58 protein-coding genes (2 of these 58 only partly in view) are annotated in these 56372 nt (G+C 73.6%); 41 read left to right on the forward strand and 17 right to left on the reverse strand.

Features of this window, described 5'->3' with window-relative positions:
- The 3 genes in view from Q5530_RS08795 to Q5530_RS08805 are tightly spaced (each overlapping or abutting the next) and all read right to left on the reverse strand, a layout consistent with a single transcriptional unit that may run on beyond the window.
- Window positions 1–1858 carry the 5' portion of an FtsX-like permease family protein gene (locus Q5530_RS08795; RefSeq protein ID WP_415361738.1) on the reverse strand. The gene continues 446 nt to the left of window position 1, outside the view, so the window shows 1858 of its 2304 coding nt (coding positions 1–1858); its start codon is at window positions 1856–1858; its stop codon lies beyond the left edge, outside the window.
- Window positions 1858–2535 carry an ABC transporter ATP-binding protein gene (locus Q5530_RS08800; protein WP_380634556.1) on the reverse strand — a complete coding sequence of 226 codons (678 nt, stop codon included), beginning with the start codon at window positions 2533–2535 and terminating at the stop codon, window positions 1858–1860. Before Q5530_RS08800 ends, Q5530_RS08795 begins: the two co-directional genes overlap by 1 nt.
- Complete coding sequence (locus tag Q5530_RS08805) at window positions 2532–3056, reverse strand: PadR family transcriptional regulator (RefSeq protein WP_415361739.1); 525 nt, start codon at window positions 3054–3056, stop codon at window positions 2532–2534. Before Q5530_RS08805 ends, Q5530_RS08800 begins: the two co-directional genes overlap by 4 nt.
- A 152-nt stretch (window positions 3057–3208) precedes the next feature.
- Between Q5530_RS08805 and Q5530_RS08810 the strand changes: the two genes are divergently transcribed.
- Window positions 3209–3745 (forward strand): CGNR zinc finger domain-containing protein, encoded by a 537-nt coding sequence (locus Q5530_RS08810; RefSeq protein ID WP_380634553.1) that lies wholly within the window; start codon window positions 3209–3211, stop codon window positions 3743–3745.
- 138 nt (window positions 3746–3883) lie between these two features.
- Here Q5530_RS08810 and Q5530_RS08815 read toward each other — a convergent pair whose 3' ends face one another.
- Window positions 3884–5089, reverse strand: a complete 1206-nt coding sequence (locus Q5530_RS08815; protein WP_380634662.1) for a DUF445 domain-containing protein — start codon at window positions 5087–5089, stop codon at window positions 3884–3886.
- Between the two features lie 80 nt (window positions 5090–5169).
- Here Q5530_RS08815 and Q5530_RS08820 point away from each other — a divergent pair, with 80 nt between their 5' ends.
- Complete coding sequence (locus Q5530_RS08820) at window positions 5170–6342, forward strand: pyridoxal phosphate-dependent aminotransferase (RefSeq protein ID WP_415361740.1); 1173 nt, start codon at window positions 5170–5172, stop codon at window positions 6340–6342.
- Here Q5530_RS08820 and Q5530_RS08825 read toward each other — a convergent pair.
- Window positions 6331–8253, reverse strand: coding sequence for an NACHT domain-containing protein (locus Q5530_RS08825; protein ID WP_415361741.1), 1923 nt, complete (start codon window positions 8251–8253; stop codon window positions 6331–6333). The two genes, Q5530_RS08820 and Q5530_RS08825, sit on opposite strands and share 12 nt — an antisense overlap.
- 84 nt (window positions 8254–8337) lie before the next feature.
- Here Q5530_RS08825 and Q5530_RS08830 point away from each other — a divergent pair, with 84 nt between their 5' ends.
- Window positions 8338–8997 (forward strand): zf-TFIIB domain-containing protein, encoded by a 660-nt coding sequence (locus tag Q5530_RS08830; protein WP_415361742.1) that lies wholly within the window; start codon window positions 8338–8340, stop codon window positions 8995–8997.
- Between the two features lie 7 nt (window positions 8998–9004).
- Here Q5530_RS08830 and Q5530_RS08835 read toward each other — a convergent pair whose 3' ends face one another.
- Entirely contained in the window at window positions 9005–10126 is a 1122-nt protein-coding gene (locus tag Q5530_RS08835; RefSeq protein WP_415361743.1) for a methyltransferase domain-containing protein, read from the reverse strand.
- A gap of 110 nt (window positions 10127–10236) precedes the next feature.
- On the opposite strand from Q5530_RS08835, the gene Q5530_RS08840 reads away from it, so the two are divergent.
- From Q5530_RS08840 to Q5530_RS08860, 5 genes are all read left to right on the forward strand, one after another.
- Window positions 10237–10644, forward strand: a complete 408-nt coding sequence (locus tag Q5530_RS08840; RefSeq protein ID WP_415361744.1) for a helix-turn-helix domain-containing protein — start codon at window positions 10237–10239, stop codon at window positions 10642–10644.
- A gap of 7 nt (window positions 10645–10651) precedes the next feature.
- Window positions 10652–11311 (forward strand): hypothetical protein, encoded by a 660-nt coding sequence (locus Q5530_RS08845; protein ID WP_415361745.1) that lies wholly within the window; start codon window positions 10652–10654, stop codon window positions 11309–11311.
- A 119-nt stretch (window positions 11312–11430) separates the two neighbouring features.
- Complete coding sequence (locus Q5530_RS08850; RefSeq protein ID WP_380634660.1) at window positions 11431–11721, forward strand: DUF2516 family protein; 291 nt, start codon at window positions 11431–11433, stop codon at window positions 11719–11721.
- Window positions 11715–12377 carry an alpha/beta fold hydrolase gene (locus tag Q5530_RS08855; protein WP_415361746.1) on the forward strand — a complete coding sequence of 221 codons (663 nt, stop codon included), beginning with the start codon at window positions 11715–11717 and terminating at the stop codon, window positions 12375–12377. The genes Q5530_RS08850 and Q5530_RS08855 overlap by 7 nt, the downstream gene beginning before the upstream one ends.
- A gap of 9 nt (window positions 12378–12386) precedes the next feature.
- The gene (locus Q5530_RS08860) at window positions 12387–12941 is read left to right on the forward strand and encodes a type 1 glutamine amidotransferase domain-containing protein (protein WP_415361747.1); all 555 of its coding nucleotides are present in this window, start codon (window positions 12387–12389) and stop codon (window positions 12939–12941) included.
- Window positions 12942–13011: 70 nt separating this feature from the next.
- Here the strand turns inward: Q5530_RS08860 and Q5530_RS08865 are convergent, their stop codons facing one another.
- Window positions 13012–13770 carry a MerR family transcriptional regulator gene (locus Q5530_RS08865; protein WP_415361748.1) on the reverse strand — a complete coding sequence of 253 codons (759 nt, stop codon included), beginning with the start codon at window positions 13768–13770 and terminating at the stop codon, window positions 13012–13014.
- A 71-nt stretch (window positions 13771–13841) separates the two neighbouring features.
- Between Q5530_RS08865 and Q5530_RS08870 the strand changes: the two genes are divergently transcribed.
- Complete coding sequence (locus tag Q5530_RS08870; RefSeq protein ID WP_415361749.1) at window positions 13842–14390, forward strand: YbaK/EbsC family protein; 549 nt, start codon at window positions 13842–13844, stop codon at window positions 14388–14390.
- Here Q5530_RS08870 and Q5530_RS08875 read toward each other — a convergent pair.
- Window positions 14352–14879, reverse strand: a complete 528-nt coding sequence (locus tag Q5530_RS08875; RefSeq protein WP_415361751.1) for a TetR/AcrR family transcriptional regulator — start codon at window positions 14877–14879, stop codon at window positions 14352–14354. The genes Q5530_RS08870 and Q5530_RS08875 overlap by 39 nt on opposite strands.
- Before the next feature lie 46 nt (window positions 14880–14925).
- On the opposite strand from Q5530_RS08875, the gene Q5530_RS08880 reads away from it, so the two are divergent.
- Window positions 14926–16290 carry an amidase gene (locus Q5530_RS08880; RefSeq protein WP_415361752.1) on the forward strand — a complete coding sequence of 455 codons (1365 nt, stop codon included), beginning with the start codon at window positions 14926–14928 and terminating at the stop codon, window positions 16288–16290.
- On the opposite strand, the gene Q5530_RS08885 is transcribed toward Q5530_RS08880, so the two are convergent.
- The 5 genes from Q5530_RS08885 to Q5530_RS08905 all read right to left on the reverse strand — a co-directional run bounded on the left by Q5530_RS08885 (window position 16268) and on the right by Q5530_RS08905 (window position 20480).
- Window positions 16268–17335 (reverse strand): LOG family protein, encoded by a 1068-nt coding sequence (locus Q5530_RS08885; protein WP_415361753.1) that lies wholly within the window; start codon window positions 17333–17335, stop codon window positions 16268–16270. The genes Q5530_RS08880 and Q5530_RS08885 overlap by 23 nt on opposite strands.
- 206 nt (window positions 17336–17541) lie before the next feature.
- Window positions 17542–18420 (reverse strand): formyltetrahydrofolate deformylase, encoded by an 879-nt coding sequence (purU, locus tag Q5530_RS08890; RefSeq protein ID WP_415361754.1) that lies wholly within the window; start codon window positions 18418–18420, stop codon window positions 17542–17544.
- An 11-nt stretch (window positions 18421–18431) separates the two neighbouring features.
- Window positions 18432–19169 (reverse strand): maleylpyruvate isomerase family mycothiol-dependent enzyme, encoded by a 738-nt coding sequence (locus tag Q5530_RS08895; RefSeq protein WP_415361755.1) that lies wholly within the window; start codon window positions 19167–19169, stop codon window positions 18432–18434.
- Between the two features lie 10 nt (window positions 19170–19179).
- On the reverse strand, window positions 19180–19983 hold the full coding sequence (locus tag Q5530_RS08900) for a class I SAM-dependent methyltransferase (RefSeq protein ID WP_415361756.1): 804 nt from the start codon (window positions 19981–19983) through the stop codon (window positions 19180–19182).
- 2 nt (window positions 19984–19985) lie between these two features.
- Complete coding sequence (locus tag Q5530_RS08905) at window positions 19986–20480, reverse strand: DUF2505 domain-containing protein (RefSeq protein ID WP_380634531.1); 495 nt, start codon at window positions 20478–20480, stop codon at window positions 19986–19988.
- Here Q5530_RS08905 and Q5530_RS08910 point away from each other — a divergent pair.
- Window positions 20479–21588 (forward strand): UDP-N-acetylmuramate dehydrogenase, encoded by a 1110-nt coding sequence (locus Q5530_RS08910; protein WP_415361757.1) that lies wholly within the window; start codon window positions 20479–20481, stop codon window positions 21586–21588. The genes Q5530_RS08905 and Q5530_RS08910 overlap by 2 nt on opposite strands.
- Window positions 21589–21719: 131 nt before the next feature.
- On the forward strand, window positions 21720–22715 hold the full coding sequence (locus tag Q5530_RS08915) for a hypothetical protein (protein ID WP_415361758.1): 996 nt from the start codon (window positions 21720–21722) through the stop codon (window positions 22713–22715).
- On the opposite strand, the gene Q5530_RS08920 is transcribed toward Q5530_RS08915, so the two are convergent.
- Entirely contained in the window at window positions 22669–23400 is a 732-nt protein-coding gene (locus Q5530_RS08920; RefSeq protein ID WP_380634527.1) for an SDR family NAD(P)-dependent oxidoreductase, read from the reverse strand. The genes Q5530_RS08915 and Q5530_RS08920 overlap by 47 nt on opposite strands.
- Window positions 23401–23524: 124 nt before the next feature.
- Between Q5530_RS08920 and Q5530_RS08925 the strand changes: the two genes are divergently transcribed.
- The 20 genes from Q5530_RS08925 (at window position 23525) to Q5530_RS09020 (ending at window position 42980) form a co-directional block, all read left to right on the forward strand.
- A complete protein-coding gene (locus Q5530_RS08925) occupies window positions 23525–24670 on the forward strand; it encodes a L,D-transpeptidase (protein ID WP_415361759.1) in 1146 nt (381 codons plus the stop codon).
- An 82-nt stretch (window positions 24671–24752) separates the two neighbouring features.
- Window positions 24753–25547: an alpha/beta fold hydrolase gene (locus tag Q5530_RS08930; protein ID WP_415361760.1), complete on the forward strand. Its 795-nt coding sequence runs from the start codon at window positions 24753–24755 to the stop codon at window positions 25545–25547.
- Window positions 25544–26791, forward strand: a complete 1248-nt coding sequence (gene mshA, locus Q5530_RS08935; protein WP_415361761.1) for a D-inositol-3-phosphate glycosyltransferase — start codon at window positions 25544–25546, stop codon at window positions 26789–26791. Before Q5530_RS08930 ends, mshA begins: the two co-directional genes overlap by 4 nt.
- A 32-nt stretch (window positions 26792–26823) precedes the next feature.
- The gene (locus Q5530_RS08940) at window positions 26824–27306 is read left to right on the forward strand and encodes a YbjN domain-containing protein (RefSeq protein ID WP_415362079.1); all 483 of its coding nucleotides are present in this window, start codon (window positions 26824–26826) and stop codon (window positions 27304–27306) included.
- Between the two features lie 66 nt (window positions 27307–27372).
- The gene (locus Q5530_RS08945) at window positions 27373–28248 is read left to right on the forward strand and encodes a DUF4349 domain-containing protein (RefSeq protein WP_415361762.1); all 876 of its coding nucleotides are present in this window, start codon (window positions 27373–27375) and stop codon (window positions 28246–28248) included.
- 422 nt (window positions 28249–28670) lie between these two features.
- Complete coding sequence (locus Q5530_RS08950) at window positions 28671–30236, forward strand: 4-coumarate--CoA ligase family protein (RefSeq protein WP_415361763.1); 1566 nt, start codon at window positions 28671–28673, stop codon at window positions 30234–30236.
- 177 nt (window positions 30237–30413) lie between these two features.
- Entirely contained in the window at window positions 30414–30695 is a 282-nt protein-coding gene (locus Q5530_RS08955) for a hypothetical protein (RefSeq protein ID WP_380634516.1), read from the forward strand.
- A 114-nt stretch (window positions 30696–30809) separates the two neighbouring features.
- On the forward strand, window positions 30810–31556 hold the full coding sequence (locus tag Q5530_RS08960; RefSeq protein WP_380634514.1) for a phosphoglyceromutase: 747 nt from the start codon (window positions 30810–30812) through the stop codon (window positions 31554–31556).
- A 381-nt stretch (window positions 31557–31937) separates the two neighbouring features.
- A complete protein-coding gene (locus tag Q5530_RS08965; protein WP_415361764.1) occupies window positions 31938–33179 on the forward strand; it encodes a sensor histidine kinase in 1242 nt (413 codons plus the stop codon).
- The gene (locus tag Q5530_RS08970; protein WP_344036284.1) at window positions 33176–33856 is read left to right on the forward strand and encodes a response regulator transcription factor; all 681 of its coding nucleotides are present in this window, start codon (window positions 33176–33178) and stop codon (window positions 33854–33856) included. The genes Q5530_RS08965 and Q5530_RS08970 overlap by 4 nt, the downstream gene beginning before the upstream one ends.
- A gap of 27 nt (window positions 33857–33883) precedes the next feature.
- A complete protein-coding gene (locus tag Q5530_RS08975) occupies window positions 33884–34894 on the forward strand; it encodes a Ppx/GppA phosphatase family protein (protein ID WP_415361765.1) in 1011 nt (336 codons plus the stop codon).
- On the forward strand, window positions 34894–36249 hold the full coding sequence (locus Q5530_RS08980; protein ID WP_415361766.1) for a hypothetical protein: 1356 nt from the start codon (window positions 34894–34896) through the stop codon (window positions 36247–36249). Before Q5530_RS08975 ends, Q5530_RS08980 begins: the two co-directional genes overlap by 1 nt.
- Window positions 36246–37034 carry a sugar phosphate isomerase/epimerase family protein gene (locus Q5530_RS08985; protein ID WP_415361767.1) on the forward strand — a complete coding sequence of 263 codons (789 nt, stop codon included), beginning with the start codon at window positions 36246–36248 and terminating at the stop codon, window positions 37032–37034. Before Q5530_RS08980 ends, Q5530_RS08985 begins: the two co-directional genes overlap by 4 nt.
- Window positions 37035–37250: 216 nt before the next feature.
- Window positions 37251–38168, forward strand: coding sequence for a proline dehydrogenase family protein (locus Q5530_RS08990; protein ID WP_415361768.1), 918 nt, complete (start codon window positions 37251–37253; stop codon window positions 38166–38168).
- Between the two features lie 11 nt (window positions 38169–38179).
- Window positions 38180–38986 carry a thioesterase family protein gene (locus Q5530_RS08995; protein WP_415361769.1) on the forward strand — a complete coding sequence of 269 codons (807 nt, stop codon included), beginning with the start codon at window positions 38180–38182 and terminating at the stop codon, window positions 38984–38986.
- 100 nt (window positions 38987–39086) lie between these two features.
- The gene (proC, locus tag Q5530_RS09000) at window positions 39087–39899 is read left to right on the forward strand and encodes a pyrroline-5-carboxylate reductase (RefSeq protein WP_380634502.1); all 813 of its coding nucleotides are present in this window, start codon (window positions 39087–39089) and stop codon (window positions 39897–39899) included.
- A 120-nt stretch (window positions 39900–40019) separates the two neighbouring features.
- Window positions 40020–40223: a helix-turn-helix domain-containing protein gene (locus tag Q5530_RS09005; RefSeq protein ID WP_033428478.1), complete on the forward strand. Its 204-nt coding sequence runs from the start codon at window positions 40020–40022 to the stop codon at window positions 40221–40223.
- Window positions 40224–40459: 236 nt separating this feature from the next.
- Entirely contained in the window at window positions 40460–40561 is a 102-nt protein-coding gene (locus Q5530_RS09010; RefSeq protein WP_015105422.1) for a 30S ribosomal protein bS22, read from the forward strand.
- Window positions 40562–40840: 279 nt separating this feature from the next.
- Window positions 40841–41878 (forward strand): NAD-dependent epimerase/dehydratase family protein, encoded by a 1038-nt coding sequence (locus Q5530_RS09015; RefSeq protein WP_415361770.1) that lies wholly within the window; start codon window positions 40841–40843, stop codon window positions 41876–41878.
- 112 nt (window positions 41879–41990) lie between these two features.
- Window positions 41991–42980 carry a lysophospholipid acyltransferase family protein gene (locus Q5530_RS09020; RefSeq protein WP_415361771.1) on the forward strand — a complete coding sequence of 330 codons (990 nt, stop codon included), beginning with the start codon at window positions 41991–41993 and terminating at the stop codon, window positions 42978–42980.
- Between the two features lie 475 nt (window positions 42981–43455).
- Here Q5530_RS09020 and Q5530_RS09025 read toward each other — a convergent pair whose 3' ends face one another.
- The 3 genes from Q5530_RS09025 to Q5530_RS09035 all read right to left on the reverse strand — a co-directional run bounded on the left by Q5530_RS09025 (window position 43456) and on the right by Q5530_RS09035 (window position 46116).
- The gene (locus Q5530_RS09025; protein ID WP_380634499.1) at window positions 43456–44316 is read right to left on the reverse strand and encodes an HAD family hydrolase; all 861 of its coding nucleotides are present in this window, start codon (window positions 44314–44316) and stop codon (window positions 43456–43458) included.
- Window positions 44317–44370: 54 nt separating this feature from the next.
- The gene (locus Q5530_RS09030; protein WP_415361772.1) at window positions 44371–45423 is read right to left on the reverse strand and encodes a DUF5667 domain-containing protein; all 1053 of its coding nucleotides are present in this window, start codon (window positions 45421–45423) and stop codon (window positions 44371–44373) included.
- Window positions 45424–45516: 93 nt separating this feature from the next.
- A complete protein-coding gene (locus Q5530_RS09035; RefSeq protein WP_415361773.1) occupies window positions 45517–46116 on the reverse strand; it encodes a sigma-70 family RNA polymerase sigma factor in 600 nt (199 codons plus the stop codon).
- A 224-nt stretch (window positions 46117–46340) separates the two neighbouring features.
- Here Q5530_RS09035 and Q5530_RS09040 point away from each other — a divergent pair, with 224 nt between their 5' ends.
- The 9 genes from Q5530_RS09040 to hemB all read left to right on the forward strand — a co-directional run.
- On the forward strand, window positions 46341–47804 hold the full coding sequence (locus Q5530_RS09040; protein WP_415361774.1) for an AMP-binding protein: 1464 nt from the start codon (window positions 46341–46343) through the stop codon (window positions 47802–47804).
- Window positions 47805–47808: 4 nt separating this feature from the next.
- Window positions 47809–48045 (forward strand): glutaredoxin family protein, encoded by a 237-nt coding sequence (locus Q5530_RS09045; RefSeq protein WP_380634491.1) that lies wholly within the window; start codon window positions 47809–47811, stop codon window positions 48043–48045.
- Window positions 48046–48103: 58 nt separating this feature from the next.
- Window positions 48104–49591, forward strand: a complete 1488-nt coding sequence (locus Q5530_RS09050) for a molybdopterin-dependent oxidoreductase (RefSeq protein ID WP_415361775.1) — start codon at window positions 48104–48106, stop codon at window positions 49589–49591.
- An 81-nt stretch (window positions 49592–49672) separates the two neighbouring features.
- Window positions 49673–50332, forward strand: a complete 660-nt coding sequence (locus tag Q5530_RS09055) for a fasciclin domain-containing protein (RefSeq protein ID WP_415361776.1) — start codon at window positions 49673–49675, stop codon at window positions 50330–50332.
- Window positions 50333–50577: 245 nt separating this feature from the next.
- Window positions 50578–51312, forward strand: a complete 735-nt coding sequence (locus Q5530_RS09060; protein WP_380634486.1) for a redox-sensing transcriptional repressor Rex — start codon at window positions 50578–50580, stop codon at window positions 51310–51312.
- A gap of 34 nt (window positions 51313–51346) precedes the next feature.
- Window positions 51347–52669: a glutamyl-tRNA reductase gene (locus Q5530_RS09065; protein WP_415361777.1), complete on the forward strand. Its 1323-nt coding sequence runs from the start codon at window positions 51347–51349 to the stop codon at window positions 52667–52669.
- Window positions 52666–53607: a hydroxymethylbilane synthase gene (gene hemC / locus Q5530_RS09070; RefSeq protein WP_415361778.1), complete on the forward strand. Its 942-nt coding sequence runs from the start codon at window positions 52666–52668 to the stop codon at window positions 53605–53607. Before Q5530_RS09065 ends, hemC begins: the two co-directional genes overlap by 4 nt.
- A gap of 16 nt (window positions 53608–53623) precedes the next feature.
- The gene (locus Q5530_RS09075) at window positions 53624–55156 is read left to right on the forward strand and encodes a uroporphyrinogen-III synthase (protein WP_415361779.1); all 1533 of its coding nucleotides are present in this window, start codon (window positions 53624–53626) and stop codon (window positions 55154–55156) included.
- Window positions 55157–55552: 396 nt separating this feature from the next.
- Window positions 55553–56372, forward strand: the 5' portion of a protein-coding gene (hemB, locus tag Q5530_RS09080) for a porphobilinogen synthase (RefSeq protein WP_415361780.1). It continues 164 nt past the right edge of the window; the window shows 820 of its 984 coding nt (coding positions 1–820); the start codon lies at window positions 55553–55555; the stop codon falls past the right edge of the window.

A 56372-nucleotide genomic window follows, 5' to 3' on the forward strand; every position in this document is an offset into this window, starting at 1 on the left:
GCCAGGTCATCGGCGCCAGGGCGTTGCGGACGTGCTCGGCGATGTCCGGCTGCGCCGGGTCGACCCGCACCAGCACGCTGGCGTACGCGGACTCCAGCGGCAGCCCCTCCGCCAGCGACGGCGTCACCATCAGGCCGTAGTGGCGGCCCCCGCTCTCGGAGCCCTGCTCGACCTCGGTGAACTCCGGGATCGTCCACTGGGGACCAGACGGCACCTGCTCCTGGTCGAGCACCACGGTCACCCGCTGGCCCGGCTCCAGCGGCGTGTCGAAGCCCGAGTTCGGCGCCTCCTCGGGGACCACGAAGAACGCGTCCCCCTCCTGGCAGGACGGCAGCGCGACGTAGGCGCGCAGCACCTCGCACGTGCCGATGTTCATCGAGCCGTACTCGTCCTCGCCGCGGACGAACGCCAGGCCCTGGAGCGGGTGGACCCGCTCCACGCCCACCGACCGCCCCAGCAGCGCCACGGTCTCGGCGGTCACCTCCGGCGTGGCGTCGCGCAGGTCGACCTGGACCCGGCTCAGGTCGGCCTCCGGCTGCCGGCGGTCGACGACCAGGGTCTCCGCGCTCGCCAGCATCGACTGGAGGGCGATGCCGCCGGCCAGCACCACGGCCACGCCCCCGACCACGCGGGCGGCCGTGCCGCTCTCCAGTTGGAGCCTGCGGATGGCCAGCTGCCACGACGGCGCGCCGCCGCGCAAGCGACCGACCGCCCGTTCGACCACCCACGGCAGCAGCAGCGGGATGGACAGCAGCAGCATCATGATGCCGCCGATCAGGATCGGCTCGGACGCCCGGCCGTCCGCCCCGCCCATCGTGCCGGCCTGGGTGAGCAGGGCGCCGGAGCCGATGATGATCGGCAGCACCCGCCACCACAGCACCCGCTGCACCGGCTTCGTGCGGCGCACCACGCCCAGCGGCTCGATCACCGTGCGACGCATGGCCACGATCGAGGTCACCACGGCCAGCACCGGCACCAGCACGCCGATCAGCACCGCCAGTGGCGGCCACGGGGTCAGGTCCTCGACGAACACGCTGAGGCCCATCAACCGGACCCGCTCCACGAACTGGCGGGCCACCAGGAACAGCGCCACGCCCACGGCCAACCCGACGAACGCGCCGAGCAGCGACTCGCCGGCCGCGATCCGCCGCACGCGCTGCGCGCCCGCGCCGACCAGCCGCAGCGCCGCCAGCCTGCGGTCCCGCTCGGAACCCGCGAGCCGCGTGCTGATGCCCACGAACACCAGCACCGGGAACAGCAGCGCCACCACGCCGACCACGATCAGCAGCGACAGGATCGGGTCCAGCGAGCGTTCCCGCAGCTGGCCCCCGAACGAGACGACCGCGGTGCCGCCCTCCTCGGACACCGTCGCGTCACCCGCGTAGAACCGCAGGTCGTGCGGCGCGTTCAGGCCGGACCGGTCGATCGTGCCGACCACCTCCTGCGGGAACCGCTCGCGCAGCAGCTCGCCCTCCGGGGAGGCCAGCAGCTCCGCCAGGGCGGGCGACAGGAAGACCTCGCCGTCGCCCGGCACCCTGGACGTGCCCGGCGGCACCGGCGCGCCCGGACCCGAGGCCCGCACGAACCGGCCGTCGATCGAGTCGCCGCGGTACTCCGTGTTCCAGTACGCCTGGTACAGCACGTCCTGACCGCTCGGCGGCGACTCGGCGGTGACCGCCTGGGTCGCGGACGAGCGGGCGTCGCGCTCGGACAGCACGGTCGTGACCGACGACGCCGCCAGCAGCACGGCGACGCCGATGCCGATGCCCGCGCCGGTCAGCGCGAGCCGGACCCACGACGTGCGCCCGCCGCCGAGGGCGAGCCGGACGCCGAGGGCCAGGTCGGAGAGCCACCTCATCACCGGACCGGCTCCATCTCGCGGGACCGGCCGTCGCGCACCACGACCTCGCGGTCGGAGTACGCCGCCACGCGCGCCTCGTGCGTCACCAGCACCACGGCCGCGTTGGTCTCCTTGGCGGCGGTGACCAGCAGCTGCATCACCCGCTCGCCGTTGAGCGAGTCGAGCGCGCCCGTCGGCTCGTCGGCGAACACCACCCTCGGGCCCGTCACCAGCGCCCGCGCCACCGCGACGCGCTGGCCCTGGCCGCCGGAGGTCTCGCCGGGGCGCTTGTCCGCCACGTCGGCGACCTCCAGCCGCTCCAGCCACTCGCGGGCGCGCGCCTCGGCCTCGCGCCGCTTCACCGAGCCCAGGCGCAGCGGCAGCGCCACGTTCTCCAGGCAGCTCAGCTCCGGCACCAGCTGGCCGAACTGGAACACGAACCCGAAGTCGGTGCGCCGCAGCTCGCTGCGCGGTCCGTCACCCAGCGCGCTCAGCTCCACGTCGCGGTAGCGCACCGTGCCCGAGTCGGGCTGGAGGATGCCGGCCAGGCAGTGCAGCAGGGTCGACTTGCCCGAGCCCGACGGGCCCATGACGGCGACGACCTCGCCGGCGCGCACCCGCAGGCCCGCGCCGTCGAGCGCCGGGGTCGGCCCGAACGACTTGTGCAGGTCGACCGCTTCCAGCAGGGGGTTCACCGGGTCACCGCCGTCTTCAGCTGGCCGAGGCGCGCGGCGGTGAGCTCCAGCCAGCGCAGGTCGGCTTCGAGGTGGAACAGGGCGTGGTCGCAGATCAGCTGGTCGACCAGGTCGCCGTCGGCCTTCCGCCTGGTCAGCTCGCGCATCGTCCCCAGGTGCGCGGAGCGCTGGACGTCGAGCACGTCGTCCGCGCTGCGGCCGGACAGCAGGGCCAGCACGACCTTCGCGTACAGGGTGTTCTGGAGGTACGGCTCCGGCCTCTCCGGGGTCGTCAGCCACCGCTCCACGTCCGTCACGCCCGCGTCGGTGATGGCGTACCGCTTGCGCTCCGGGCCCTCGCCCGCCTCGACCCCGGCCTCCTCGACCAGGCCGTTGCGGAGCAGGCGCGACAGCGTCGTGTAGACCTGCCCGTAGTGCAGCGGCCGGTCGTGGCCGAAGCGCTCGTCGTAGGCCCTCTTCAGGTCGTACCCGTGCCGGGGGCCCTTTTCCAGCAGGCCCAGCAGGGCGTGTCCGATCGACATGAGAGCGACTATACACACGAGGTATACACCGTGTTCATAACCCGATCGGCGGAACGGGAGATGTCACCCGAAAGGGCAGAAGGGCTAACCGCTGAAAACCACTTGACGGTTACTTAGCCACATCGTGACCATCCGACGCCTACAGTGGAGGGGTGACTGGTCTGGCGGCCGGCTGGGACCACGCGGCTCTCGCGCAGGGTCGAGCCGGCGATGCGGAACACGATGTGGAGCTGCTGCTCGCTTTCCTGAACACCCGGGACCTCGAACTCGGCACGGACGTGCTGGACAGCGTCGCCGCCTGGCGCGCGTGGGTCACCGAGCGCGGCCTGGGCCGGCCGGGTGACCCGGCGGAGGTCCGCGCCGCCCGCGACTCGCTGCGGGCCTCGCTGGGTGAACGGCACGACGGACCCGATCCCACCCCCGCCGCGGGCCTGGTCCGGGTCGACCTCAGCCGCGGCGTGCCGACCATGTCCGGCACCGACGCCCTGGGCGCGGTGCTCGGCGCGGCGGCGCGGCTGGCGGTCCTGGGCTCGTGGGAGCGGTTCAAGATCTGCCAGGCGGACGACTGCCGGTGGGCGTTCTTCGACCGCTCGCGCAACCGCTCGCGCACCTGGTGCTCGATGCAGACGTGCGGGAACCGGGAGAAGGCGCGCAACTGGCGCGAGCGCCGCGCCCTGAGCGTGACCTGAACCGCGAACTCGACGGGTCTGGACGTACGACTCGCGGGGTCTGAACGTACGACACGCCGGGTCTGGACGTACGACACGCCGGGCCGGGGCGTACGACTCGCGCGGGTTGGGCGTACGACTCGCGGGGTGGTGCGCTGGTCAGGTGACCAGCTGGCCGACGGTGTAGATCACCAGGCCGGCCAGGGCGCCCACGACCGTGCCGTTGATGCGGATGAACTGGAGGTCCCGCCCGACCTGGAGTTCGATCTTGCGCGAGGTCTCCTCGGCGTCCCAGCGCTCGACCGTGTCGGTGATCAGCGTCGTGATCTCGTCACGGTAGTGGGTCACCACGTACGCCGCCGCGCCCTCCAGCCAACCGTCGACCTTCGCGCGCATCGACTCGTCCTCCACCAGCCGCCGGCCGAACGACAGCAGCCCCTCGCGCACCCGCCGCCGCAGCTCCGACGACGGGTCCTCGGCCGCGTCCAGCAGCATCTTCTTCGCCGTGCCCCAGGCCGACCCGATCAGCCGCTGCACGTCCGGGTGCTCCACCACCTGCTGCTTGACCTGCTCGGCCCGCTGCATGGTGGTCGGATCGGTGCACAGGTCGTCGGCGAACTCGATCAGGAACTGGTCCACCGCCAGCCGCATCGGGTGGTTGACGTCGGTCTTCACCGCCCAGGCGAAGTTCAGCAGCTCGTTGTAGACCTTGTCGCCGAGCAGCGAGTCCACGAACTTCGGCGACCACGTGGGCGCGCGGTCCGACACCACGCCCATGACCTTGTCGTAGTTGTCCCGCACCCAGTCGTAGGCCCGGTCGCACACCAGGTCCACCAGCTTGTGGTGCGCCCCGTCGGACAGCACCTGCCCGAGCAGCTTGCCCAGCGGCGGGCCCCACGGCCGGTCCACCAGCCGCCGCACCACCGCCTGCTCGACGATCGCCTGCACGTCCTCGTCCCGCAGCACGGTCACCGCGCCGCGCACCACGTTGGCCAGCTCGGACGTCACCCGCTCGGCGTTCTCCGGCCGCACCAGCCACTCGCCCAGCCGCCGCCCCACGCCGACGCGCCGCAGCTTGTCCCGCACCACCGCCTCGGACAGGAAGTTCTGCCCGACGAACGACCCCAGCGCGTCGCCGAAGGTGTCCTTGCGGCTCGGGATGATCGCGGTGTGCGGGATCGGCAGCCCCAGCGGCCGGCGGAACAGCGCCGTCACCGCGAACCAGTCGGCCAGCGCGCCGACCATGCCCGCCTCGGCGGCCGCGCGCACGTACCCCACCCAGGCCGGACCGCCCTCCTCGAACAGCAGCGCGATGACGAAGACGGCGGTGGCGGCCAGGAAGAAGCCCGTCGCCACGAGCTTCATCCGGCGCAGGCCACGGCGCTTGAGCTGGTCAGCTGCGGTCAGTTGCTCCACACCGCCATTGTCCGTGAAGATTCGGAGTCGTGCGGGTACCAGCGCTAGTCCCCCGGTTGCGGCCGTTCACCTCGACGATCTTCGCGGAGATGACCGCGTTGGCGAACCGCACCGGGGCGGTGAACCTCGGTCAGGGCTTCCCCGACACCGACGGACCGGCCGGGATGCTCCGGGTCGCCAAGGACGCCATCGACGGCGGCCTCAACCAGTACCCGCCGGGTCCGGGCACGCCGGAGCTCCGGCAGGCGATCTCCGAGCACCGGGCGCGCTACGGCACCCACCACGACGCCGACACCGGGGTCCTGGTCACGGTCGGCGCCACCGAGGCCGTCGCCGCCGCGCTGCTGGCGCTGGTCGAGCCCGGTGACGAGGTCGTGCTGATCGAGCCCTACTACGACTCGTACGCGGCGTCCGTGGCGCTGGCCGGGGCGACCCGGCGCACCGTCGGCCTGGTCGAGGAGCCCGGCACCGGACGCCTCGGCCTGGACGTGGCCGCGCTGGCGGCGGCGTTCGGGCCGCGGACCAGGGCGGTGCTGGTCAACTCGCCGCACAACCCCACCGGCACGGTCTTCACCCGCGACGAGCTGGCCGCCGTCGCGCGGCTGTGCGTCGAGCACGACGTGGTGGCCATCACCGACGAGGTGTACGAGCACCTGGTGTTCGACGGCCGGGAGCACGTGCCGCTGGCCACGCTGCCCGGCATGGCCGAGCGCACGCTGACCGTCTCCGGCGCCGGCAAGTCGTTCAACTGCACCGGCTGGAAGATCGGCTGGGCGTGCGGCGCGCCCGAGCTGGTCGGCGCGGTGCGCGCGGCCAAGCAGTTCCTGACCTTCGTGGGCGGCGCGCCGTTCCAGCCCGCCGTGGCGCACGCGCTGCGCCACGAGCTGGACTGGGTCGAGCGGCTGCGGGCGTCGTTGCAGGACAAGCGGTCGCGGCTGGCCGCCGGCCTCACCGACGCGGGGTTCGCGGTGCGGCCCAGCGAGGGCACCTACTTCATCACCGCGGACGTCCGCCCGCTCGGCTTCACCGACGGCGAGCAGCTGTGCCGCGAGCTGCCGGAGCGGATCGGCGTCGCGGGCGTGCCCGTGCAGGTGTTCACCGACCACCCCGACGAGTGGCGGCACCTGGTGCGCTTCGCGTTCTGCAAGCGCGACGAGGTGCTGGACGAGGCGATCACCAGGCTGCGCCGGCTAGGCGCCTGACCTCACCCGGTCGCGGGCGCCCGCCAGCCGGTCCTGCACCAGCGCGTGCCGGAACTGGTGGACGGCGCCCGCCTGGCGCAGCACGCCGAGCTTGCGGGCGTCCTCCAGGAACGCGGTCAGCTCCCACGGCAGCTTGCCGCGCAGCGCCAGCCACACCCGCGCCACGGTGAACCACCACCAGCGCAGGTGCAGCACGGACAGCGTGAAGCCGAGCATCAGCCCGCACGCCAGGCCGAGGCCCACCATGCCGCTCTGGTGCGGCCCGAACACCAGCCCGCCGGCCGCGCCGAACACCACGGCCAGCACCAGCGACCCGGTCCACACCGCCACGCGGTCCCGCGCCATGGTCCACTTCGGACTCGACGGGTGGGACAGCTCGGCGCTGCTGCCCAGCGCGAACCGCAGCGCCACCGCCACCGCGATGCCCAGGCCCACGACCAGGCCCGCCGACAGCCCGTACAGGGCGCCGAACACCAGGCCGGCCGCCGTGCCGAGCACGCCGCTGACCACCAGCAGGCTGCGCCACACGCCCAGCTTCTGCTTCGGCGCGCGCTGCCGGGACGCGTGCAGCGCGGCCGCCGCCACGGCCAGCCCGGCGACCAGCCCGGTCAGCGGCGCGAACTCCGGCGTGCTCGCGTAGGCCATCAGCCAGGCCACGCCGAACCCGCCGATCAGGCCCAGCACCAGCGCGCCCAGCAGCGCCAGCCACGTGCCCCGGACCGAGTGCCGCAGGTCCCACCAGGCCAGCTCGCGCACGCCCCGGTCGCACATCTGACCGGCCAGGAACGCCAGCCAGCGCCGCGCCCGGTCCCTCGGCCACACCTGGCTCAACCGGGCCTGGTGGGCTATCCCGCGGTCGCCGAACGAGCCCGTGACCAGCGCGTCCACCAGGTGGTCCTCGATCGCGCGGCGGTCGGGGAACCGGCCGCGGTCGAGCAGCTCGCTCGGCTCGCCGTAGGCGTAGACGACACTGGCCAGCCACACCGAGAGCGGCGTGGACAGCGCCTCCGCCAGGCGATCGTCCGGCTCGTCGCGCAGGTGCAGGAAGATCGGCTCCCAGCGGGCCGCCGTCACGGGGTCCGAGGTCGCCCGCAGGTAGCCCGCGATCTCCTCGTGGTCCAGCGGCTGGAGCTCGACCACGTGCGCGCCGGGCACCCGCGCCCCGGCGAACTCGTCGGTGCGGCAGGTGAGCACCAGCGGCTGGGTCCTCGGGAACGCCCGGTTGATGCGGTCCAGCGCGTCGGCCCGGCGCTCGGCGGGGATCTGGTCGAGGCCGTCGAGCACCGGGAACACGCGCCGCTGCTCCACCAGGAGCTCCGCCGCGTAGCTGCCGTACAGCTCGGTGTTGCGCAGCGCCGGGTGGTCCTCGTAGAGGCGGCGGGTCATCCAGGTGCGCACGTCCTCCGCGCCCGGGTCCCAGGTGGACAGGGGGAGCAGGAACGGCACCGCCTCGTCGGGGCGCCGGTCGAGCAGGCCGGTGGTGAGCAGCATCGCCGTGGTGCTCTTGCCCGCGCCCGCCTCGCCCAGGAACACCATGCGCCCGCCGCTGCGCCGGTACGCGCCCAGGACGCCGTCGCTGTGCCCGGGTTCACCCTCCAGTGCGCTCCAGTGCAGGTCGAGCAGGTGGTCGGTCAGGCCGCGGGCGCGGCACTCCTCGTTCCACTGGGTGTGGAGGGCCTGGGTGAGGGCGTTCGCGGCGGCGGCGAGGTTGTCATCGGTGGCGAGACCGGCGGCGCGCCTGCGCTGGAGCCACGGGTCGAGCGCGGCGAGCAGCGCCAGGAAGCCGAGGACCAGGCCGATCAGCCACACGTCGGGGTCGATGCCGTAGTCGGTGACGAACAGGCCGGCCACCGCGAGGACGGCGGCCAGCACGCACCCGGTCAGGACGGCCCGCTGGTGGAATCTGGACACCAAGGAATCATGGCTCACCGACGGCCCGGGGGTGACTCAAGGTGCTGGAGCGGTCACCTTTGTGTCGTGCGTACCCTCGAACATGTGATCTGTCCGAAATGCCAGGACCTCATGCGGACCATCACCCGCGGCTCCGTGCACGTCGAGCAGTGCGAGAACTGCCACGGCGTCTTCCTCGACGGCGGTGAGCTCGAACAGATCATCGCCGCCGAGCGGGCCCACTACGCGCCGCCGTACCTGCCGGTGGGCGGGCCGGTGCCGGCGTTGCCGGTGGGGGTGCCGGTCCCGGGGCCGGTGGGGGTGCCGGTTCCCGTCGTGGAGCGTGCTCCGGAGCCGGTCGCGGGGCCCGACCCCGGGCAGGACGGGGAGCAGGGGACGCGGGTCGTGCCGGCCGCGGCGGACGAGGCCGCCGACGAACGGCCGTCCACCGACCAGCCGTCCACCGACCGGCAGCCCGACGACACCCGGGCACCGGCCGACCCGCCGCCCGTCGACCCACCCGCCGCGCACCAGCCCCCTCCGCACCAGCCCCCTCCGCACCAGCCCGTCGTGCACCAGCCCGCCGGTCCGCCGCCCGCGTACCAGCCGCCGCCCGCCTACCAGCCCCCTCCCGGCACGCCGTCCGGCCCGGTGCCCGCCTACCAGCCACCACCGGGAACGCCACCGCCCGTCCACCCCGGCTACCACGACCCGTACCACGGCCGGCGCCGCCGGCGCAGCTTCCTGGAGGAGCTGTTCGACTGAAGCGGGGTCAGAGGCGCCAGGTGTGGGGGGTGCGGGGCAGGGAGAAGTACTGGTCCGCGGGCGTGGCGGTGAAGGTGAAGTGCCGGCGGCGGGGTCTGCCCAGCTCGCGCCACCGCGCGTAGGCGGCCTCGACGTCGTCCCAGAGGCGGCGCGGACCACCCTGGGCGATCGAGGAGCCCAGGTGCCGGACCCAGGAGCCGTCCCGGTGGGCCAGGCGCGGCGGGTCGCCGGCCACGACCACGCCGGGCAGCGCCAGCCCCGCGAAGAACTCGAACCCGTGCGCCGGGTCGAGCACCACCTCCGCGCCCAGGAGGGTGCCGCGCGCACTGGTCGGCTCCGCGTCCAGGGCGTTGCCCAGCGCTTCGTTGGCCCACGCGGCGTGGTGCGCGCGCAGCGGCATGAAGCGCCCGTCCTCGACCAGCACCGGCCCGGTGGCCACGCCGTCGCGCACGGTCAGGCGGACCAGGCCCGCGCCGATCGCCCGGTTGAACGTGGTCACGACCAGACCGCCGGGCGCGGTCTGGGCGAGCCACGCCGGGGGGATGCGGGACACCGCGCAGGTGCCCAGGACCCGGTCGTAGGGCGCCCCGGGCGGGTGGCCCAGCTCGCCGTCGCCCAGGACGCACTCGGGGTGGTGGCCGGTGGCGGACAGGTGGGCCGAGGCCCGCGCCAGCACGCCCGGGTCCACGTCGATCGAGGTGATGTTGCCCGCCCCCGCCACGTGGGAGAGCAGGGCGGCGTTGTAGCCGGTGCCGGTCCCGATCTCCAGCACCCGCGAGCCCCCGGCCACGTCCAGCGCCTGGAGCATGATCGCCATGATGGCCGGCATGCTCGACGAGCTGGTGGGGACGCCGACCGCGGGACGGCCGGCGAGTGCTTGCTCCCAGGCCCGGTCGTCGCCGTTCAACTGGGTCACGCACACCTGGTTGCGGTAGACCAGCGCCAGGTGGTCCGGGTGGTCGGCGGTCACCGCCGACCAGGCGCCGTCCGGCCGCTGCACGAAGAAGCCCGGCAGGAACACGTGCCTCGGGACCTCGCGAAACGCCGCCTCCCAGCGCGGGTCGCGCAGCACGCCGGAGGCCGTGAGGGAGTCGACCATCCGGTCGCGCAGCTCCGCCGCAAGGTCCACACCCCCACCGTAGCCCTGTGGGCGAGCCCACGTCCGGATTGCTAGCAGTCTGCTTGCAACAGCTAGCACCCGCGCGTAGCGTCGAAGCCGGATCGAGGAGGTGCCGCGCAGTGGACAAGCCCATCGACAAGGCGGTGGCCGACCTCGGCCGCGACATCGGCGAGTACATCCGCCAGCAGCGCAGTACCGCGAAGATCTCGTTGCGGCAGCTGGCCAAGCTCGCCGGGGTGTCCAACCCGTACCTGAGCCAGATCGAGCGGGGCCTGCGCAAGCCGAGCGCGGAGATCCTCCAGCAGATCGCGAAGGGTCTGCGGATCTCGGCCGAGGCGCTGTACGTCGAGGCCGGGATCCTGGAGCAGCGCGAGGGCGGTGCGCTGGCGGACGCCATCGTCACGGCCCCCGACCTGACCGAGCGGCAGAAGCAGGTGCTGCTCGACGTCTACGAGTCCTTCCGGCGGGAGAACGCGGCGGCCGACCACCGGCCCGCGCCCGCCGTCCCGACCGAGCCCGAGGAGTGAGATCGCCATGCCGAACCTGCCCACCACCGAGGAGCTGCGCAAGGCGGGCGAGCAGGCCGTCGCCGCGGCCCGAACCCCGCTGCTCGCCGCCCTGGGCGCCGGCGACCTGGCCGCCAAGGCCGTCGTCGAGGCGCTGAACAAGGCCCGCGAGCGCGCCGAGGCGGCCAAGCAGACCGCCGAGTCGACCGACTTCACCGGTCTGAAGGACAGGTTCGACCCGGCCGAGCTGCGCAAGGTCGTGGACGCCTACACGCAGTCGGCGCTGAACCTGTACCAGTTCCTCGCCGTCCACGGCGAGGAGGCGCTGGAGAAGCTGAAGACCCAGCCGCAGCTCCAGAAGGCCCTCCACCAGGTGGAGGAGGCCGTGGACACCGCGCAGAAACGCACCGGCACCGCCGCCGCGGACGCCCGCGACCTGGCCGACGACGTGCTCGGCAAGGTGACCCGCCGCAGCCGCGAGGTCGGCGAGAAGGCCGCCGGCGACGTCGAGGAGGCCACCGAGAAGCTGGCCGAGGCGGTCGTGGAGGTGGGCGGCGAGGTCGCCCACGAGGTGCGCGCCACCGCCCGCAAAGCGACGGACCGCACCGCCACCCGCAAGACCGGCACGACCCGCGGCAGCACCGCGGCCCGCAAGCCGGCCACCAGCACCGAGCAGGACCGCGGGTAGCGAGGGGTGAACCCGCCGTGACGGGGCGTTCCGCCGGGACGCCCCGTTTCGGCTGTACCGGGAGCGCGCGACGCACGTAGTCTGGTGCTGTGTTTTTCCCGATCCCGCAACTCAGCCCCTTGTACCTGGACCACTGGGTCATGTTCGTGGCTTACTACGCCGCGCTGGGCATGGGTGTGTTCGCGTTCGCGCACGCACTCTCGCAGCGGGCCGACGCCTACCAGGCCGCGGATCGCATGACCAAGCCCGCGTGGCTGGGCATCACCGGCGGTGGCGCGTTCGCGCTGCTGCTGTTCAGCCCGTTCTCGGCGGGCGCCATGTTCTGGCTCGCCGGGCTCGTCGCGGTGACCGTCTACGTCGTGGACGTGCGCCCGCGGCTGATCGAGGTGCAGCGCGGCCCCCGGTGGTGACCCACCGGAGCTTCGGCTCCGGCGAACCCGTGACCCTCGTCGGTCACGGCCTCGGCGCGACGCCCGGTGAGGCGCGCCTGCCCACGTCCGGGCTGCCGGGCACGAAGGTCGTCGTCACGCTGCCCTCGCACGGGGACGCCCCGGACGCGCCCGAGGGCTACTGGACCTACCCGCGAATAGCCGCCGACCTGCGGGAACTTGCCCGCGACACCGGTGCGACCCGCGCCGTCGGGGTGTCCCTGACGGCCGGCGCCCTGCTGGCGCTGCTGGCCCGCGAGCCCGACGCGTTCGAGCGCGTGGTCCTGCTGCTGCCCGCCGTGCTGGACGAGCCGCGGCCGGCGCCGACCCGCGAGGAGGCGATCACCGCCGTGGGCGGGCCGCCCGGCTACCAGGCCGAGCGGCGGGCCGCGTTCGCCCGGCTGGGCGACGCTCCCGACGCCCTGCGCGGCCAGGTCGCGGTGCCCGACCGGGCGGCGTTGGCGCTGGTCACGGCCCCGGTGCTGGTGGTCGGCGCGACGCGGGACCCGCTGCACCCGGAGGACGTGGCCAAGCAGGTCGCCGCCGCGTTCCCGAACGGCCGGCTGGAGCTGGTGCCCTCGTGGTTGACCCACCGGGATGACGTGCGCGGGTGGTTGGTCGACTTCCTGCACGGGTAGCCGAAGCGCATGGCCGAACAGAAGAAGATCGCGTTCCTGGTCGACACGGAGGGCATCGAGCAGGTCGAGCTGACCGATCCCTGGCAGCACGTGGAGAAGGCGGGCGCGGTGCCCAGGCTGCTCGCGCCGAAGCTGGGGACGGTGCGCGGGTTCCACCACCTGACGCCCGCCGACGAGTTCGACGTGGACGTGCCCTACGCGCACGCCGACCCCAACGACTACGACGGCATCGTGATCCCCGGCGGGGTCGCGAACGCGGACTTCCTGCGCATGGACCGCGACGCGGTGCGGTTCGTCGAGCAGCACGTGGCCGCGGGCAAGCCGGTCGCCTCGATCTGCCACGGACCGTGGCTGCTGGTGGAGGCGGGCGTGGTGCGCGGCAAGGCGCTGACCTCGTTCCCGAGCCTGGCCACCGACATCCGCAACGCGGGCGGCGACTGGGCGGACGAGGAGGTGCGGGTCTGCACCGCGAACGGGTGGACGCTGGTCACCAGCCGCAACCCCGACGACCTGCCCGCGTTCAACCGGGAGGCCCTGAAGGCGTTCGGGCTGCGCGGCCTCTGAACCCGGGCCCGACCACGGGGATCTGCAGCTCCCCGTGGTCACCCCCCGTGATCACCCTCCTGGGGGGTGCTTACAGCCTGGCCTGCGCGTAGGCCGCGATGGCGTCGCGGACGTACTCGGCGAAGCCCTCGGCGTGCTCGTCGAACTGCGCCTTGAACTCGGGCGAGTCGACGTAGAGCCGGCCGAGCCCGGTGTAGGACTCGCGGTTCGGCGTCCAGCTCCGGCACAGCCACGTGTGGTGCCGGTCGGTCACCTCCAGCACCTCGGGCGCGTCGGGCGCGACCCCGGCGTCGAACAGGGCGGCGAACGCCTCCCGGACCGCCCCCCACTCCGCCATGAACGCGTCGGCGTCGGCCTTCGTCCAGGTCCGCAGCCGGCGCTTGCCCTCGTCGATGTGCTCCTGGGCGCCCTCGCCGTAGCGCTCCACCAGTTCCGCCTCGTAGCGGGCCTGGCGGTCGGCGTCGAAGCCCTCGAACAGCTCTTCCATCCTCATGCGGTAACCCCCTTCCAGTTCCTCGATCGTCCTGGCGACGGTCTCGGCCAGCCTCGCCAGCCGCTCCTGCTCGGTCGACAGCCACCGCGCGTGGTTGCGCAGCACGTCGACCGCGGTGTGCCGCCCGTCCAGGACCTCGGCCACGGTGTCGAGACCGAGGCCCAGGTCGCGCAGCAGCAGGATCTGCTGGAGCCTGAGCAGCTGTTCGCGCTCGTAGTACCGGTAGCCGTTGCCGCCGATCCTCGCCGGCTCCAGCAGGCCGATCGCGTCGTAGTGCCGCAACGTCCGCGAGGTCACCCTCGACATCCGCGCCACCTGCGCGATCGACCAGGCCATGACCGTCCTCCCTCCTGCACCGTCGACGGTAGATGTTGACGCAGCGTCAAGGTCAAGCGGCGTTTGGCAGGATGTGGGGTGTGTGGACCATCGCAGGCAGCCTGACGCCCGTACCCGTGCTCGACCGGCTGGACCTGGTCGCCGAACCGGTGGCCGCGGCCCTGCGGTCGCTCCCCGACGGCTCGCGGCTCGCCGTCGCCGAGATCGACCCGGGGCTGGCCGACACCGCCGAGTTCTGCGCGCACTACGGCTCGCCCCTGGCGGCGTCGGCGAACTGCGTGGTCGTCGCGGGCAAGCGCGGCGACACCGTCCGGTACGCGGCGTGCGTGGTGCTGGCGACCACGCGGGCGGACGTGAACGGGGTGGTGCGGCGGCGGCTGGACGCGCGCAAGGCGTCGTTCGCGCCGATGGACGAGGCGGTGTCGCTGTCCGGCATGGAGTACGGCGGCATCACGCCCGTCGGGCTGCCCGCGGACTGGCCGGTGCTGCTGTCGCCCGAGGTGGTGGCCGCGCCGGAGCTGGTCATCGGCAGCGGGGTGCGGGGCAGCAAGCTGCTGGTGCCCGGCGAGGTGCTGGCGAAGCTACCCGGCGCCGAGGTGGTCGAGGGTCTGGCCCGCTAGGCAGCGGTCGAGCACCTCGTGCGCCTGCTCCGGCGTGAGGTGCCCGATGAGCACGTGCGCGGTGAGGCCGTCGGCCAGCGCGACCACCGCGCGTGCCCGCACGCGGTCCCCGAGCAGGCGCTCGAACATCCCCTCCAGGTCGGCGTAGCTCGCGCGCAGCCTGGGCGCGAGGTCCGGGCTCACCGCGGCCCGCGCGACGAACGCCAGCCACACCCTCGCCTCGGCGCGACCGGGCAGGGCCACGGCGCGCGCCGCCCCGTCGGCCGTGCCGCCCGCGCGGGCCAGCACGCGACGACCGACCTCGTCGAGCGCGAACGCCAGCATCTCGTCCTTGGTGCCGAAGCACCGCTGCACCGCGCCCAGCGACACGTCCGCGCGGGTGGCGACGTCGCGCAGCGTCACGCCCTCCAGGCCGCGTTCGTCGGCCAGCAGGAACACCGCGTCGGTGATCCTGCCGCGCCGGGAATCGCGGTCGACCTGCCTGGGCACCCGCGGATAGTATCCGATACAAGCGTATCGAAAACGGGGGTGCGGGATGTGGGAGCGAACAGCGGCGGCGCAGGCCGGCGCGGTGCGGGAGGGCCGGGTCACCGCGGTGGAGCTGGTGCGCGCCCACCTCGACCGGATCGCCGAGGTCAACCCGGTGGTCAACGCCATCACCCGGCTCACCGCCGACCGCGCGCTGGCCGACGCCGCCGAGGTGGACCGGAACCCGGTGAAGGGCCCGCTCGCGGGCGTGCCGTTCACGGTCAAGGAGAACATCGCCCTGGGCGGCGTGCCGACCACGCACGGCGCGGTGCGGTTCCGGGACTTCACCGCGCCCGCCGACGCGCCGCCCGTCGCGCGGCTGCGGGCCGTCGGCGCGATTCCCGTCGGGCACACCAACATGCCCACGCTCGCCCTCGCCGGCGTGCACACCCGCAGCGAGCTGTTCGGCGACACGGTCAACCCGTGGGACCCGGCCGTCACGCCCGGCGGCACCAGCGGCGGTGACGGGGTCGCGGTGGCCACCGGCATGGCCGCGCTGGGCCTGGGCAACGACTCGGGCGGCTCGGTGCGCATCCCCGCGACGTTCTGCGGCGTGGCCGGGCTCAAGCCGACCAGCGGGAGGTTCCCCGCCGACCACCGGCTCGGGCCCGACGACCCGCCGCTGGGCGCGCAGCTGTTCGTGGTGGACGGTCCGCTCGCCCGCACCGCCGGTGACCTGCGCCTGGCGTTCCACGCGCTCGCGGGCGCCGACCCGCGCGACCCGCGCGCCGTGCCGGTGCCGCCGACCGGCGAGCACGTGCCGCGGCGGGTCGCGGTGGTGGCCGACCCCGGCGGGCTGGGCGTGCACCCGGACGTGCGGCGGGCCGTCGAGGACGCGGCCGGCGCGCTGGCCGACGCCGGGTACGAGGTGGTCGACGCCGACGTGCCGCGGCTCGACGACGCCCTGCACGCCTACGGGCACCTGCTGATGACCGAGTTCGCGCCGAGCTGGCCCGTGGTGCGGACCCTCCTCGGCGCGGAGGGCCACCGGTACCTGGAGCTGTCCATGGCCAAGGCCGCGCCCGTGGACCTGCCCGAGTACCTGCGGCTGACCGGCGTGCACCTGGGCGTGCGGCGGGCGTGGGCGGAGTTCCTGGCGCGGTACCCGCTGGTGCTCGCGCCGGTGTTCACCGAGCCGGCGCCCGCGCCGGGGGTCGAGCTCACCCCCGAGGGGCACGACCTGGTCAGCCGGGCCATGCGGCTGTGCACCGCCACCAGCTTCGCGGGGCTGCCCGCGGTGGCCGTGCCGACCGGGCTGGCGGGCGGCGTGCCGGTCGGCGTGCAACTGATCGGCCGCGCCTACCGCGAGGACACGTGCCTGGACGCGGCGGAGGTGGTCGAGCGGGTGCTCACCCCGCGTACGCCCGCATGAACTCCACGGCCTCGGCCACGTCGTCGGTGACCAGGATCCAGCGCTCGGCCTCGCGGCCCCGGGCCAGCCGTTGGACCAGCGGCGCGGCGGGCACCTCGTCGACCCAGAAGTCCCGGCCCAGGAACACCATGGGCGCGGCCGGGCCGACCGAGCCGTAGTGGTTCTGGCAGTAGTCCTGGAAGACCTCCTGCACGGTGCCCGCGCTGCCCGGCGTGTAGATGATGCCGCCGGTGGCGATGGTGAGCAGGCCGTCCTCGCGGACCGAGTTGGCGAAGTACTTGGCGTGCAGCTCGCAGGCCGGGTTCGGCGGCTCGTGGCCGTAGAACCAGGTCGGGATGCCGATGGTGCGCGGCCGCTCCGAGGTCGGCAGGTCGGTGGGGCAGGCGGCGAGCCAGCGGCCGATGGACGCGGCGTCGTCGCCGAACCTCGGCGCCCTGGCCAGGTCCCTGAGCACGGACTCGTCCTCGCCGACGCGCACGCCCAGCGGCACGGCCTCCATCACGCCCGGCCCGCCGCCGGTGAGCACGGTGAACCCGGCTTCGCCGAGGGCCGCGCCCAGCCGGACCGCGCGCCGGTAGCCGGGGGTGTCGCGGCCCAGCGCGTGCCCGCCCATGACCGCGACCGGCGCGCCGGTCAGGGCGTCGCCCAGGGCGTCGGTGATGGCGTGGTCGTGCAGGCGCTCGGCGAGGGCGTGCAACGGGTCGGGGTTCTGGCCCTGGGCGCGGGCGTGCCGGTAGATGACGGCGTCGGGCGTGTCGGCGTAGGACCCCGGGTCGGCCGGGTCGAACCCGGCGAACAGCTCGGCGGGCGTGTAGAGGCGCGACCGGTAGACGTCGTAGGGCAGGTCCGGGATGGCGGGGAACACGAGCGCGCCGGCCGCCGCCGCCCGGCGCTGGGCGACGGGGGAGAGGGTGCAGCCGAGGAACAGCGCGCCGTCCACCGGCACGCGCAGTTCCTCGGCGCTCAGGTCCAGCCCGACGACGACGGCGTTGCCGAGGTCGTCGGCCGCGCGGACCTCGTCGAGGGTGGTGAACTCCGTGCGCACCGGCGCAGCCTACGTCCCGGGCTCGCGCCGGGGACGCGAACGTGGAACTCACCCGTCCTGAGCGTTCGACACGGTGGTCCTGAGTGTTCGACTCGCGGGCTGAACGTGTAGTTCGGGGGTCTGGACGTGTAACTCGGGGGGTCTGGGCGTACGACTCGCGGGGTCTGGGCGTACGACTCGCGGGGTCTGGGCGTACGACTCGCGGGTTAGAAGATCACTGTGCGGTTGCCGTGGAGGAGGACCCGGTCCTCCAGGTGCCAGCGGAGGCCGCGGGCCAGGACGACCTTCTCGATGTCGCGGCCCTTGCGGACCATGTCCGGGATCGAGTCGGTGTGGTCCACGCGGATCACGTCCTGCTCGACGATCGGGCCCTCGTCCAGCTCAGCGGTGACGTAGTGGCAGGTCGCGCCGACCAGCTTGACGCCCCGGTTGTGCGCCTGGTGGTAGGGGCGGGCGCCGATGAAGGACGGCAGGAAGCTGTGGTGGATGTTCAGCGCCCGCCCGGACCAGGCCGCGCACAGCTCGACGGGCAGGACCTGCATGAACCGCGCCAGCACCACCGCGTGCGGGTCGTGCGCGTCCACCAGCTGCCGCAGCTGGGCGAACGCCGCCTGCTTGCCCTCCGGGTCGTTCACCGGGAACGGCACGTGGTGGAACGGGATGCCGTGCGCCCGGGTGATGCCCGCCAGGTCGGCGTGGTTGCCGATCACCGCCGCCACGTCCACGTCCAGCTCCCGCGAGGCCACCCGGCCCAGCAGGTCGTACAGGCAGTGGCCCTCTCTGGACACCAGGATCACCACCCGCCGCCGCTCGGCGGTGTCGGTGACCCGCCACGACCCGGGGTGCGCGCCCAGCTCGCGCGCCACCCCGGTGAACCGAGCCCGCAGCTCCGCCACGTCGAACCGCAGCGAGTCCGCGCGCACCTCCTGCCGGGTGAAGAACCAGTTCGTGTCCTGGTCGGTGTGGTAGGCCGCCTCCACGATCCAGCCCCCGTGCTCGGCCAGGAACGAGGAGATCCCGGCCACGATGCCGGTCCGGTCGGGGCAGCCGAAGGTGATCACGTAACGTCGCTCGGGCAGTGGCACGACGGAAGTATCTACGGTCGCGGCAGCGAGGCGGGCAACGACCTGTCCCCGGAGGCGACGGCGCCGCTCGGCCTGCCCCACACCGCCCGGTACAGCGCGTCCGCGGTGCCCGCCAGGGTGGCGTCCGGTTCGGTCGCCGCGTCCTGGATCGGACCGACCTCGGGCACCCGTCCCGGCGCGAGCCGGACCTCCCAGGCGCGGCCGGCGTCGGCGGCGTGCAGCACCAGCCTGCCCTCGCGCTCGATCGGCCGCCGGCCGGCCTGGCGGGGGAGGACCCAGGTCAGGTACTCGTCGACCCCGTCGGCCGCGAACACCGCGTCGAACAGCAGCGACGGCACCTCGGTGCCCAGCCGCGCGTGCTCGGCGTCGAGCCGGTGGATCGCGATCTCGTGCGCCTGCCTGCGGGCCCAGAACCCGTGGGTGCGGTGGTCCGGCGACATCGTCCACGCGGGGGTGTCGGACGTGGTGCCGGCCAGCGCGCCCACCAGCTCGTCCGCCCGGGTGTCCCACCACGCCAGCAGCTCGTCCCACCCCTCCGGGCGCGCCTCGGCGTCCGGGGCGGGGCCGTCGGGCGGGGCGACGAGGGCCTTGAGCACCCACGAGTGCACCAGCGCCACGTGGTCCACCAGGTCCCTGACCGTCCACCCGGGACAGGTCGGCACGGGCGCGTCGGGACCGGCGGCCACCGCGGCGGCGCGCAGGGCGGCGATCTGGGTCTTCAGCTGGGTGACGAAGTCCGCGTGTTCCACCCGTCACACCCTAGGGACTCACCACGTCCCAGGGCACCGTCATCTCGCCCAGCCGCCACCGCCTGCGGTCGTCCAGCACCGGCCACCCCCGCGCGGCCAGCAGCCGCACCGACTCCACCCACCGGGCCCGCGGCCCGTACGGGGCGTAGGGCGCGGCGGTCGCCCAGCACGCGTCCAGCTCGGCCAGCAGCGCGTGCACCCGCTCGCCGGGCACGTTGTGGTGGATCAGCGCCTTGGGCAGGCGTTCGGCCAGCTCGCCGGGGGTCTCCAGGTCGGCGGGCAGGCAGGAGAGCGTGAGCGTGCGCGGCCCGTCGGCGGTCAGCGACACCCAGCAGCACCGGCGGCCGACCTCGTCGCACGTGCCCTCCACCAGCACGCCGCCGGGGGCCAGGCGGGACAGCATGGTGCCCCACGCCTCGGCGGCCTGGTCCTCGGTGTACTGCCGCAGGACGTTGAACGCGCGCAGCAGCACCGGCCGGGCGCCCGCCAGCTCGAACCCGCCGCGCCGGAAGTCCAGCCGGGGCGGGTCGGCCGCCTCCCTGCCCGCGGCCACGCGGTCGGCGTCCAGCTCCAGGCCGAGCACGCGCACGTCCGGGTTGAGCGCCCGCAGGCGGGTCGCCAGCTCGACCGTGGTGACCGGGGACGACCCGTAGCCGAGGTCGACCACCAGCGGGTCGCCGGCGGCCAGCAGGTCGCGGTGGGCGTGCGCCAGCCACCGGTCGACCCGGCGCAGCCGGTTCGGGTTGGTCGTGCCCCTGGTGGGCAGGCCGAGCGCGCGGGCCCGGCCCGCGGCGAGGCGTGGGGTGCGGGCCATCGTCAGGAGCGGCGCGCCAACCAGTCGGACGTGAACCCGGTCTCCTTGTCCAGCAGCCTGGCGACCTGCTCGACGACCATCTTCTCCACCTTGCCGCCCAGCAGCGGGATGCCGACCTCGACCTGGCCCACGAGGTGCAGCTCGCTGCCGCCCGCGGTGTCGGCCAGGGTGATGGCGCCCTCGATGCGGCCGGGCACGCCGCCCAGCAGGCCCTCGATCGTCCCGGCCGGGCCCGCCTCGGTCCACGTCTCGGTGCGCGTGATCACCAGGTCGCCGCCGAGCGCGCCGCGCGCGACCGGGGGCAGGTCCGCCGCGTCCACGCCCTGCCTGAGCTGGTAGGTCGTGGTCTGACCGGTCGTGGTGAACGCCACCAGCTCGGCGCCCTTGCCGCCCAGGACGGCCAGGCGGTCCCGCAGGTGACCCTCGTCGACCAGCGCGGCGTACACGTCCCGCGCGGGCCAGGGGGACGCGGTTCGGTGCTCGATGCGGCGTGCCATGTCGCGGAGGCTACCGTTGACGCCCGTGACCACCCCGCCGTCCAGTGCCCGGACGTGGCTCGCCGAGTGCACCACGTTGCGGCTCGGTGGCCCCGCCGCGCGGTTCACGCGCGCCACCACGGCCGCCGAGCTCGTCGAGACCGTCCGCGACCTGGACGCCTCCGGCGAGCCGGTGCTGCTGGTCGGCGGCGGGTCCAACCTGGTCGTCGCGGACGCCGGGTTCGACGGCACCGCGGTGCAGGTCGGCACGGTGGGCCGCCGGCTCGACCCGCTCGGCGACGGCCTGGTGCAGCTCACCGTCGAGGCGGGCGAGGACTGGGACTCGGTGGTGGCGGAGGCCGTGGCGCAGGGACTGGGCGGGCTGGAGTGCCTGTCCGGCATCCCCGGCCTGGTCGGCGCGACCCCGGTGCAGAACGTCGGCGCGTACGGCGTGGAGGTCTCGCAGGTGCTGACCTCGGTCGACCTGCTGGACCGGCGCACCGGCCGGGTGCACCAGGTGCCCGCCGAGGGGCTGGGCCTGGCCTACCGGACCAGCGTGCTGAAGGGCACCGACCACGCGGTGGTGCTGCGGGCGCGGTTCGCGCTGACCGCGGGCGGCCAGTCCGCGCCGATCCGGTACGCGGAGCTGGCGCGCGTGCTCGGCGTGGCGCAGGGCGAGCGGGTGCCCGCCGACGCGGCCCGCAAGGCCGTGCTGGACCTGCGGCGCGGCAAGGGCATGGTGCTCGACCCGGCCGACCACGACACGTGGAGTGCGGGCTCGTTCTTCACCAACCCGCTGCTCGACGAGTCCACCCTGGCCGGCGCGCTGATCCGCATCGCCGAGCGGCTGGGGCGGCACGTCGAGGTGCCCACCTACCCGGCCGGCGGGTCGCGGGCGAAGCTGTCGGCGGCGTGGCTGATCGAGCGGGCCGGGTTCACCCGCGGGTACCGCGGGGCCGGTGGCCGGGTGGCCCTGTCGGGCAAGCACACCCTGGCGCTGACCAACCGCGGCGGCGCGTCCACGGAGGACCTGCTCGACCTGGCGCGCGAGGTGCGCGACGGGGTGCGGGCGGCGTTCGGGGTGGAGCTGCGGCCCGAGCCGGTGCTGGTGGGCTGCGACCTCGGGTGACCTCGCGCTGACCTGCGCCGGGCTACCGGGGGACCACCACCGGGGAGCCGACCGGCCGAACGGGTGACTGCGTGTGACGAAGCCTCACTCCGCGCGTTTCATGGAGTCAGGGGCACCCGTGGGAGGTCGTCATGGCTCACCAAGACGACGAGCGCGCGGCCGTCAGGCCGATCAAGAGGCTGGTCGAGGACGATTTCCTGAGCCGGCCCGGTGTGGTGGGCGTGGACCTCGGCGAGAAGACCACGCGCGGGCGCCGGACCGGGCGGCCGGCGATCCTGGTGTTCGTGCGCCGCAAGGGTCCCGCCGCGCAGTTCACCATCCCGCCGGACGTGCTGGGCGTGCCCACCGACGTGGTGGAGGACTCCTTCTCGCCGCACCACACCATCGCCTCGCCGGAGGGCGTCGGCGGCGCGGAGCGGCACGAGCTGCTCATCGGCGGCATCGGGATCGGGCCCAGCCGGGCGATCCGGTTCGTGCCGCCGGACGTGCCCGAACCGGACGACTACGTGGTGGCCGGCACGCTCGGCGCGCTGGTCACCCCCCGCCACCGGTTCCTGGTGATGGGCCTGACCGCGTTCCACGTGGCGTGCGTGGACGACGCGTGGGCGGTCGGGGACCCGATGGTGCACCCGTCCCGGGTGGACGGCGGCCACCCCCTGCACGACCGGGTCGGCGCGCTGGCGCGGGCCGCGCTGTCGTCCCGGGTGGACGCCGCCGCGATCCTGCTCACCACCCCGCGCCACCGGGCCGAGGTGGCGGAGCTCGGCCCGGTGCGCGGGTTCGCCGCGGCGCGGGTCGGCCAGCGGGTGCGCAAGCGCGGGCGCACCACCGCCGTCACCGAGGGCGTGGTGGCCTCCACGGACGCCGCGATCACGCTCGACTTCGGCGCGGGCCTGGGCGTGCGCACGCTGCACGACCAGATCCGCGTCGAGTCGCCCCGGTTCGGCGACCACGGGGACTCGGGCGCCGTCCTGCTGGACGACGCCAACCGGGTGGTCGGGCTCTACCTGGGCGGCAGCGGCCGCCGCGGCTTCGCCAACCCCGTCGAGCCGGTGCTCGACCAGCTCGACGTGGACCTGCTCACGAGCGGTGCGCGCGGGTCGCCGACGCCTGCGCGCGGGGCTTGAGCACGATCTGGTCCAGGTTCACGTGCGACGGCCGGGTGACCGCGAACGCGATGACGTCCGCCACGTCGTCCGCGGTCAGCGGGGTGAGGCCCCGGTAGACGGCCGAGGCGCGCTCGGCGTCGCCGTCGAAGCGGTTGACGGAGAAGTCGGTCTCCACCATGCCGGGCAGGACCTCGGTCACCCGGACCGGCTGCCCCAGCAGCTCGCCCCGGAGGGTGCGGTGCAGCGCCGACTGGGCGTGCTTGGCGGAGGTGTAGCCGGAGCCGTTGTCGTACGCCTCGACCGCGGCGATGGAGGTGACGGTGACCACGTGCCCGTCACCGGAGGCGATCAGCCTCGGCAGCAGGCCCTTGGTGACGCGCAGCGTGCCGAGGACGTTGGTCTCCCACATCCACCGCCAGTGGTCCTCGTCCGCCTCGGCCACGGTGGTCAGGCCCCTGGCGCCGCCGGCGTTGTTCACCAGGACCCGCGCCGCCGGGACCGCCGCCAGGAAGTCCGCCACGGAGGAGGCGGACGTCACGTCCAGCTCGACGGCCGTGCCGCCGATCTCGTCCGCGATACCCTGGAGCAGGTCGAGCCGCCGGGCGCCCAGCACCACGTGGAAGCCCTCGGCGGCGAGCCGCCGGGCGGTGGCCTCACCGATGCCCGCGCTGGCTCCGGTCACGACTGCGGTAGGACGGTTCACGCGCCGATCCTAGGTGCGGCCCACGCGTCCACCGGGTACGTCCCACCCGTGGAACACCTGCCCGTGTGAGGCACGTCACCCGCACCTGGAGGCGCGTCGGACGTCTTCCGACCAGGAGGTCGTTGTGCACAGGAGATTTGTCGCCCTGCTGGCCGCGCTCGCGCTGCTGACCGGCTGCGGCGCGTCCGTGGAACAGGGCACGCCCAAGCCGCTCGGCGGGGACGCCCCGCCCGTGGCGAAGTTCACCACCGAACCCGCCGACGGCGCCACCGGGGCCCCGGTCGGCACGCCGGTGCGGGTCACCGTGGCCGAGGGCACGATCGACCAGGTCGCGCTGACCAACCCCGAGGGCGCGACGGTCGCGGGCGCGCTCGCCGAGGACAAGAGGTCGTGGTCGAGCACGGAACCCCTGGGCTTCGGCAAGAAGTACACCTACGCGGGCCGCGCCACCGGCACCGACGGCAAGCCCGTCGACCTCACCGGCTCCTTCACCACCCTCGACCCGGCCGCCCAGGTGCGCGCCACCCTGTTCCCCGGCGACGACCAGACCGTGGGCGTCGCGATCCCGATCATGGTGAAGTTCGAGGCCGACGTGACCGACCGGGCCACCGTGGAGAAGGCCCTGACCGTCACCAGCTCGGCGGACGTGCGGGGCAGCTGGGCCTGGCTCAGCGCCCGCGAGGTGCACTACCGCCCGGAGAAGTACTGGCCGGCCAACACGCGGGTGCACGTCGAGGCCAAGCTGTACGGGGTGCCCTACGGGGGCGGCGCGGTCGGCCGCGCGGACGTGACCAGCGACTTCACCATCGGCCGCAACCAGGTCGTGAAGATCGACAACCCGTCCCACCAGCTGGTGGTGCAGCGCGACGGCCAGACGGTGGCGAGCTACCCGGCGTCCTTCGGGCGGGACGCCGACCCCGAGCTGACCACCCCGAACGGCACGTTCGTCGTGATGGAGAAGTTCTCGGAGTTCAGCTTCGACAACCCCCGGTACGGCTACACCAACGTGCTGAAGAAGTGGGCCGTCCGCTTCTCCAACCACGGCGAGTTCATCCACGAGAACAACGACAACGCGGCCAACATCGGCAAGAACAACACCTCGCACGGCTGCGCCAACCTGCTGGAGGCCGACGCCAAGGCGTACTACGACAGCGCGCTGGTGGGTGACCCGGTCGAGGTGACCAACTCGATCACCACGCTGCCCGCCCAGTACGACTGGTACGACTGGCAGGTGCCCTGGGCGCAGTGGCAGGAGATGTCCGCGCTGTAACCCGCGCCACACACGCCGTCCGGCGCCCGCGAAAGCGGCCGCTTCGGGAAGCCACGGGATGATCCCGGTGTTGTCGTAGGTCGTGCAGACTTCTCTCCTCACCGCGGAGGGCGTGCGGCTCTCCCTCCGCGAGGCGGGCCCGGTGGACGCTCCGCCGGTAGTGCTGGTGCACGGCTGGGCCCAGTCCGGGGAGGTGTGGCCGGATTATCCCGGTGTGCGCGTCGTCGCACCGGACCTGCGCGGCCACGGCGACTCCGAGGTCACCGGCGCCGGCTACCGGGACTCGGCCGCCTGGGCCGCCGACCTGCGGGCGGTCCTGGACCACGTGGGCCGGCCGGCGACCCTGGTCGGCTGGTCCTACGGCGGCCTGGTGATCACCGACTACCTGCGCGAGCACGGCACGGCGCGGGTCGACGGCCTGGTGCTGGTCGGCGCCATCACCGAGATCGGGCGCGACCGGCCCGGCGGCGCCACGGGCCCGGTCATGCGCCGCGCGCTGCCCGCCGCGCTGTCCGAGGACCCGGCGGTCGCGGTGCCCGCCCTCGCCGGGTTCTTCCGGGGCCAGGCCGACCTGCCGGGCGGGCTGGTGCAGCGGCTGCTGGGCACGGCGCTGCGCGTGCCACCGGGGGTGCGCCGCGACCTGTTCCGGCGGGACGTGGACAGCTCCACCGTGCTCGAGGGCGTCGACAAGCCGACCCTGGTGGTGCACGGGACCGCCGACGGGGTGGTGGACCCGTCCGCCGGCGAGCACGCGGCGGGGACCGTCCCGGGGGCCGAGCTGCGCCGCTACGAGCGGACCGGGCACGTGCCGTTCCTGGAACGGCCGGAGCGGTTCGCCGACGACCTGCTGGGCTTCGTCGCGGAGGTCTGCCGGTGAGGCGCGTCGCGGTGCTCTCGGTGCACACCTCCCCGCTGGAGCAGCCCGGCACGGGCGACGCGGGCGGCATGAACGTCTACATCGTGCAGACGGCCACCTCGATGGCGCGGCGCGGCATCGAGGTGGAGATCTTCACCCGCGCCACCTCCTCCGAGCTGCCGCCGGTCGCGGAGCTGGCGCCCGGCGTGAAGGTGCGGCACGTCGTGGCCGGCCCGTTCGAGGGCCTGGGCAAGGAGGAGCTGCCCGCCCAGCTGTGCGCGTTCACGGCCGGTGTCCTGCGCGCCGAGGCGCGGCACGAGCCCGGCTACTACGACGTCGTGCACTCGCACTACTGGCTGTCCGGGCAGGTCGGCTGGCTGGCCCGGGAGCGCTGGGCGGTGCCCCTCGTGCACACCGCGCACACGCTGGCCAAGGTGAAGAACCTGGCGCTGGCCGCCGCCGACACCCCCGAGCCCCGGATGCGGGTCATCGGCGAGGAGCAGGTGGTCGCCGAGGCGGACCGGCTGGTGGCGAACACCGACGTCGAGGCCGGCGAGCTGGTCGACCTCTACGCCGCCGACCCGGCGAAGGTGCTGGTGGTCCCGCCGGGCGTGGACCTGGAGCGGTTCACGCCGGGTGACCCGCGGCTCGCGCGGGCCGCGCTGGGCCTGCCGGCCGACGCGGTGGTGCTGGCGTTCGTGGGGCGCATCCAGCCGCTCAAGGCCCCGGACGTGCTGCTGCGGGCCGCGGCGGAGATGCTCGTCCGGGACCCCGGCCTGCGCTCGCGGCTGGTGGTGCTGGTGGTCGGCGGCCCGTCCGGGACCGGCCTGAAGACGCCCGAGGAGCTGGTGCGGCTCGCGGCCGGGCTGGGGATCTCCGACGTGGTGCGGTTCCTGCCGCCGCAGGGCGGCGAGGCGCTGGCCCGGGTCTACCGCGCCGCCGACGTGGTGGCCGTGCCCAGCCACAACGAGTCGTTCGGGCTGGTGGCGCTGGAGGCGCAGGCGTGCGGCACGCCCGTCGTGGCGGCGGCGGTCGGCGGGCTGCCGGTGGCGGTGCGCGACGGGGTGTCCGGCGCGCTGGTCGACGGCCACGAGCCGGGCGCGTGGGCCCGGGTGCTCGCGGAGGTCGCGCTGCTCCGCCGCGAGGAGCTGGCGGCCAACGCGGTCGGCCACGCCCGCCGGTTCTCGTGGGACCGGACGACGGATTCGCTGCTGGCCGTGTACGCGCAGGCGGGCGAGGTATTCCGCGAGGAGGTCTTCGCTTGAGCACCCCGACCCACCCCGAGGAGGTCCCCCGCTTGAACACCGACGAGGTGATCCGCGCCGCCCTGGACGACCGCGAGCTGGGCTACGAGCGCAAGGAGCCGGGCAGGTACTTCGTCACCCTGCCCGGGACCAAGAAGCTCCAGACCAACTGCTGGCTGGTGGTGGGCCGGCACGCGCTGGTCGTGGAGGCGTTCGTGTGCCGCCGGCCGGACGAGGCGCACGAGGAGGTCTACCGGTTCCTGCTGCGGCGCAACGCGAAGCTCTACGGGGTGCACTACACGATCGACCCGGCCGGCGACATCTACCTGGTGGGCAGGCTCGCCCCGCACGCGGTGACGCCCGACGAGCTGGACCGGGTGCTCGGGCAGGTGGTCGAGGCCGCCGACGGCGATTTCAACACCCTGCTGGAGATCGGGTTCGCCGGCGCGATCCAGCGGGAGTGGGACTGGCGCGTCTCGCGCGGCGAGTCGCTGGCGAACCTCCAGGCGTTCCGGCACCTGGTGTCCGAATCGTGATGGCGCCGGCGCAACTGACCCCACCCCCGCTCCCGTCCCTTCCCCGACGAAGGGGAGGGGCAGCGGATGGGTGCACGGGTCGGGGTGGCGCTGGCCACCGCGTTGATCGTGTTGACCGGGTGCGGCGCGGGCGGGACGTCGTCCGGCGCGGCCGACGTCGCCGCGCCGGCGCAGGTGCCGGGTGGCGTCGCCGAGAACGGTGAGCCCGGTGGCGTGCCGGGCGGTGCGGCGAAGGAGGACCGGCCCGCCGCCGAGCAGACGGCCAGGCAGCTGGTGCGCAGCGCGACGGTGGAGCTGGTGGCCGCCGACGTCGGCGGCACGGTGACCAGGCTCAAGGACCTGGTCGCGCTGCGGGGCGGCTACTCGTCGCAGGAGAACGCGACGCCCACCCGGGCCTCGGTCACCCTGCGCGTGCCGGGTGAGCAGCTGGACGGCGTGCTGAGGTCGGTCGGTGAGCTGGACGGCGCGGAGGTCGTCCGGCGCGAGGTGCGCACCGAGGACGTGACCGAGCAGGTCGTGGACGTCGAGGCGCGCCTGGCCAACCAGCGGGCGAGCGTGGACCGCGTGCGCGCGCTGCTGGAGCGCGCCTCCTCCACCTCGGAGATCACCGACATCGAGGAGGAGCTGACCGGGCGGCTGGCCGAGCTGGAGTCGCTCCAGCGCCGGCACGACGTGCTCAAGGGGCAGGTCGCGATGGCGACGCTGACGGTGACCGTCGGCGAGCGGCCGGGCGAGCCGGCGCCCCCGGAACCGGACGACCAGGACTTCCTGGGCGCTTTCACCGGCGGCTGGCGGGCCCTGGTGGACGGCGTCGGGCTGCTGCTGGTCGTGGTGGGCGCGGTGCTGCCGTTCGCCCTGGTGCTCGGGCTGCCCGGGGCCGCGGCGTACCTGTGGTGGCGCCGGCGCAAGACCGCACTGACGGGGGTCAGCCTGCCGAAGTAGGGGCGCTACCCAGAGTTGCACGGAGGGTTGCACGGCGGGGAGCGCGGGGCGGCTTGGGAGAGAGGGGGAGTCACGAGTTCAAGCCGCCCCGCGTCGGTCCCCGCTGCGGTGGACCCGGGCGGGGGGAGCCCGGAATTCCCAGCGGGACCGCGGCTCGACGGGGGGAAAGGCGAGCCGCGGCGGTCGCCGGGCGAGTCGTCGGAGTGCGTGGGAGCCGACCCGCGCGGCTCTGCCAACTTGGCAGAAGTGCGGTGATCACCACAAGGGCCGACGTTGCTCCGTTCGAGTGTTCTTAGCCGAGTTAAGTAACGCCGGCGCGGATCGGTGAGACCACCGGTCACGTCCCCGGTGCGCCTTGACCGGGGGTGGTGCGTACCACACGATGGCGGGATCACCGCCCCCCGGAAGAATGAGGCAGCCGCATGGTCTTCCGCAGTCCGTACCCCGATGTCGTGGTCCCGGACGTCTCGCTCCACGAGTTGCTGTTCGCCGACCTCGGCGACCGGTCCGACCGGGTGGCCCTGGTCGACGGCGGCACGGGCGCGTCCCTGACCTACTCCCAGCTGGCCGGCGCGGTCGACCGGATGGCGGCGGCGCTGGCCGCGCGGGGCATCGGCAAGGGCGACGTGGTCGGCATCCTCAGCCCGAACACCCCGTACTACGCCGTGGTCTTCCACGGCGTCCTGCGCGCCGGCGCCACGGCGACCACGATCAACGCCCTCTACACCGCCGACGAGGTCGCCCACCAGCTGGCCGACGCGGGCGCGAAGATGCTGTTCACGGTGTCCGCGCTGCTGCCCAACGCCGCGCCGGGCGCGGCGAGGGCGGGCGTGTCCGACGTGGTCCTGCTCGACGGCGCGGAGGGGTACCCGAGCCTGGGCGAGCTGCTGGCGGGCGACCACCCGGTGCCGGTGGTGGAGATCGACCCGGCCGAGGACGTGGCCGTGCTGCCGTACTCGTCGGGCACCACCGGGCGGGCCAAGGGCGTGATGCTGACCCACCGGAACCTGGTGGCCAACATCGTCCAGTGCGGCCCCATCCTGGAGGTCCGGGACGCCTCCCGGATCCTCGCCGTGCTGCCGTTCTTCCACATCTACGGCATGCAGGTGGCGATGAACAACGGCCTGCACGTGGGCGCGACGGTCGTCACCATGCCGCGGTTCGACCTGCCGGAGTTCCTGCGGGTGATCCAGGAGCACCGGACCAACCTCGTCTACATCGCCCCGCCGGTCGCGCTGGCGCTGGCCAAGCACCCCGTGGTCGACCAGTACGACCTGTCGGGCATCGACACGATCTTCTCCGGGGCCGCGCCGCTGGACGTCGACCTGGCGGCCGCCGTCTCGAAGCGGCTGGGCTGCCGCGTCTCCCAGGGCTACGGCATGACCGAGATGAGCCCGGTCAGCCACGCCATCCCCGACAACCGCGACGACATCTCCGTCGGCACGGTCGGCGTGATCCTCCCGAGCATGGAGTGCCGCCTGGTCGACCCGGCCACCGGCGAGGACGTCGGCGTCGGCGAGCGCGGCGAGCTGTGGTGCCGCGGCCCGAACGTGATGAAGGGCTACCTGAACAACCCCGAGGCCACCGCGGCGACCCTGGACGCGGACGGCTGGCTGCACACCGGCGACGTGGCGGTGATCGACGGGGGCGGTCTGGTCACCATCGTCGACCGGGTCAAGGAGCTGATCAAGTACAAGGGCTACCAGGTGCCGCCCGCCGAGCTGGAGGCCGTGCTGCTGACGCACCCGGGGATCGCGGACGCGGCGGTCGTGGGGGTGCGCGACGCGGAGGGCGAGGAGGTGCCCAAGGCGTTCGTGGTGCTCCAGCCCGGGGCGGCGCTGGACGGGGCGGGCGTGATGGCGTTCGTGGCCTCGCAGGTCGCACCGCACAAGAAGGTGCGGGTGGTCGAGTTCATCGAGGCCATCCCGAAGTCGTCGGCGGGCAAGATCCTGCGCAAGGACCTGCGGGCCCGCGAAACCGCGTCCTAGGCGGTGCCGGTGGGCGCGGCCGGAGGTCGGTCGCGCCCGCTGTCACCCGACTGCGGCGGGTCGGTCCCACGATCGTGTCTATGTCGTGGTCGCGGGGTGGTTCGGGGCCCGGGTGCGCCCCAGCATGTCCGGGTGCACTTCGCACGCACCCCGATGATTCGTTACGGAGATCCACTCATGCGCACCCTTGGAAGGCTGGTCGTCGCGGCCGGCGCGACGGCGGCTGTCCTGTTCGCGGCCCCGGCGGCCCTCGCCGCCCCCGGCAACCTGGGAGACCTCGGCCCGCAGGCCGGCTCGTCGGGCGGCGCCGCCAAGTTCCTGCCCGGCCTGCCGGTGCTGAACCAGGTCCTCGGCGCCCTGGGCACCGGCGTGAGCGGTCCGACGGGCACCCTGGGCAGCACCGGCAACACCCCCGGCGGCGGCCTGACCGGTGGTCTGGGCGGCGCCCTGGGCGGCTGACCCCCGCTCGAACCGGTGCGGCGGACCGGTAGGAGCGACCGGCCCGCTGCACCGATCAAGTCCACGGCGACCACCCTCGTGAGCAGGCCGGGCCCATCTGGCAGGCTGACGCCCATGGCTGTCGGAACCCTCGTGCTGCTCCGCCACGGCGAGAGCGTCTGGAACGCGGAGAACCTGTTCACCGGCTGGGTGGACGTCCCCCTGTCGGAGAAGGGCGTCGCCGAGGCGAAGCGCGGTGGCGTGCTGATGCGGGAGGCGGGCGTGCTGCCCGAGGTCCTGCACACGTCCCTGCTGCGGCGGGCGATCTCCACCGCGAACATCGCCCTCGACTCGGCCGACCGGCACTGGATCCCGGTGCGCCGGGACTGGCGCCTCAACGAGCGCCACTACGGCGCGCTCCAGGGCAAGAACAAGAAGCAGACCCTGGAGGAGTTCGGCGAGGAGCAGTTCATGCTCTGGCGCCGCTCCTACGACACCCCGCCGCCGGTCATCGAGCCCGGCGCCGAGTTCAGCCAGGACCGCGACCCGCGCTACGCCGACCTCGGGTCCGACCTGCCGATGACCGAGTGCCTGCTGGACGTGGTCAAGCGGATGATCCCCTACTGGGAGACCGCGATCGTGCCCGACCTGCGGGCCGGCCGGACGGTGCTGGTCGCCGCGCACGGCAACTCGCTGCGCGCGCTGATCAAGCACCTCGACGGCGTCTCCGACGAGGCCATCGCGGGCCTGAACGTGCCGACCGGCATCCCGCTGCGCTACGACCTGGACGACGACCTCCGGCCGATCACGGCGGGCGGCACCTACCTGGACCCGGACGCGGCGGCCGACGCCATCAAGGCCGTGGCCAACCAGGGCCGCTAGAGCTCTTCCGCTCCACCGCCCGGCGGCGGCGCGTGCGCGGGACACCCCGGCGCACGCGCCGCCGCCGCGTTCGTCCCACCGGGGGTCGCGGGACCTCGCCGCGACCCCCGGCACGTTCCCCACCGCGTGCTCGGCGTGAACCCGCCGCGACCTCCGCCGCGACCCCCGGCACGACCCCGCCACGTCCTCGGCGCGTCACCTGGGGGAGAGCCCGGCGTAGGCGAACCTGCACCTGTCCGAACAGGACCCGGCTCAATTGGACACGATTGGGTGAACTGCGGTCGTCTGCCGGGAGAACATCGGTCCCGGACGTGTCACGGGAGTCACGAACCGCGTTCGCGCACTAGGCCACCCCCGCCCTGACCTGCTTACCATGCGACCGTGACCGCAACGGGTTACTTCGTCCTGTCGATCGGCGCTCTGCTGATCGGCGGCGTGGCGTTCCTGGTGGGCCGCGCCACCGCACGCCCCCGCGACAGCCGCCCCCGGGGCCTCACCGTCGCCGACCTGATGGCGATGGTGGTCCGCTCCTCCCACGACGGCATCGCGGTCCTCAACGCCTTCGGCGACGTGGTGCTGCACAACGCGCGCGCCGAGGAACTGGGCGTGGTGCGCGGCAGCCGGGTGGACGACCGGGCCCGCCGCGCCGCCGAGCTGGCCCGCCGCGACGGCGGCGTGGTCTCGGTGGACCTGTCGTCGCTGGAGGTCATCAAGGGCCGCCAGCCCACGGCCGTGCACGCGTCGGTGAAGGTGCTGACCGAGTCCTTCGTCGTGGTCGAGGCGTCCGACGAGTCCGAGGCCGTGCGGCTGGAGGCGACCAGGCGGGACTTCGTGGCCAACGTCAGCCACGAGCTGAAGACGCCCGTGGGCGCGCTGGCGCTGCTGGCCGAGGCGGTGCTGGACGCGTCCGACGACCAGGAGCAGGTGCGCCGGTTCAGCGCCAAGATCATGCAGGAGGCCACCCGGCTGGGCACGCTGGTCACCGAGCTGATCGCGCTGTCGCGGCTCCAGGGCGCCGAGAAGCTGCCGGAGCTGAGCCCGGTGGAGGTCGACGTGGTGGTCAGCGAGGCCATGGGCCGCACCCGGCTCGCCGCCGAGCGCGCCGAGATCGCGGTCACCACCGACGAGCCCAGCGGCCTGGTCGTCGAGGGCGACCGGACGCTGCTGGTCACCGCGCTGAGCAACCTGCTGGACAACGCGATCGCGTACTCCTCGCCGGGCAGCCCCGTCTCGGTCAGCCGCAAGCTCGTCGACGGGTACGTGGAGATCGCCGTCACCGACCGCGGCATCGGGATCGCCGAGGACCAGCAGACCCGGGTGTTCGAGCGCTTCTACCGGGTCGACAAGGCCCGCTCGCGCGTCACCGGCGGCACCGGGCTCGGCCTGGCCATCGTCAAGCACGTCGCCAACAACCACGGCGGTGAGGTGAAGCTGTGGAGCCTGCCGGGCACCGGCTCCACGTTCACCCTGCGCCTCCCGGCCCACCCGGACCGGGAGACGTCGACCACCGACCCGACCCGGGGCGCGCCGGCCGGGGTCGACCCGAACGGACTCGCCCCGACCGGGCAGGAGCTGACCACCGTGCCGACCGGCGCGGCAGGCAACCACGGAGGAGAGCTGTGACCAGGGTGCTCATCGTGGAGGACGAGGATTCCTTCGCCGATCCGCTCGCCTTCCTCCTGCGCAAGGAGGGCTTCACCGCGGCGCTCGCGGCCACCGGCCAGGAGGCGCTGGAGGAGTTCGACCGCAACGGCGCCGACATCGTGCTGCTGGACCTGATGCTGCCCGGCATGAGCGGCACCGACGTGTGCAAGCAGCTGCGCGCCCGCTCCGCCGTGCCGGTGATCATGGTCACCGCCCGGGACAGCGAGATCGACAAGGTCGTCGGGCTGGAGCTGGGCGCGGACGACTACGTCACCAAGCCCTACTCGGCGCGGGAGCTGATCGCCCGGATCCGCGCGGTGCTGCGCCGCGGCGGCGAGTCCGAGGAGCTGTTGCCGCAGGTCCTGGAGGCGGGTCCGGTGCGGATGGACGTCGAGCGGCACGTGGTGACCGTCGACGGCGCCGAGGTGAGCCTGCCGCTCAAGGAGTTCGACCTCCTGGAGTACCTGCTGCGCAACGTCGGCCGGGTGTTGACCCGCGGCCAACTGATCGACCGGGTGTGGGGCGCGGACTACGTGGGCGACACCAAAACCCTGGACGTGCACGTCAAACGGCTGCGGTCGAAGATCGAGCCGGACCCGTCGGCCCCGCGGCACCTGGTGACCGTGCGCGGACTGGGATACAAGTTCGAGTCCTGATCACCCCGACCAGGTACGGTGCACCGCGTGCGCCTCGGGGTGCTAGACGTCGGTTCCAACACGGTCCACCTCTTGGTGGTGGACGCTCATCGGGGTGCCCACCCCACGCCGATGAGTTCGGAGAAGTCCGTGCTGCGCCTGGCGGAGCAGCTGGACGGCTCCGGCATGCTCTCGCGCTCGGGCGCCGACCGGCTGGTGCGCTCCGTCGCCGCGGCCAAGGCGGCGGCGGAGCGGCTGGGCTGCGAGGACCTGATGGCGTTCGCCACGTCCGCGGTGCGCGAGGCGGGCAACTCGGCCGAGGTGCTGGAGCGGGTGCGCGGCGAGACCGGCGTGGACCTCCGGGTGCTGTCCGGCGAGGACGAGGCGCGGTACACGTTCCTCGCGGTGCGCCGCTGGTACGGGTGGTCGGCGGGCCGGCTGCTGTGCCTCGACATCGGCGGCGGGTCGCTGGAGCTGGCCACCGGCGTGGACGAGGAGCCCGAGGAGGCGTTCTCGGTGCCGCTGGGCGCGGGCAGGCTGACGCGCACGCGGTTCGCGCACGACCCGCCGACGCGGGACGAGGTGGACGGGACCGCCGAGTGGCTGGACGAGCAGCTCGCGCCGGTGGCCAAGGAGCTGCGCCGGGCCGGTGTGCCCGATCGGGTGGTGGCCAGCTCGAAGACCTTCCGGACGCTGGCGAGGCTGACCGGGGCCGCGCCGTCATCTGCCGGGCCGCACGCGCGGCGCGTGCTGACCGACGCCGGCCTGCGGCAGCTGATCGCGTTCATCTCCCGGATGCCGTCGGCCGACCTGGCCGATCTCGAAGGGGTGAGCCCCAGCCGGGCGCACCAGTTGGTGGCGGGCGCGCTGGTGGCGGAGGCCGCCATGCGGTCCCTGTCGCTGAGCGAACTGGAGATTTGCCCCTGGGCTCTCCGGGAAGGTGTCATCCTGCGCCGGCTGGACCACACTGATGGGCTGGACCAGGACGACGCGGCGGGCCGCAGCCGCCCGCCGGGCGTCACTGGACGGACTGGCCGCCACGGGGCACGGTGGAGTTGATGAGTCGAGAGAGCGAGTCGGAGCGGACCCAGCGCACCGTCGCGGAGTTGCTCGCCCAGTACGGCGGCGGCGACGGCGAGGTGGCGCCGCGCCGGCGACGGCGACGGGCCGAGGACACCTCGGACACCGCTCCACAGGCGATCATCGAGCGGGTCAACTCCGACAGCGGGCGGTTGCTGCCGGTGCGGGACGAGCCCGCCGGGCCGCCCCCGCCCCCGTCGCGGGACGTCGAGGCCGAGCTGGAGCGGACGGCCTACCAGCCGCCGGTCCAGCCCCCGCCGCCACCGGCCGCCGCCGCCCCGGTCGCGCCGCCGCGGGTCGAACCGCCTGCGCGACCCGTCCCGCCCGGCAAGCGGCCGCCGTCGGCGCCGGAGCCCGGCGGGCGCCGGCGCGCGCCGGACGTCGACCCGGCCGAGGAGACGCGCGTCGTCCCGCCGATCGTGGACGACTTCGGGGGCGAGCCGCCCCGCCCCGTCCCCCCGGCGCCGGACCTGCCCAGGCCGGACCTGTCGCGGCCGGACCTGTCCAGGCTCACGCCCGCGACCGGGGCCGAGGCGACCAGGCTGACCACGCCGGTCGGTCCCGAGGCGACCAGGCTCACTACGCCGGTGGTGCCGGAAGCGGCCAGGACCAGCCTGGTCCGCCCGGTGTCGCCGCCCGGACCACCGCCGCCCGGACCGCCGCGCGAACCGGTGACCGAGGTGCTGCCGCGCATCCCGGACGAGCTCAGGCCCAACGTGCCGCTGGAGTCGCTGCCCACCGAGTCGGTGCTGATCGTGCCGCCCGCGCCGCCCAGGCTGCCCGAACCGCTGCCCGACCAGAGCGCCGAGGACTGGTTCGGCGACGACGGGCCCGGCGGCGCCCCCGGACCCGGCGACCGGCGGGACCGGCCCGACCGGGGTGACCGGCCCGACCGGGGTGGGCGCGTCGAGCCGGAGAGCACCCAGTTCCACCCCTACGTCGACCTCGACGAGGAGGAGGACGACGACTACCCGCCGCCGTCCCGCGGTCGCCGCTTCGACGACGACGACGACGAACCGGCCGGGCTCTCCGACCTGGACGACGTGGACGACGACCCCGCGGGCGACCGGTCGGCGGGCAAGGAGTGGCTGGTCATGCTCGGCCAGCTGGCCGTCGGCGTGGTCGGCGGCGCGGCGCTGTGGCTCGGCTTCAACTTCCTCTGGCGGACCCTGGCGCCCGCGGCCCTGGTCGTGGCGCTGGCGGTGACCGTCGGCCTGGTGATGCTGGTCCGCAAGATCCGCCGGGCAGACGACCTCCAGACCACCGTGCTCGCCGTGCTCGTCGGGTTGATCGTGACGGTCTCGCCGGCGGCGATGCTGCTGGTGAAGTCTTGATCCCGGTCGGCCTGTCCACCGCGGCCGTGTGGCCGCAACCCGCCGGGGCCGCGTTCGAGGCGGCCGCCGAGCTGGGGTACGACGGGGTCGAGGTCATGGTCTGGGCCGACCCGATCAGCCAGGACGTGGGCGCGCTGCGGCGGCTGTCGAACCGGACCGGCGTGCCGGTGCTGGCCGTGCACGCGCCGTGCCTGCTGATCAGCCAGCGGGTGTGGTCGCCGGACCCGGTCGAGCGGCTGCGGCGCAGCGTCTCGGCGGCCGGCGACCTGGGGGCGCGCACGGTCGTGCTGCACCCGCCGTTCGCCTGGCAGCGGCGCTACGCCGACGCGTTCCCGGAGCTGGTGGCGTCCCTGGAGGACGACAGCGGCGTGGCGATCGCGGTGGAGAACATGTTCCCGGTGCGCCGGGCGCTCGGGCGCGGCCGCTCGGTGCAGATCACCGCGTTCCGGCCGTCCACCGACCCCACCGACGTGGGCCACCGCAACTACACCCTGGACCTGTCGCACGCCTCCGCCGCGCACGTGGACGCGATGGAGCTGGCCAAGCGGATGGGCGACAACCTCACCCACGTCCACCTGGCCGACGGCTCCGGCCTGCCGAAGGACGAGCACCTGGTGCCGGGCCGGGGCACCCAGCCGTGCGCGGAGCTGCTGGCCCACCTGGCCGACACCGGCTTCACCGGCCAGGTCGTCCTGGAGGTCAACACCCGCCGCGCCCGCACGGCCCCCGACCGCACCGCCCTCCTGGCGGAGTCCCTCACCTACGCCCGCCGCCACCTCCCCTAGATCCGCGCGAGTCGTACCCCCAGACCTCGCGAGTCGTACGTCCAGACCCCCCGAACTACACGTTCAGACCGCGCGAGTCGAACGTTCGGGACCACCGTGTCGAACATTCGGGACGGGTGAGTTCCACGTTCGGGCCGGTCGGCAACCCCGCGTTCGGCGCACCGCGTCCGGTCCGCGTGGCTGTACTCGTGCCACCCAGCGGTTAGGGTCTTGATCGTGAATCCGTTGCGGACGCTGATCCTGGCCGCCGCGGGCAACGGGGCGGTGCGCCGGGTCGTCGCCACCGCGCCCGTCAGCCGCGACGTGGTGCGCCGGTTCGTGGCCGGCGAGGCCACCGCCGACGCGATCGAGGCGGCCGGTCGCCTGGTGGGCGACGGCCTGCGGGTCACCCTGGACCACCTCGGCGAGGACGCGGTCGACCGGTCCGCCGCCGAGCGGACCGTGCTGGCCCACCTGCGGCTCCTCGACGAGCTGCACGCCGCCGGCCTGGCCGGGGACGTCGAGGTCACCGTGAGGCTGTCCGCCGTCGGGCAGGCGCTGGGCGAGACGCGGGCCCTGGACAACGCCTCCCGCGTCTGCGCCGCCGCCGAGCAGGCCGGCACCACGGTCACCCTGGACGCGGAGCGCCACACCACCACCGACTCGACCCTGCGCGTGCTGGCCGAGCTGCGGCGCGCCTGGCCGTCGACGGGCGTGGTCCTCCAGGCGCGCCTGCGGCGCACCCCCGACGACTGCCGCGAGCTGGCCGACACCCGCGTCCGGCTGTGCGAGGGCGCCTACGACGAGCCCGCGTCGGTGGCCTTCACCGACCCGCACGAGGTCGACCTCAACTACGTCCGCTGCGCCAACGTCCTGCTCGCGGGGTCCGGCTACCCGGTGTTCGCCACCCACGACCCGCGCCTGGTCGAGGTCGTCGCCGAACGCGCCCGCTGGTACGGCCGGTCCGCGACGGACTTCGAGTACCAGGTGCCCCACGGCGTCCGCCCGGCCGAGCAGCGGCGCCTCGCGGCCGAGGGCCACGTGGTGCGCGTCCACGTCCCGTACGGGGACCAGTGGTACGGCTACCTGGTGCGCCGCCTGGCCGAGCGCCCGGCGGACGCCGCCTTCTTCCTGCGCTCGCTGTTCGGCCGGTAGTGAGGAGCCCCGTGTCCTTCTCGGTAGCAAGTGCGGTCCGCCCGCTGGGCGACGGCACGTACACCGCGTCGCTGCCCGCGGAGTGGACGATCGGGCCCAAGCCCCACGGCGGGTTCCTGCTGGCCATGCTGGCGCGGGCGGCGGTGGACGGCGCGCGGTCGGCGATGCCCGGCGAGCTCGCGCCGCTGTCGGTGAGCGCCCAGTTCCTGCGCGCGCCGGAGATCGGTCCGGTGCTGATCAGGACGGAGGTCCGCAAGGCCGGCCGCACGGCCACCGTGGTGTCGGCAGTGCTGGAGCAGCGCGGGCGCGGCTGCGTGGAGGCGGTGGTGACGGTCGGGCGGATGCCGACGGCGGCGCCGGACTACGTGGACCTGCCGGACGTGCCCGCCGCGCCGCCCGCGAACGCGGTGGACCTGGCGTCGATGGGGCCCGGCGGGGTCTACAAGCTGGGCTCGGTGTGCGAGGTGCGGCTGGACCCGGAGGGGGCCGGGTTCCTGGCGGGGCGCGTCGGCGACCCGCTGGTGCTGCGGCTGTGGGCGCGCCCGCTCGGCGAGCGGCCGGACCCGTACTTCGCGCTGGTCGTGGGCGACATCTCGATGCCGGTGACGTTCAACCTCGGCCGGTTCGGGTGGTCCCCGACGGTGCAGCTGACGGCGTTGCTGCGGGCCGAGCCCGCGCCGGGGTGGCTGCGGGTGCGGGTGTCGTGCAGCGCGGTGCACGGGCAGTGGTTCGACGAGGACGCGGTGGTCGTCGACTCGACGGGGCGGCTGGTGTGCCAGGCGCGGCAGTTGGCCCTGACGCCCGCCGCCCAGGGCTGAGCAGCCGGGGCTGGGTACCCGGGGTGGAGCACCTGGGGCTGGGCACCTGGGGCTGGGCACCCGGAATTCCGGGTTGGCGGGGCGTGGCAGGCTGAGGGGCATGACGACCATCGCCGTGCTGGGGGCTGGCAAGATCGGTGAAGCCCTGCTCTCGGGGCTGTTGCAGGGTGGCCGCAGGGCCGATGAGCTGCTGTTCACCGAGAAGCACCCGGAGCGGGCCACCGCCCTGACCGAGCAGTACGGCGTGGAGGCGCTGGACGTGGCGGGCGCCGCCCAGCGGGCCGACGTGCTCGTGGTCGCGGTCAAGCCCCAGGACATCGAGCCGCTGCTCGACGAGCTGAACCCCGTGCTCAAGCCCGGCACGCTGGTCGTGTCGCTGTGCGCGGGCCTGCCGACCTCGCTCTACGAGCGCCGCCTCCCCGACCGCACGCCGGTGGTCCGGGTGATGCCCAACACACCGATGGTCGTGGGTCAGGCGATGAGCGCCATCTCGGCCGGCCGGTATGCGACGGACGAGCACCTCGGGCTGGTCGAGGAGCTGCTGGGCACGGTCGGCCAGGTGGCGCGGGTGCCCGAGGGCCAGCAGGACGCCGTGACGGCGTTGTCCGGGTCCGGGCCCGCGTACTTCTTCTACCTGGTCGAGGCCATGATCGACGCGGGCATCCTGCTCGGCATCCCGCGCGACCTCGCCGGGCGGCTGATCATCCAGTCGGCGGTCGGCGCGGCCACCATGCTGAACGAGGGCGACCAGCACCCGGTGATCCTCCGCGAGGCCGTCACATCCCCCGCGGGCACCACCATCATGGCCATCCGCGAGCTGGAGAAGCACGGGGTCCGGGCCGCGCTGCTGGCCGCCCTGGAGGCCGCCCGCGACCGCTCCGTGGAGCTGGGACGGGCCCACGAAGAGGGCTGATCCCGCCATTGGCCGTCGCACCAGTCCCAGGTGTCCCGTTACCCTCAGGGGAGCACGTGCGTGTCGAACCGTCGGTGGGGAAGCCGACGGCACGACGCGTGTCGAAGGACGCGGTGATCTATGCCTGCGGAGGAGAAGTCGCTCGGCCAAGTCAAGTTCCTGACGGTCGCCGAGGTCGCGCTGGTGATGCGCGTGTCGAAGATGACGGTGTACCGGTTGGTTCACTCCGGTGAGCTGACGGCGGTGCGCGTGGGCAAGTCGTTCAGGGTGCCCGAGAAGGCGGTGGACGAGTACCTGCGCAACGCCTACTTCGATGCCGGGTGATGCCCCGGTGGAGGAGTCGGCGGGAGGTGGTGTCGGCGCTGGTCCCTGAGGTGTGCCCGGTCGTCCGGAGCGTGTGGCCGGCCGTCCGGACCCCCTCTGGGGCGGGTGCCTGACGGGGCGCGCGGGCCGCCGGGTAAAGTGGAAGGCCGTTCGTGCCTGGTGTCGGCGCGCCCTCTTGACGGGTGTCTCCACAGGCGCGTGGAGAGCAACCGACGTCTAGTAGTTAAGGAACCCGCATGGGCTCGGTCATCAAGAAGCGCCGCAAGCGCATGTCGAAGAAGAAGCACCGCAAGCTGCTGCGCAAGACGCGGGTGCAGCGTCGCAAGCGCGGCAAGTAACCCCTGCGGGTTCTCACACCGCCAGGCCCCGGTCTCGTGCCGGGGACTGGCGGTGTTGTTGTTGGTGGGGGCTGGTGGGCAGGGGCTTCGGGGGCCGGTGGGCTTCGGGGCTCTGGGGCCTGGTGGGCTTCGGGGCTCGGTCGGGTGGGTTTCGAGGCCTGGTCGGGTGGGTTTCGGGGGCCGTCGCCCGGGGTGACCTGCGCGAGCGTCCCGCCCGTCCTCCGCGTTGGCGCGAAGCCGGTTAGCATCGTCGAGTCGCAGCACCGGACATGGAGTCGCATGGCGCCCAAGGTCGTTCTGGTCACCGGTTGCAGCCGCTTCCTCGGCGGCCACCTCGCCGCGCGCTTCGCGGCGAACCCCGACGTCGAGCGCGTGCTCGGCGTGGACACCGAGCCGCCGCCGCGCGACGTGCTGCGCCGGATGGGGCGCGCCGAGTTCGTGCGGGCCGACATCCGCAACCCGCTCATCGCGAAGGTCATCGCCACCGCGCAGGTCGACACGGTCGTGCACGCGTCGGTGACGGCGAACCCGGCCGGGCCCACCGGGCGCAGCGCGATGAAGGAGATGAACGTCATCGGCACGATGCAGCTGCTGGCCGCGTGCCAGAAGTCGCCGCACGTGCGCAAGCTGGTGGTGAAGTCCACCAGCGCGGTGTACGGGTCCAGCTCGCGGGACCCGGCCGTGTTCACCGAGGACATGGGGCCCAAGGACCTGCCGTCCAGCGGGTACGCCAAGGACGCGGTGGAGGTCGAGGGCTACGTCCGGGGGTTCTCGCGGCGGCGGCCGGACGTGGACGTGACCACGCTGCGGTTCACGAACTTCATCGGGCCCCGCATCGACACGGTGATGACCAGGTACTTCGCCCTGCCGGTGGTGCCGACGGTGCTGGGCTACGACGCGCGGGTGCAGCTGCTGCACTCCGAGGACGCGCTGGCGGTGCTGGAGCGGGCCACGCTGCACGAGCTGCCCGGGGTGTACAACGTGGGTGGCGACGGGGTGCTGCTGCTGTCGCAGGCCATCCGGCGGGCCGGGCGGGTGAACCTGAGGGTGCCCAGCGCGGCGGTGCCGACGATGGGGCGGTTCTTCCGCGGTGCCCGGTTGGTGGACTTCTCGCCGGACCAGATGAGGTTCCTCAACTGGGGGCGGGTGGTGGACACGACGTTGCTGAAGGGCGAGTTCGGGTTCACGCCGCGGTGGACCACGCAACAGGCGTTCGACGATTACGTGAGCGGGCGGGGGTTGCGGCCGTTGGTCGACTCCGGCGTGGTGGCGGCGGTGGAGCGGGGCGTGCTGGGTGCGGCTGCCCGGTGGCGTTGACCGGGCGTTGGCGGGTGCTGCGGGGCTTGTGCGGGCGTTGGCGGGTGTTGCTGGGCTTGGACGGGCGTTGACGGTGGTGGGTGCGGCTGGGGGCGACGGTGAGGAGGTGGACGTGGCGGAGGCGCGGGTGATCCCGTTGCACGGGGCGGACCGGGAGGCTCCTCGGCGGCGGGGTGGTGCCGGTTCGGCCGGGCAGGCGTCCACTGCCGGCGCTGGTGCTGGTGCCGGCCCTGAGGCCGAGGCTGAGGCGATTGGGCCTGCCGAGTGGGAGCGGCGGCTGGCTGAGCTGCTGAACTTCGCGCGCAGGCGCATCCAGGGCGAGTACGAGGTGGACGAGTTCGGGTTCGACCGGGACCTCACCGACAACGTGCTCATGCCGCCGTTGCGGCCGCTGTACGAGAAGTGGTTCCGGGTCGAGACGATCGGGATGCACAACGTGCCCGCCCGGGGTGGGGCGTTGATCGTGGCCAACCACTCGGGGACGTTGCCGCTGGACGCCCTGATGACGGCGTTCGCGGTGCGGAACGACCACCCGGCGCGGCGGCGCCTGCGGATGCTCGGGGCGGACCTGGTGTTCAAGACGCCGGTGCTGGGGGCGTTGGCGAGGAAGTCCGGGCAGACGTTGGCCTGCAACCCGGACGCGGAGCGGTTGCTGTGCTCCGGTGAGGTGGTCGGCGTGTGGCCCGAGGGGTTCAAGGGGATCGGGAAGCCGTTCAAGGACCGGTACAAGTTGCAGCGCTTCGGGCGTGGCGGGTTCGTGTCGGCGGCGTTGAACACCGGGGTGCCGATCATCCCCTGCTCGATCGTGGGCGCGGAGGAGATCTACCCGAAGATCGGTGACGTCAAGGCGTTGGCCAGGTTGTTCGGGTTCCCCTATTTTCCGGTGACGCCGTTCTTCCCGTGGTTGGGGCCGTTGGGGGCTGTTCCGCTGCCCTCGAAGTGGTACATCGAGTTCGGTGAGCCGATTCGGACCGATGAGTACGGGGAGCACGCGGCGGACGACCCGATGCTGGTGTTCAACCTGACGGATCAGGTGCGGGAGACGATTCAGCAGACCCTGTACCGGTTGTTGACCCAGCGGCGGAACGTTTTTCTGGGCTGAGGTGGTGGGGTTCACGGGCTTGTTGGGTTCACGGGCTGTCGCTCGCCGCTGGGCAGGCCTCCGGGGGAGGGGCTCGGCTCGTGGTCTCCCGTATGGCCTGCCTGAGGCAACCACCCTTGTCCAGGGGGTGTCGCGAAGGGCGTGCGACACCCCCTGGACAAGCGCGGTAGGGCTGCGCCCAGGCCATACGGGAGACCACGAGCACCCCACAGTGGGAGACTGCGCGCCCCGGTCTCGTCGTGCAACCGGTCTCGTCGGCGTCTTGTGGATGCTCGCGCGAGTCGAACACTCGGGACCACCGTGTCGAACACTCAGGACGCGCGAGTTCTACGTTCAGGTCGCGCGAGTCGTACGTTCGGACCTCGCGTGTCGTACGTTGGGGACGCGCGTGTCGTACGTTCAGGTCGGGCGTGTCGTACGTTCAGGACCGGTGAGTTCAGCGTTCAGGACCCGTTGTCCCCCGCGTTCGGGGTGGTCAGTGGCGGCGGCGGTAGGCGATCGTGGCTGCTGTCGCGCCTGCCAGGAGGCCGGCTCCCAGGACCGACGGCACGCCGATCTTCGCCGCCTTGCGGCCCGTGCGGAAGTCTCGGATTTCCCAGCTTCGCTTGCGCGCCGTTTCGCGTAGGGCCGAGTCCGGGTTCACGGCTACCGCCGTGCCCACCACCGACAGCATCGGGACGTCGTTGGCCGAGTCCGAGTAGGCCGTGCAGCGGCGGAGGTCGAGACCTTCCTTGGCGGCCAGGGCGCGGACCGCGTGGGCTTTTGCCCGGCCGTGCAGGAGGTCGCCCACCAGGCGGCCCGTGTAGATGCCGTTCGAGTTTTCCGAGACCGTGCCCAGGGCGCCGGTCAGGCCCAGGCGGCGGGCGATGATCTGGGCCAGTTCCACCGGGGTGGCGGTGACCAGCCAGACCCTTTGGCCCGCGTCCAGGTGCATCTGGGCCAGGGCTTGGGTGCCGGTCCAGATCTTGTCCGCCATCAGTTCGTCGTAGATCTCCTCGCCCAGGGAGACGATTTCCGCCACGGAACGGCCGGCTACGAACGAGAGGGCTTGTTCACGGGACGCGGCGACGCTTTGTGGGTCTTCTCGGCCGCCTACGCGGAATTTGAACTGCTGCCAGGCGAAGCCGAGGAGGTCGGAGTTCTTGAAGAACTTGCGGGCCGCCAGTCCCCGGGCGAAGTGGAAGATCGACGCGCCCATCATCATGGTGTTGTCGACGTCGAAGAAGGCCGCCGCGGTGAGGTCGGTGGCGGTGGGGTCGGCGGCCGCCAGCGCGGCTTCGGCCGAAGCCTCTCCCGCGATCGCGGCGAGCCTTTCCCGCTCGGCCGTGCCTTCCACAGCCCTTTTCACCACGTCAGCGCCTCCCGGGGTCCGATGGGGACAGGGTAGCGATCAGCCGCCGAGGCCGGGCAGCGGTAGCGACGGCAGCGGCAACGTGGGCAGGGGCAGCACGGGGACGCCCCGGGTCGTGGTGGTCGGGGACGTCGGTTGTGGGGCCGGCGGGGCGTTGACGGAGGTCGTCGGCGTCGGCGGCGGCGGGGGGTTGTCGGTGGTGGTGGGGGCGTTGCCGGGCGGCAGGGGGGTGGGGATGGCGGGGGTGGGGGAGAGGAGCGAGGGGGTCGGGCCGGTCGGGGTGGGCTGCTGCCGGGTGGGGGCGCACTCGTCCCGCGCGGGCAGCGGGCCGAGTTGGTCGGTCTCGCCGGACGTGGTGGAGGTGCACGTGGTCCTGGACTGGAGCGCGGTGGCCCGGTCGGCGATGCGGGCCAGGAGGTCCAGGGAGGTGTTCGAGAGGGTGACGGCATCTTCCGGCAGGGTGGGGCGCAGCTGCTCCAGGCGTGCGGTCTGCGACGTCGCCCACTCGCGCAGGTCCTCCAGGGCGCGGTGGTCCGCGGCCGACCCGAACGCGGTCAGCGCGCGGGAACCCGCCGCGGCGTCGGTGTCGAAGTCGGCCAGCGCCGTCAGGTAGCCGCCCAGGGGGCCGCCGCCCGCGTACCGGTCGACCAGGGTCTCCACCTCGGTCAGGCGCGCGGAGGCGAACTCCAGGAGCTTGTGGCCCTTGGAGTCCTCGCCGAAGGTCAGGCCCAGGGAGGCCGACTCGGCGGTGCGCTTCACGCCGTACAGCGCGTCGCCCGGCAGCGCGTCGCGGCTGAGCAGGAGGCTCATGCCGGCCAACGAGAACACCAGGCACAGGGCGGCGGCCAGCGCGACCGCTAATCGGCCGCGCGCGCCGGTGCGGTGGGGCTCGACCTTGGTCGGGGCCGGCGGGGCGGCGCCGAGGACGCGCTCGCGCATCCGGGCCCGGGTGGCCTCGTCCGGGCCCGAAGTGACTGCGGCTTCACGTAGCAGCGCGACGACCGCCAGCTCGTCGGCGAACGCCTCGTCGCCCGGTTCGGGGTGCGCTTCGACGGCGCGGGCGAACTGCTCGCGCTGCCTGTGACGCCACAACGGCGTGATCCCTCTGCCCACCATCCCGCACCGTTTTCGAGCGATCCTGTCCCGAGTAACGAACCGGGCGCTCCCGGGGTTACGCGCCGGCGGTCACCGCAACCAGTTCGGCAGCAGTTGGGCCAACCGGCGCACCGCCCGGTGCTGGAGGGCCTTGATCGCGCCCTCGTTCCGGCCCATCCTCGCGGCCGTCTCGGCGACGGACAAGCCCTGGATGAAACGCAGTGTGATGCATTCCCGCTGGTCGTTCCCCAGCTGGGCTACGCAGCGCAGCAGCTCCGCGTTGGCCGCACCGGTCAGGACCTCCTGTTCCGGACCGTCCGTGACCTCGCGGTTGTCGGTCAGTTCGGCGGTGGTGACCTCCAGCCGGTAGCGGCTGGACTTCACGTGGTCGAAGACGATGTTGCGGGCGATGGTGACGAACCACGCGCCGACGTCGCGGCCCTGGTAGCTGATCGACCGGATGCTGCGCAGGGCGCGCAGGAACGTCTCGCTGGTCACGTCCTCGGCCAGCGTCCGGTCGCCCACGCGGAACAGCACGTACCGGTACACGACGTCGACGTACCGGTCGTAGAGCGCGCCGAACGCGTCCGTGTCGCCGCCCTGCGCGGCACGGACCAGGTCCCACGGCTCGTCCGCCGGTTCGCTCTCCACGCTCACGATCGTGCTTGACCGCCCTTCCGTGCTCCACATCGGACGAAGCGCGCGGATGTTTCGGACGGGGTTCTCGCGTGCCCTCGCGGTCATCGGTTCGCGACACCTCCGCGGGGTCGCCGTCGAGGCAGCATACGTCTTGTTACTCCGTAGTAGGTAAAGGTGGCCGGTCCCCCGTCCGCGGCACGGGTGGAGGCGCTTCGCGACGCCGCCCGCGCGTGACAGACTGCGCTGAGGTACGCCGTGGTCCCCAGGAGGTCGAGTTGACCGCATCCGCTCGCAACGTCGCCGACCTGGTTCGCGCCTCCGCGTACCGAGGACCCAAGCACGTCGCACTGGTGGATGTCACCACCTCGGGCAGTTGGACGTGGGCCGAGTTCGACGCCGCCGTGGACGCCGAGGCGCACCGGTTGGTCCGGGCGGGCGTCACGCCGGGCGACCGGGTGGCGGTGCGGCTGCCGACCGGTCCGGGGTTCTGCGTGGCGGTGTTCGGCGCGCTGCGCGCGGGCGGGGTCGTGGTGCCCGCCGGGCCCGGTCAGCCGGCCCGCGAGCTGCGGCGGCTGATCGAGGACAGCGGGGCGCGGCTGCTGGTCGGCGACGCCGGCGAGGTCGACGTCGAGGCGCTGCCGGAACCGGGGTTCGAGCCGGGCGAGGAGTTCACCGCCATCGGGTCGGGCGAGGACCTGGCCGTGCTCGGCTACACGTCGGGGACCTCCGGCACGCCGCGCGGCGCGATGCTGTCGCACCGGGCGCTGCTGGCCAACGTCGAGCAGTGCGCGTCCCTGCGGCCCGCGCCGGTGACCGCCGGCGACCGGGTGCTGCTGGCGCTGCCGCTGTTCCACGTCTACGGGCTCGGGCCGGGGCTGCTCCAGGTCGCGGGCGCGGGCGCGACGGCCGTGCTGCTGGAGCGGTTCGACCCGGACCGGGCGCTGACCGCGATCCGCGAGCACCGGGTGACCACGCTGGTCGGCGTGCCGCCGATGTACCAGGCGATCCTGACCCTGCCGGTCGAGCGGCTGCGCGAGGACCTGGCGACCGTGCGGCTGTTCACCTCCGGCGCCGCGCCGCTGGCGCCCGGCGTGCTGGACGCGGTGCGGCGGGTCGTGGGGCTGCCGGTGTTCGAGGGCTACGGGCTGACCGAGACCGGGCCCGTGCTGACCACGACGCTGGCCGGCGAGCCGAAGGCCGGGTCGGTCGGGCGGGCGCTGCCGGGCGTGGAGGTGCGGCTGGTCGACTCCGACGGCCGGCCGCTCGACGAGGACGACGAGCCGGGCACCGGGCTGGTGTCGGCGCGGGGCGCCAACCTGTTCGGCGGGTACTGGCCGGACGGCGCGCACGGGCCCGACGCGGAGGGCTGGTTCCGCACCGGCGACGTGGGCTACCTGGACGCCGACGGCGACCTGCACCTGGTGGACCGGGCGGGCGACCTGATCATCGTCAACGGGTTCAACGTCTACCCGCACGAGGTCGAGCAGGTGGTCAACGAGCTGCCCGGGGTGGCCGAGTCGGCGGCGGTCGGCGTGCCGGACGAGCGGACCGGCGAGTCGGTGAAGGTCGTGCTGGTGCGGGCCGCGGGCAGCGGGCTGACCGAGGACGCGGTGAAGGAGCACTGCGGCCGGCGGCTGGCCAAGTTCAAGGTGCCGACCGCGGTGGAGTTCGCCGACGCGCTGCCGCACTCGCCGACCGGGAAGCTGGCGCGGGCGCGGCTGAGGCTGCCTCTAACCTGACGGCGTGAGCCACCACGTCACGTTGGTCAGCCGGGTCGACTGCCACGCCTGCGAGCGGGCCAGGGACGAGATCGAGCGGATCTGCGGGGAACTCGGCGTGCCCTGGGACGAGCAGGACGTCGACGCCGACCGCGAGCTGCGCGCCGAGTACGGCGACCGGGTGCCCGTGTTCCTGGTGGACGGGCGGGAGCACGGGTACTGGGAGGTCGAGGAGGACCGGCTGCGGGCCGCCCTCGCCTGAATTACCGAAGCCTTACGGTTTCGGTGAACCGGAGTGCCGCGGGTGTCGAATCCCCCGTATGACCCGCTGGACCGCCGCTCTCACCGGACTCCTCGGCGTGGCCGCCGCACTGGCCGCCGGGCACCTCGTCGCGGCGCTGGTCGGGCCGACCGCCTCGCCGTTCCTCGCCGTCGGCAACACCGCGATCGACTTCACGCCGTCCTGGCTGAAGGACTTCGCGGTCCGGACGTTCGGCACCTACGACAAGCTCGTCCTGCTGATCGGCATGGCCGCGGTGCTGGCGGTCGCGGCGGTGGTCGCCGGGCTGCTGTCCCGCCGCTCGGCCACGCCCGGGACGGTGCTGGCGGTCGTCCTCGGGCTGCTCGGCGTGGCCGCCGTGCTGTACCGGCCGGACCTGGGGCTGCTGGGCGTCCTCGCGCCGGTCGCGAGCCTGGTCGCGGGGGTCGCGGTGTTCCGCCGGCTGCACGCCCGCGCGTCGTCGGCGGCGCCGGTCGGGGGTCGCCGCGAGTTCCTGGTGGTCTCGGGCGCGGCGGTGCTGGCCGGGCTCGGCGGGCAGCTGCTGGGCAACCGGGTGGACGTGGAGGCGTCGCGGCGGGCCGTGGGCGACCTCACCCCCGCGCGGCCGGCCCCGCCGCTGCCGGCCGGCGCCGACTTCGCCGCCGAGGGCACACCGTCCTTCATCACGCCGAACCGCGACTTCTACCGGGTCGACGTGGCGCTGAGCGTGCCGCGGGTGCGGGCCGAGGACTGGGTGCTGCGCGTGCACGGCCTGGTCGACCGCGAGCTGAACCTCCGCTACACCGACCTGAGCCGCCGGGACCTGGTCGAGCGCACCATCACGATGACCTGCGTGTCCAACGAGGTCGGCGGGCCCTACACCTCGACCGCGAACTTCGTGGGCGTGCCGCTGCGGGACGTGCTGCGGGAGGCGGGCGTGCGGCCGGAGGCCGACCAGCTGCTCTCCACCAGCGTCGACGGCTGGACCGCGGGCACGCCGGTGGACGTGGTCCTGGACGCCGACCGGGGCGCGCTGATCGCGCTGGCCATGAACGGCGAGCCGCTGCCGCTGGAGCACGGCTTCCCGGCCCGGCTGGTCGTGCCCGGCCTGTACGGGTACGTCTCGGCCACGAAGTGGGTCACCGACCTGGAGCTGACCACGTTCGCGGCCAAGCGCGCCTACTGGCTGGAGCGCGGGTGGGGCGAGCGGGGGCCGATCAAGGTCATGTCCCGCATCGACAGCCCCAAGGGCCTGGCCACGGTGTCCGGCCGGCCCGTGGTGACCGGGGTGGCGTGGGCGCAGCCGACCGGCGTGGCGAAGGTCGAGGTGCGCGTGGACGGCGGGCCGTGGCGGGCCACCCAGCTGGCCACCGAGGTCAACCGCTCGACCTGGCGCATGTGGCGGGCCGAGCTGGACCTCGCGCCCGGCGGCCACACCGTCGAGGTGCGTGCCACGGACCGGTCCGGGTTCACCCAGCCGCAGGAGCGGGTGGCCCCAGTGCCGGACGGCGCGACCGGGTGGCACTCGATTTTTTTCACGGTCGAGTGATCCGGTCGAACCGAACGGCGCTGGGGATCGAATGCCTCAGTGACTACCAAATCTGGTGAAAACACTGAGGAGTGATCCGCTGTGCGGAACCCCAAGCTCGCCCTCGTCGGTGCCGTCGCCGCCGCTGCCCTGTCGGTCGCGGCCTGCGGTGGCGGCGGCGACGACGCGGCGGCCCCCGCGTCCACCACCACGACCAGCGCGGCGGCGACCGCCTCCTCGATGCCGATGGCCGAGAGCGACGGCGTGACCGGGACGACCGACGTGTTCGGCCCCGGCTGCGCGAGCGTCCCGTCCGACCCCTCGAACGAGGGCTCGCTCCAGGGCATGGTCGACGACCCGGTGGCCACCGCCGCGTCCAACAACCCGCTGCTCACCAAGCTGGTGGCGGCCGTCACGGCGGCCAACCTGGGTGACACGCTCAACTCGCAGAAGGCCATCACCGTCTTCGCGCCCGCCGACCCGGCCTTCGCCGAGCTGGGCGACGCGAAGTTCCAGGAGCTGGCGAACGACCCGGCGACCCTGGGCAAGATCCTCCAGTTCCACGTCGTCGGGCAGCGCTACGACGCCGCGGGCCTGGAGGAGGCCGGCACCGTCAAGGCCCTCACCGGCCAGGAGCTGACCATCGCGGGCTCCGGCGACACCATGACCGTGAACGGCGCCCCGGTGCTGTGCGGCAACATCCCGACCGCCAACGCCACGGTGTTCGTGATCGGCAAGGTGCTCACCCCGCCGGCTGCCTGACCTGCGGCTTCGCAAGTTCACCCGTTGGTGGGCCGCATTCCCTCACGCCACGTGGGGAGTGCGGCCCACCTGCGTGCGCGCCGCCCTCCCACCGGGGGCGGGCGTCGGTCCGCCAACTTTGTGCAAGCGTTCACAAGCGGTACGGTGGTCGTATCACCCCGCTGGTGACGGTGCCCGGCGGGTCGGTGCGGCGGATCTCGAGGAGTACCAGCGTGGCGGATCGGCGGGGCGAGGGTGACGGGGTCGTGACCACTCCGAAGATCCCCGCCGACACTTCCGCGGACGTCCGGGAGCGGGCGCGGGCGATCCCCGAGGCGGCGGTGGCGCGCCTCGCGGTGTACCTCCGGGTGCTGTCCGGGATGGCCGAGCAGGGCGTGACGACCATCTCCAGCGAGGAGCTGGCGGGCGCGGCGGGCGTCAACTCGGCGAAGCTCCGCAAGGACCTCTCCTACGTCGGCTCGTACGGCACCAGGGGCGTCGGCTACGACGTCGAGGTGCTCGTGAGCCACATCGAGCGGATCCTCGGGCTGACCCGGAAGCACTCGGTCGCGGTCGTCGGGATCGGTAATCTTGGTCACGCGCTCGCGAACTACGGCGGCTTCCCCAGCCGGGGCTTCCCGGTGGCCGCGCTGTTCGACATCGACCCCGACCTGACGGGTGTGCCGGTAGGCGGCATACCGGTCCACCACATCGACGACATCACCTCCGTCTGCGCCGAGCGGGAGGTGTCGATAGGGGTCATCGCCACACCCCCTCAGGCAGCTCAGGCCGTCTGCGACCGTTTGGTATCCGCCGGAGTCCAGTGCATCCTGAACTTCGCACCCGTCGTGCTCCAAGTGCCGGACTACGTCGAGGTGCGCAAGGTCGACCTGGCGGTCGAGATGCAGATCCTGTCGTTCCACGTCGCGCGGCGGGCTGACCAGGCCGCCGGTGACGTGGTCAACGGAGTCGGAGTGGACGGGGTGGTGATTCGCCCGTGATCGTGCGGGTAGCCGGCCGAACGGTGGAGGCGGCATGAGCGTGCTCGTCGTCGGGCTGTCCCACCGGACCACCCCCGTGCCCGTCCTGGAGCGCGTCGCGGTGGCCGACGCCGACCGCGACAAGGTGCTCGACCAGCTGCTGACCTCGCCCAGCGTGTCCGAGGCGGTGCTGCTGTCGACGTGCAACCGGGTCGAGGTCTACGCGCTCGTCGAGACCTTCCACGGCGGCATGAACGAGGTCGTCGAGGTGCTGGCCCGCCAGGCGGGCGCCGAGCCGGCCGAGCTGTTCGAGCACCTGTACGTGCACTACTCGGCCGCCGCCGTCGAGCACCTGTTCTCCGTGGCGGGCGGCCTGGACTCGATGGTCGTCGGCGAGGCCCAGATCCTCGGGCAGCTCCGCGCCGCCTACAACGCCGCCGACGCGGCCGGCGTCGTCGGCCGCACCCTGCACGAACTGGTCCAGCAGGCCCTGCGGGTCGGCAAGCGCATCCACACCGACACCGGCATCGACCACGCCGGCGCGTCCGTCGTGTCCGAGGCCCTCACCGACGCCGGTCGGGCCCTCGACGGGCTGACCGGCCGCAAGGCGGTCGTCGTCGGCGCCGGGTCCATGGGTGGCCTGGCGGCCGCCCACCTGCGCCGCGCCGGCATCGGCGAGGTCGTGGTCGCCAACCGCACCGCCGCCAACGGCGAGCGCCTGGCCACCGCCCTCACCGAGGAGGGCGTGCGCGCCCGCCACACCGACCTGCGGGCCCTGACCGACGAGATCGCCACCGCCGACGTGCTGTTCGCCTGCACCGGCTCCGTCGACACGGTCGTCGGCGCCGAGCACATCGGCGACCGCACCCCGGACCGGCCGCTGGTCGTCTGCGACCTCGGCCTGCCCAAGGACGTCGACCCCGCCGCCGCGCTGCTGGACAACGTGCGCGTGGTCGACCTGGAGACCCTCCAGCGCCGGCTGTCCGACGCCCCCACGGGCCAGGACACCCGGCGCGCGGCGGAGATCGTGGCCGAGGAGGTCCGCGCCTACCTGGCCGGACAGCGCTCGGCCGGGGTCACGCCCACCGTGACGGCCCTGCGCAAACGCGCCGCCGAGGTCGTCGACGCCGAACTGCTGCGCCTGGACCAGCGACTGCCCGAACTCGACGGCGCGGTGCGCGACGAGCTGGCCAAGACCGTGCGCCGGGTCGTGGACAAGCTCCTGCACACCCCCACCGTGCGGGTGAAGGAGCTGGCCGCGGCGCCCGGGGGAGCCGGTTACGCCGAGGCGCTGCGCGAGCTGTTCGGGCTCGACCCGCAGGCGCCGTCCGCCGTCAGCACACCCCACAAGACCCAACCCGAAGGTGAAAAGCGGTGAACCGCACCCTCAGGATCGGCACCCGCGGCAGCGCCCTCGCCCTCGCGCAGACCGGCCACGTGGCCGATCAGCTGCGCGCGGCGGGCGCGAACGTGGAGATCGTCACCATCTCCACACCCGGCGACCGGTCGCACGCGCCCATCGCCGAGATCGGCATCGGCGTCTTCACCTCAGCCCTCCGCGACGCCCTCGCGAACGGCGAGATCGACGTGGCCGTGCACTCGTACAAGGACCTGCCCACGGCCCGCGACCCGCGCTTGTCGCTGGCCGCCGTGCCACCCCGCGAGGACCCGCGCGACGCCCTCGTCGCCCGCGACAACCTCACCCTCGGCGAACTGCCGCAGGGCGCGCGGGTCGGCACCGGCTCACCCCGGCGTGCCGCCCAGCTCAACGCGCTCGGCCTGGGCATCGAGGTGGTGCCGCTGCGCGGCAACGTCGACACCCGGATCCGCAAGGTGACCGACGGTGAGCTGGACGGCGTCGTGCTCGCCCGCGCGGGACTCGCGCGCCTGGGCCGCACCGCCGAGATCACGGAGACCCTGGAGCCGATCCAGATGCTCCCGGCGCCCGCGCAGGGCGCCCTGGCGGTGGAGTGCCGGGTCGACGACGTCGACGCCGAGCACCTGCTCCAGTCCACCCTGGACGATTCGGCCAGCAGGGCCGCTGTGGCCTCCGAGCGCGCCCTCCTGGCCGCGCTCGAAGCGGGTTGCAGCGCGCCGGTCGGCGCACTGGCCGATGTGGTGGAAGACCTCAGCGACGAGGGGACCGTGGTGCTCCGCCTGTCCCTGCGCGGGGTCATGGCGACGGAGGACGGTGACCTCCTCCGTGCGTCCGCCACCGGTGACTTGACCGCAGCAGAGGAACTCGGCCGCGCGCTGGCCGCCGAGTTGCTCGACCTCTCCGGCCACGCCACTGCGTCGCCGGCGAGGCGTAGTTGATGGGGAGTGCCCTCAGATGACCCGCGCACGAAAGACCCCCGGCCGAGTCGCCTTCGTGGGCTCAGGCCCCGGCGACACCGGGCTGCTCACGGTCCGTGCCCGTGACCTGCTCGCCAAGGCCGAGCTGGTGGTGACGGACCCGGACGTACCGGCCGAGGTGGTGGCGCTGGTACCGGACGGCGTCGAGGTCCGCCCGGCCGTGGGCGACCCCGCCGACGTGGCGAAGGACCTGGTCACCGAGGCCAAGAACGGCGCGGCCGTGGTCCGCCTGGTGGCGGGCGACCCGCTCACCCTGGACTCCGTGGTCAAGGAGGCCCAGGCCGTCTCCAAGACCACGATCGCGTTCGACGTCGTCCCCGGCGTCCCCGCGGGCACGGCCGTGCCCGCCTACGCGGGCGTGGCCCTCGGCGCCGTGCACACCGAGGCCGACGTCCGGGGCGTCACCGACTGGGCGGGCCTGGCCTCCGCGCCCGGCACCCTGGTCCTGCACGCCACCGGGAGCCACCTGGCCGAGGCGGCGTCGTCCCTGGTGGAGCACGGCCTGGCACCGCAGACCCCGGTCTCGGTGACCGCCGACGGCACCGGCTTCAGCCAGCGCACGGTGGACACCACCCTGGCCGGCCTGGCGCAGGACGCGGGCGACCTGGGCGGCCCGCTGGTCGTCACGGTCGGCGCGGCCGTCGCCAACCGGACCAGGCTGTCCTGGTGGGAGTCCCGCGCCCTGTACGGCTGGCGCGTCCTCGTCCCGCGCACCAAGGAGCAGGCGGGCGCGATGAGCGACCGCCTCCACTCCCACGGCGCGATCCCGGTCGAGGTACCCACGATCTCGGTGGAGCCCCCGCGCAGCCCGGCCCAGATGGAGCGCTCGGTCAAGGGCCTCGTGGACGGCCGCTACCAGTGGGTCGTCTTCACCTCGACCAACGCCGTGCGCGCGGTCTGGGAGAAGTTCCGCGAGTTCGGCCTGGACGCCCGCGCCTTCTCCGGCGTCAAGATCGCCTGCGTCGGCGAGTCGACGGCGGCCAAGGTCCGGAGCTTCGGCATCATCCCGGAACTGGTCCCGTCCGGCGAGCAGTCCTCGGAAGGTCTCCTGGCCGACTTCCCGCCGTACGACGACATCCTCGACCCGGTCGACCGGGTGCTCCTCCCGCGCGCCGACATCGCCACCGAGACCCTGGCGGCGGGCCTGCGCGATCGGGGCTGGGAGATCGACGACGTCACGGCCTACCGCACCGTCCGGGCGGCCCCGCCGCCCGCCGACACCCGCGAGATGATCAAGTCCGGCGGTTTCGACGCGGTGTGCTTCACCTCGTCCTCGACCGTCCGGAACCTGGTCGGCATAGCCGGCAAGCCGCACGCGCGGACCCTGGTGGCCTGCATCGGCCCCCAGACCGCCGAAACGGCCCGCGAGTTCGGCCTCAGGGTGGACGTCCAACCGGAGGACGCCAACGTCCCGGCCCTGGTGGACGCCCTGGCCCAGCACGCCGCCCGCCTGCGCGCGGAAGGCGCCCTGCCGCCCCCGCGCAAGACCAAGCGCCTCCGCCGCTCCTGAAGAAACCCGTCCTGAACGCAGAACTCACCCGTCCCGAGTGTTCGACACGGTGGTCGTGAACGTTCGACTCGCGCACCTGAACACTCAACTCGCCGGGTCTGGACGTACGACACGCCCGACCGGAACGTACGACTCGCCCGACCTGGACGTACGACTCGCGAGGACAAGTAGGGACCACGACGGGACGGAAGGCAGCCGACGAGGCCCGATTTGACATGGGTTCGGGTGCCATAGGCTGGTCGGAGCCGGCAGGCTCGGCGGGGCGCTCTTCCCCGCTGGGCCTGCCGGTTGCGGCCTGCCTCCGGTACCCGTAAGGGCCCCGTGTCACATCGAGCCGGGATCGACCCCCGGCGCTCGTGAACGCCACACCGGCTAGACCGACAGGGAGTACCCGCCGTGTTCCCAGCCCACCGCCCCCGCCGCCTGCGCACCACGCCGGCCATGCGCCGCCTCGTCAGCGAGACGACCGTCGAACCGCGCCAGCTGGTCCTCCCGATGTTCGTCAAGGAGGGCGCGCGGCAGCCGACCGAGATCAAGAGCATGCCGGGCGTCCACCAGCACACCCGCGAGTCGCTCCGCAAGGCGGCGGTGGAGGCGGTCCAGGCGGGGGTCGGCGGCATCATGCTGTTCGGCGTCCCCGCCGAGCGCGACGCGGTGGGCTCCGGCGCCACCGACCCCGACGGCATCCTCAACGCCGCCCTCGCCGACCTGCGCGCCGAACTGGGCGACAGCACGGTCCTGATGTCCGACTGCTGCCTGGACGAGTTCACCGACCACGGCCACTGCGGCGTGCTCACCCCCGACGGCGCCGTGGACAACGACGCCACCCTGGAGGTCTACGGCGAGATGGCCGTGGCCCAGGCCCGCGCGGGCGCGCACGTGGTCGGACCCAGCGGCATGATGGACGGCCAGATCGGCTTCATCCGCACCGCCCTGGACGAGGCCGGCTTCACCGACACCGGCATCCTCGCCTACAGCGCCAAGTACGCCTCCGCCCTCTACGGCCCGTTCCGGGACGCGGTGGAGTCGCAGCTCTCGGGCGACCGCAAGACCTACCAGCAGGACCCGGCGAACGCCCGCGAGGCGCTCCGCGAGGCGACCCTCGACCTGGCCGAGGGCGCGGACATGGTCATGGTCAAGCCCGCCCTGCCCTACCTGGACGTGATCAAGGACGTCGCCGCGCTCTCCACGGTGCCGGTCGCCGCGTACCAGATCT

The organism is Saccharothrix sp. BKS2 (assembly GCF_047689505.1).
GTDB lineage: Bacteria > Actinomycetota > Actinomycetes > Mycobacteriales > Pseudonocardiaceae > Actinosynnema > Actinosynnema lopnurensis.

Coding starts and splice junctions, on each gene's coding strand:
- Q5530_RS08950 (WP_415361763.1), top strand. CDS start 28,671: ATGGTCTTCCGCAGTCCGTACCCCGATGTCGTGGTCCCGGACGTCTCG.
- Q5530_RS09005 (WP_033428478.1), top strand. CDS start 40,020: ATGCCTGCGGAGGAGAAGTCGCTCGGCCAAGTCAAGTTCCTGACGGTC.
- Q5530_RS08945 (WP_415361762.1), top strand. CDS start 27,373: ATGGGTGCACGGGTCGGGGTGGCGCTGGCCACCGCGTTGATCGTGTTG.
- Q5530_RS08815 (WP_380634662.1), bottom strand. CDS start 5,089: ATGAAGCTCGTGGCGACGGGCTTCTTCCTGGCCGCCACCGCCGTCTTC.
- Q5530_RS08980 (WP_415361766.1), top strand. CDS start 34,894: ATGAGTCGAGAGAGCGAGTCGGAGCGGACCCAGCGCACCGTCGCGGAG.
- Q5530_RS09035 (WP_415361773.1), bottom strand. CDS start 46,116: ATGTGGAGCACGGAAGGGCGGTCAAGCACGATCGTGAGCGTGGAGAGC.
- proC (WP_380634502.1), top strand. CDS start 39,087: ATGACGACCATCGCCGTGCTGGGGGCTGGCAAGATCGGTGAAGCCCTG.
- Q5530_RS08880 (WP_415361752.1), top strand. CDS start 14,926: ATGTGGGAGCGAACAGCGGCGGCGCAGGCCGGCGCGGTGCGGGAGGGC.
- Q5530_RS08860 (WP_415361747.1), top strand. CDS start 12,387: ATGGCCGAACAGAAGAAGATCGCGTTCCTGGTCGACACGGAGGGCATC.
- Q5530_RS08865 (WP_415361748.1), bottom strand. CDS start 13,770: ATGGCCTGGTCGATCGCGCAGGTGGCGCGGATGTCGAGGGTGACCTCG.
- Q5530_RS08960 (WP_380634514.1), top strand. CDS start 30,810: ATGGCTGTCGGAACCCTCGTGCTGCTCCGCCACGGCGAGAGCGTCTGG.
- Q5530_RS09010 (WP_015105422.1), top strand. CDS start 40,460: ATGGGCTCGGTCATCAAGAAGCGCCGCAAGCGCATGTCGAAGAAGAAG.
- Q5530_RS08915 (WP_415361758.1), top strand. CDS start 21,720: ATGGCTCACCAAGACGACGAGCGCGCGGCCGTCAGGCCGATCAAGAGG.
- Q5530_RS08870 (WP_415361749.1), top strand. CDS start 13,842: ATGTGGGGTGTGTGGACCATCGCAGGCAGCCTGACGCCCGTACCCGTG.
- Q5530_RS08955 (WP_380634516.1), top strand. CDS start 30,414: ATGCGCACCCTTGGAAGGCTGGTCGTCGCGGCCGGCGCGACGGCGGCT.
- Q5530_RS09050 (WP_415361775.1), top strand. CDS start 48,104: ATGACCCGCTGGACCGCCGCTCTCACCGGACTCCTCGGCGTGGCCGCC.
- Q5530_RS09075 (WP_415361779.1), top strand. CDS start 53,624: ATGACCCGCGCACGAAAGACCCCCGGCCGAGTCGCCTTCGTGGGCTCA.
- Q5530_RS08805 (WP_415361739.1), bottom strand. CDS start 3,056: ATGTCGATCGGACACGCCCTGCTGGGCCTGCTGGAAAAGGGCCCCCGG.
- Q5530_RS08900 (WP_415361756.1), bottom strand. CDS start 19,983: ATGGCCCGCACCCCACGCCTCGCCGCGGGCCGGGCCCGCGCGCTCGGC.
- Q5530_RS08910 (WP_415361757.1), top strand. CDS start 20,479: ATGTCGCGGAGGCTACCGTTGACGCCCGTGACCACCCCGCCGTCCAGT.
- Q5530_RS09065 (WP_415361777.1), top strand. CDS start 51,347: ATGAGCGTGCTCGTCGTCGGGCTGTCCCACCGGACCACCCCCGTGCCC.
- Q5530_RS09015 (WP_415361770.1), top strand. CDS start 40,841: ATGGCGCCCAAGGTCGTTCTGGTCACCGGTTGCAGCCGCTTCCTCGGC.
- Q5530_RS08905 (WP_380634531.1), bottom strand. CDS start 20,480: ATGGCACGCCGCATCGAGCACCGAACCGCGTCCCCCTGGCCCGCGCGG.
- Q5530_RS08845 (WP_415361745.1), top strand. CDS start 10,652: ATGCCGAACCTGCCCACCACCGAGGAGCTGCGCAAGGCGGGCGAGCAG.